The sequence below is a fragment of the Caballeronia sp. LZ001 genome, from assembly GCF_031450875.1.
In the GTDB taxonomy this organism is placed as follows: domain Bacteria; phylum Pseudomonadota; class Gammaproteobacteria; order Burkholderiales; family Burkholderiaceae; genus Caballeronia.
Genome location: NZ_JARTVX010000004.1, coordinates 3240235 through 3297313, shown reverse-complemented (window position 1 = coordinate 3297313; position 57079 = coordinate 3240235). Strand labels below are relative to the sequence as shown.

The 57079-nt window shown below is 62.9% G+C and carries 53 protein-coding genes and 1 pseudogene (2 of these 54 running past the window's edge); 30 read left to right on the top strand and 24 right to left on the bottom strand.

Annotation, left to right across the window (positions count from 1 at the left end):
• The 4 genes from P9292_RS26370 to P9292_RS26355 all read right to left on the bottom strand — a co-directional run.
• Positions 1-229, bottom strand: the beginning of a protein-coding gene (locus P9292_RS26370; RefSeq protein ID WP_244826634.1) for a YbdK family carboxylate-amine ligase. The gene continues 887 nt to the left of window position 1, outside the view; 229 of the gene's 1116 nt are visible here — the first part of the coding sequence; it begins with the start codon at positions 227-229; its stop codon lies off the left edge, out of view.
• A gap of 44 nt (positions 230-273) precedes the next feature.
• Positions 274-1476 (bottom strand): cation:proton antiporter, encoded by a 1203-nt coding sequence (locus P9292_RS26365; RefSeq protein WP_250466215.1) that lies wholly within the window; start codon positions 1474-1476, stop codon positions 274-276.
• Between the two features lie 779 nt (positions 1477-2255).
• A complete protein-coding gene (mnmC, locus tag P9292_RS26360; protein WP_309962010.1) occupies positions 2256-4046 on the bottom strand; it encodes a bifunctional tRNA (5-methylaminomethyl-2-thiouridine)(34)-methyltransferase MnmD/FAD-dependent 5-carboxymethylaminomethyl-2-thiouridine(34) oxidoreductase MnmC in 1791 nt (596 codons plus the stop codon).
• 83 nt (positions 4047-4129) lie between these two features.
• Complete coding sequence (locus tag P9292_RS26355) at positions 4130-5155, bottom strand: DedA family protein/thiosulfate sulfurtransferase GlpE (RefSeq protein ID WP_309962008.1); 1026 nt, start codon at positions 5153-5155, stop codon at positions 4130-4132.
• A gap of 299 nt (positions 5156-5454) precedes the next feature.
• Between P9292_RS26355 and P9292_RS26350 the strand changes: the two genes are divergently transcribed.
• The gene (locus tag P9292_RS26350) at positions 5455-5733 is read left to right on the top strand and encodes an HU family DNA-binding protein (protein WP_008352404.1); all 279 of its coding nucleotides are present in this window, start codon (positions 5455-5457) and stop codon (positions 5731-5733) included.
• Positions 5734-5877: 144 nt separating this feature from the next.
• Here the strand turns inward: P9292_RS26350 and P9292_RS26345 are convergent, their stop codons facing one another.
• Both P9292_RS26345 and P9292_RS26340 read right to left on the bottom strand, forming a co-directional pair.
• Positions 5878-7086: a GTP-binding protein gene (locus P9292_RS26345; protein WP_309962006.1), complete on the bottom strand. Its 1209-nt coding sequence runs from the start codon at positions 7084-7086 to the stop codon at positions 5878-5880.
• 182 nt (positions 7087-7268) lie between these two features.
• The gene (locus P9292_RS26340; RefSeq protein ID WP_250492851.1) at positions 7269-7715 is read right to left on the bottom strand and encodes a lytic transglycosylase domain-containing protein; all 447 of its coding nucleotides are present in this window, start codon (positions 7713-7715) and stop codon (positions 7269-7271) included.
• A 624-nt stretch (positions 7716-8339) separates the two neighbouring features.
• Here P9292_RS26340 and gspD point away from each other — a divergent pair.
• From gspD to P9292_RS26280, 12 genes are all read left to right on the top strand, one after another.
• Positions 8340-10763 carry a type II secretion system secretin GspD gene (gene gspD / locus P9292_RS26335; RefSeq protein WP_244828143.1) on the top strand — a complete coding sequence of 808 codons (2424 nt, stop codon included), beginning with the start codon at positions 8340-8342 and terminating at the stop codon, positions 10761-10763.
• Positions 10760-12271 (top strand): type II secretion system ATPase GspE, encoded by a 1512-nt coding sequence (gspE, locus tag P9292_RS26330; RefSeq protein ID WP_409015198.1) that lies wholly within the window; start codon positions 10760-10762, stop codon positions 12269-12271. The genes gspD and gspE overlap by 4 nt, the downstream gene beginning before the upstream one ends.
• A 5-nt stretch (positions 12272-12276) precedes the next feature.
• Positions 12277-13494: a type II secretion system inner membrane protein GspF gene (gene gspF, locus P9292_RS26325; protein ID WP_250492852.1), complete on the top strand. Its 1218-nt coding sequence runs from the start codon at positions 12277-12279 to the stop codon at positions 13492-13494.
• On the top strand, positions 13494-13907 hold the full coding sequence (locus P9292_RS26320) for a type II secretion system protein N (RefSeq protein ID WP_244826641.1): 414 nt from the start codon (positions 13494-13496) through the stop codon (positions 13905-13907). Before gspF ends, P9292_RS26320 begins: the two co-directional genes overlap by 1 nt.
• Positions 13908-14024: 117 nt before the next feature.
• Positions 14025-14483: a type II secretion system major pseudopilin GspG gene (gene gspG / locus P9292_RS26315; RefSeq protein ID WP_244826642.1), complete on the top strand. Its 459-nt coding sequence runs from the start codon at positions 14025-14027 to the stop codon at positions 14481-14483.
• 13 nt (positions 14484-14496) lie between these two features.
• On the top strand, positions 14497-14979 hold the full coding sequence (locus P9292_RS26310; protein WP_244826643.1) for a GspH/FimT family pseudopilin: 483 nt from the start codon (positions 14497-14499) through the stop codon (positions 14977-14979).
• Complete coding sequence (gene gspI / locus P9292_RS26305) at positions 14979-15365, top strand: type II secretion system minor pseudopilin GspI (protein ID WP_244826644.1); 387 nt, start codon at positions 14979-14981, stop codon at positions 15363-15365. Before P9292_RS26310 ends, gspI begins: the two co-directional genes overlap by 1 nt.
• Positions 15343-16014 carry a prepilin-type N-terminal cleavage/methylation domain-containing protein gene (locus P9292_RS26300; protein ID WP_309962003.1) on the top strand — a complete coding sequence of 224 codons (672 nt, stop codon included), beginning with the start codon at positions 15343-15345 and terminating at the stop codon, positions 16012-16014. Before gspI ends, P9292_RS26300 begins: the two co-directional genes overlap by 23 nt.
• Complete coding sequence (gspK, locus tag P9292_RS26295) at positions 16011-17123, top strand: type II secretion system minor pseudopilin GspK (protein WP_309962001.1); 1113 nt, start codon at positions 16011-16013, stop codon at positions 17121-17123. The genes P9292_RS26300 and gspK overlap by 4 nt, the downstream gene beginning before the upstream one ends.
• A 17-nt stretch (positions 17124-17140) precedes the next feature.
• Positions 17141-18454, top strand: a complete 1314-nt coding sequence (gene gspL / locus P9292_RS26290; protein WP_244826647.1) for a type II secretion system protein GspL — start codon at positions 17141-17143, stop codon at positions 18452-18454.
• Positions 18451-18954, top strand: a complete 504-nt coding sequence (gene gspM, locus P9292_RS26285) for a type II secretion system protein GspM (protein WP_244826648.1) — start codon at positions 18451-18453, stop codon at positions 18952-18954. Before gspL ends, gspM begins: the two co-directional genes overlap by 4 nt.
• Before the next feature lies 1 nt (position 18955).
• The gene (locus P9292_RS26280; protein ID WP_244826649.1) at positions 18956-19735 is read left to right on the top strand and encodes a type II secretion system protein N; all 780 of its coding nucleotides are present in this window, start codon (positions 18956-18958) and stop codon (positions 19733-19735) included.
• Between the two features lie 222 nt (positions 19736-19957).
• On the opposite strand, the gene P9292_RS26275 is transcribed toward P9292_RS26280, so the two are convergent.
• Together P9292_RS26275 and P9292_RS26270 are read right to left on the bottom strand one after the other, a co-directional pair.
• The gene (locus tag P9292_RS26275) at positions 19958-21568 is read right to left on the bottom strand and encodes an efflux transporter outer membrane subunit (protein ID WP_309961998.1); all 1611 of its coding nucleotides are present in this window, start codon (positions 21566-21568) and stop codon (positions 19958-19960) included.
• A gap of 190 nt (positions 21569-21758) precedes the next feature.
• Positions 21759-22040: a hypothetical protein gene (locus P9292_RS26270; protein WP_244826651.1), complete on the bottom strand. Its 282-nt coding sequence runs from the start codon at positions 22038-22040 to the stop codon at positions 21759-21761.
• Between the two features lie 199 nt (positions 22041-22239).
• Between P9292_RS26270 and P9292_RS26265 the strand changes: the two genes are divergently transcribed.
• On the top strand, positions 22240-22740 hold the full coding sequence (locus P9292_RS26265) for a MarR family transcriptional regulator (RefSeq protein ID WP_309961996.1): 501 nt from the start codon (positions 22240-22242) through the stop codon (positions 22738-22740).
• Between the two features lie 96 nt (positions 22741-22836).
• Positions 22837-24396 carry a DHA2 family efflux MFS transporter permease subunit gene (locus tag P9292_RS26260; RefSeq protein ID WP_250466235.1) on the top strand — a complete coding sequence of 520 codons (1560 nt, stop codon included), beginning with the start codon at positions 22837-22839 and terminating at the stop codon, positions 24394-24396.
• A gap of 3 nt (positions 24397-24399) precedes the next feature.
• On the opposite strand, the gene P9292_RS26255 is transcribed toward P9292_RS26260, so the two are convergent.
• The 12 genes from P9292_RS26255 to P9292_RS26200 form a co-directional block, all read right to left on the bottom strand.
• A complete protein-coding gene (locus tag P9292_RS26255; RefSeq protein WP_244826654.1) occupies positions 24400-24909 on the bottom strand; it encodes a hypothetical protein in 510 nt (169 codons plus the stop codon).
• 141 nt (positions 24910-25050) lie between these two features.
• A complete protein-coding gene (gshA, locus tag P9292_RS26250) occupies positions 25051-26664 on the bottom strand; it encodes a glutamate--cysteine ligase (protein WP_309961992.1) in 1614 nt (537 codons plus the stop codon).
• A gap of 147 nt (positions 26665-26811) precedes the next feature.
• Positions 26812-27900 (bottom strand): bifunctional DNA-binding transcriptional regulator/O6-methylguanine-DNA methyltransferase Ada, encoded by a 1089-nt coding sequence (gene ada / locus P9292_RS26245; RefSeq protein WP_309961990.1) that lies wholly within the window; start codon positions 27898-27900, stop codon positions 26812-26814.
• A 352-nt stretch (positions 27901-28252) separates the two neighbouring features.
• Positions 28253-29599 carry an ATP-dependent protease ATPase subunit HslU gene (gene hslU / locus P9292_RS26240; RefSeq protein ID WP_244826657.1) on the bottom strand — a complete coding sequence of 449 codons (1347 nt, stop codon included), beginning with the start codon at positions 29597-29599 and terminating at the stop codon, positions 28253-28255.
• 24 nt (positions 29600-29623) lie between these two features.
• Positions 29624-30160 (bottom strand): ATP-dependent protease subunit HslV, encoded by a 537-nt coding sequence (hslV, locus tag P9292_RS26235; protein ID WP_244826658.1) that lies wholly within the window; start codon positions 30158-30160, stop codon positions 29624-29626.
• A 342-nt stretch (positions 30161-30502) separates the two neighbouring features.
• Positions 30503-30919, bottom strand: coding sequence for an RNA polymerase-binding protein DksA (dksA, locus tag P9292_RS26230; protein WP_035962045.1), 417 nt, complete (start codon positions 30917-30919; stop codon positions 30503-30505).
• 564 nt (positions 30920-31483) lie between these two features.
• On the bottom strand, positions 31484-32563 hold the full coding sequence (locus P9292_RS26225; RefSeq protein WP_250509697.1) for a GTP-binding protein: 1080 nt from the start codon (positions 32561-32563) through the stop codon (positions 31484-31486).
• 133 nt (positions 32564-32696) lie between these two features.
• Entirely contained in the window at positions 32697-33896 is a 1200-nt protein-coding gene (locus P9292_RS26220) for a class I SAM-dependent rRNA methyltransferase (protein ID WP_309961987.1), read from the bottom strand.
• A 40-nt stretch (positions 33897-33936) separates the two neighbouring features.
• Positions 33937-34860 carry a tyrosine recombinase XerC gene (gene xerC, locus P9292_RS26215; RefSeq protein ID WP_250509699.1) on the bottom strand — a complete coding sequence of 308 codons (924 nt, stop codon included), beginning with the start codon at positions 34858-34860 and terminating at the stop codon, positions 33937-33939.
• 7 nt (positions 34861-34867) lie between these two features.
• Positions 34868-35581 carry a DUF484 family protein gene (locus P9292_RS26210; RefSeq protein WP_244826662.1) on the bottom strand — a complete coding sequence of 238 codons (714 nt, stop codon included), beginning with the start codon at positions 35579-35581 and terminating at the stop codon, positions 34868-34870.
• 36 nt (positions 35582-35617) lie between these two features.
• Positions 35618-36502 (bottom strand): diaminopimelate epimerase, encoded by an 885-nt coding sequence (gene dapF, locus P9292_RS26205; protein ID WP_250466247.1) that lies wholly within the window; start codon positions 36500-36502, stop codon positions 35618-35620.
• 79 nt (positions 36503-36581) lie between these two features.
• Complete coding sequence (locus P9292_RS26200; protein WP_244826664.1) at positions 36582-37466, bottom strand: lipid A biosynthesis lauroyl acyltransferase; 885 nt, start codon at positions 37464-37466, stop codon at positions 36582-36584.
• A 277-nt stretch (positions 37467-37743) separates the two neighbouring features.
• On the opposite strand from P9292_RS26200, the gene metK reads away from it, so the two are divergent.
• Entirely contained in the window at positions 37744-38931 is a 1188-nt protein-coding gene (metK, locus tag P9292_RS26195) for a methionine adenosyltransferase (RefSeq protein ID WP_309961985.1), read from the top strand.
• A gap of 100 nt (positions 38932-39031) precedes the next feature.
• Here metK and P9292_RS26190 read toward each other — a convergent pair whose 3' ends face one another.
• Positions 39032-39316 (bottom strand): hypothetical protein, encoded by a 285-nt coding sequence (locus P9292_RS26190; RefSeq protein WP_409015416.1) that lies wholly within the window; start codon positions 39314-39316, stop codon positions 39032-39034.
• A 378-nt stretch (positions 39317-39694) separates the two neighbouring features.
• Here P9292_RS26190 and P9292_RS26185 point away from each other — a divergent pair, with 378 nt between their 5' ends.
• A complete protein-coding gene (locus tag P9292_RS26185; protein ID WP_250492864.1) occupies positions 39695-40471 on the top strand; it encodes a phytanoyl-CoA dioxygenase family protein in 777 nt (258 codons plus the stop codon).
• Positions 40472-40485: 14 nt separating this feature from the next.
• Here P9292_RS26185 and P9292_RS26180 read toward each other — a convergent pair whose 3' ends face one another.
• Both P9292_RS26180 and P9292_RS26175 read right to left on the bottom strand, forming a co-directional pair.
• Positions 40486-40692: a DUF3185 family protein gene (locus tag P9292_RS26180; protein WP_244826668.1), complete on the bottom strand. Its 207-nt coding sequence runs from the start codon at positions 40690-40692 to the stop codon at positions 40486-40488.
• A gap of 71 nt (positions 40693-40763) precedes the next feature.
• Positions 40764-41555, bottom strand: coding sequence for a mechanosensitive ion channel family protein (locus tag P9292_RS26175; RefSeq protein WP_244826669.1), 792 nt, complete (start codon positions 41553-41555; stop codon positions 40764-40766).
• Positions 41556-41766: 211 nt separating this feature from the next.
• On the opposite strand from P9292_RS26175, the gene mgrA reads away from it, so the two are divergent.
• From mgrA to P9292_RS26110, 13 genes and pseudogenes are all read left to right on the top strand, one after another.
• Positions 41767-42810: an L-glyceraldehyde 3-phosphate reductase gene (mgrA, locus tag P9292_RS26170; protein WP_244826670.1), complete on the top strand. Its 1044-nt coding sequence runs from the start codon at positions 41767-41769 to the stop codon at positions 42808-42810.
• Positions 42811-43300: 490 nt separating this feature from the next.
• Positions 43301-44072: pseudogene (locus P9292_RS26165) on the top strand (ferredoxin--NADP reductase).
• A gap of 336 nt (positions 44073-44408) precedes the next feature.
• Positions 44409-45218, top strand: coding sequence for an ATP-binding protein (locus tag P9292_RS26160; RefSeq protein WP_309961982.1), 810 nt, complete (start codon positions 44409-44411; stop codon positions 45216-45218).
• An 8-nt stretch (positions 45219-45226) separates the two neighbouring features.
• Positions 45227-45883 (top strand): response regulator transcription factor, encoded by a 657-nt coding sequence (locus P9292_RS26155; RefSeq protein ID WP_250492867.1) that lies wholly within the window; start codon positions 45227-45229, stop codon positions 45881-45883.
• A 168-nt stretch (positions 45884-46051) separates the two neighbouring features.
• On the top strand, positions 46052-47464 hold the full coding sequence (locus P9292_RS26150; protein ID WP_309961980.1) for an amino acid permease: 1413 nt from the start codon (positions 46052-46054) through the stop codon (positions 47462-47464).
• Positions 47465-47863: 399 nt separating this feature from the next.
• Entirely contained in the window at positions 47864-48340 is a 477-nt protein-coding gene (locus P9292_RS26145) for a (2Fe-2S)-binding protein (RefSeq protein WP_244826675.1), read from the top strand.
• A 58-nt stretch (positions 48341-48398) separates the two neighbouring features.
• Positions 48399-50780: a xanthine dehydrogenase family protein molybdopterin-binding subunit gene (locus P9292_RS26140; protein WP_309961977.1), complete on the top strand. Its 2382-nt coding sequence runs from the start codon at positions 48399-48401 to the stop codon at positions 50778-50780.
• 13 nt (positions 50781-50793) lie between these two features.
• A complete protein-coding gene (locus P9292_RS26135) occupies positions 50794-51594 on the top strand; it encodes a xanthine dehydrogenase family protein subunit M (RefSeq protein WP_250466260.1) in 801 nt (266 codons plus the stop codon).
• Between the two features lie 63 nt (positions 51595-51657).
• A complete protein-coding gene (locus tag P9292_RS26130) occupies positions 51658-52554 on the top strand; it encodes a MoxR family ATPase (RefSeq protein ID WP_244828145.1) in 897 nt (298 codons plus the stop codon).
• Positions 52530-53741, top strand: a complete 1212-nt coding sequence (locus P9292_RS26125; RefSeq protein ID WP_244826678.1) for a VWA domain-containing protein — start codon at positions 52530-52532, stop codon at positions 53739-53741. The genes P9292_RS26130 and P9292_RS26125 overlap by 25 nt, the downstream gene beginning before the upstream one ends.
• Before the next feature lie 18 nt (positions 53742-53759).
• Complete coding sequence (locus P9292_RS26120) at positions 53760-54305, top strand: CoxG family protein (protein WP_244826679.1); 546 nt, start codon at positions 53760-53762, stop codon at positions 54303-54305.
• Positions 54278-55297 (top strand): XdhC family protein, encoded by a 1020-nt coding sequence (locus tag P9292_RS26115; protein WP_250466265.1) that lies wholly within the window; start codon positions 54278-54280, stop codon positions 55295-55297. The genes P9292_RS26120 and P9292_RS26115 overlap by 28 nt, the downstream gene beginning before the upstream one ends.
• 135 nt (positions 55298-55432) lie before the next feature.
• Complete coding sequence (locus tag P9292_RS26110) at positions 55433-56644, top strand: PepSY-associated TM helix domain-containing protein (protein WP_309961973.1); 1212 nt, start codon at positions 55433-55435, stop codon at positions 56642-56644.
• Positions 56645-56771: 127 nt separating this feature from the next.
• Here P9292_RS26110 and P9292_RS26105 read toward each other — a convergent pair whose 3' ends face one another.
• Positions 56772-57079 carry the 3' portion of a PepSY-associated TM helix domain-containing protein gene (locus P9292_RS26105; protein ID WP_250466269.1) on the bottom strand. Its footprint extends 415 nt past the window's final position, so 308 of the gene's 723 nt are visible here — the last part of the coding sequence; its start codon lies beyond the right edge, outside the window; the stop codon is at positions 56772-56774.

The window sequence follows — 57079 nt, the reverse complement described above, 5'->3', positions numbered from 1 at the left end:
GCAGATCGGTGACGGCCTGTTCATGCGTCGTGCAGATGCCGGTCGAAAGCTCGATCATGCTTTCGGTGATTTCCGGCGTGATGTTGCCCGGAATCTCTTCGTCCTTGATGAGACGCATGAGGTCCGACGCGGCGCGGGTCAGATCGTAGTCGTGCGTATTGACGACCTGGATCTCAAGCTCCACGCCGAAGGTGAACGGCTCGGAGTCGATAAATGGTTCGAGTGCCATGACGCCTCTAAAAAATTCAATGCCCGTGCGGTGCCGTGCGGCGCCTATTCGCGCCGCTCGCCCACCGCCGACAGGCTACGGTACACCAGGAACGGCGACACGATTTGCAGCACGACGATCGAGCACATGACGATCGCACGAAGCGTCGGGTCGTAGCTCGGATAAAGCACGTACATGTCGTCGACGAGCAGGTAGGCAAGCGCGGACATCGGCGTGAGCGCGACGCCCAACGCCGCGCCCTGCTTCCAGTCGAGGCCGCTCGGCTTCGCGAAAATCATCACGCCGGCCAGCTTGCCGATGAAGCGCGCGACGATCAGCGCGAGCGCCGCTACACCGCCAAGCGCGATATCGCGCCATTCGAATGACGTCAGTGTCAGCGCAAAAAGAATGACGGTCAGCAGCCATCCAGCGGAACCGAAATGCGTAGGCCAGAGTTGCGGCTTTTCATCAGCGTTCTTAACGATGATGCCTGCTGCAAGCAGCGCAAGAATGATCGACAGCTTGAAGATATGCGCGATCGCGATAGCCAGCAGCACGAGACCGAACAACGCGACGAAGGAGTGCTCGTCGTTCGCATTCAGACGCCGATACAGCAGGTTGCATGCACGCGCGAGCAGGAAGGCCAGCACGAGCGAACCGATCAGCAGATAAAGCGGCTGCAGGATGGTTGCAAACGCATTGCCGTAAATTTCCTGATGCAACACGCCGGCCGCGAGCTTTTCGACGATCACCGCGTACATGCTGTTCAACGCGGTCAACGTGAGAAGACGCTGCGTAACCTGTCCTTCGGCGCGCAATTCGGTCTTCAATTGGATGACCATTGCGGGCGACGTCGCCATGGCGATGGCCGCGATGACGATCGAAGGCATTGTCGGCACGTTGCATAACATCAACGCAATCAGCACGAAGCCGAAGGTAAGCGTGGCTTCGGCGATGCTCGACAGAATCAGATACGGATTGCGGCGGATCCAGCGCAAATCGAGCCGGCCGCCGAGTTCGAAGAGCAATAGCCCGAGCGCGACATCCAGCAGAGGCCGTGAGATGGCGCCTGCGCTGACGTCGATCACACCGAGTCCCGCGTTACCGGCGATCAGCCCGATGACCGCATAGCCCGTGATACGCGGCAGACGCCATGCGCGCCAGAGCAATTCTCCGGCGAGGCCGGCGGTGACGAGCGCAAGACCTGCCCAAAGAATGGCATTGGGTTCGAGCGGCCAGGCGGGCAAAAACGAAAAGGCCGAATTCATCGTGTTTGCTTCTCCTTCGTTGCAGCAGAGGATGCACGTTCTGTTGCGTGACTTTGCGCGCGCGGCGCATCCGAGCGGCTCGCCTGTTCAGGCGAATGAGTTCATTCAAATGAAACGAAAGCGAACGAACACGGCGTCACGGAACCAGCCGTGCACGAATTAGACGACGCATCCGGCTCCATCGCGCGGCTTACGACTCGCGCGCATTGAGATGGTGACGGATGCGGGCAAGACAAGCGGCGCTTGCCCGGAGGCGGGCCGACGGCCAGACGACAGCGCGGCCTGGTTGATCAGATTCGTGGCGCGCGCTCATCGTTCCGTTGAAGCGGTCGCCGTCTGAGCGGCGCGACGCGGGAAGAAGCGCGATTGTGCCATACCTCGATGACCGTGACAGGGAAGTCCAGGCTCATGATTTTTATGAGTAAAAGCGACAGCCGCGCACGCGCGAAGGCGGCAAGGCTGACCGGCGGGCGGTTTGCGGATTCGATTTCTCTCTTCCGATAGCCTCTGTGTCAGGTGTTTACAGGTTTACTGTATATACATGTAGTAGTAGTTAACAAGCACCTGCCTCACCTGTGGATAAGACCAATTTCTCCTTTCCAAACAAGCAATTGTGGAAAGCAGAACGCAGCGGTAAACATGTTCAGGCATGGCGGTCAACTTTGAACAACTTTCGGGACGCTCGGGCACTCGTGCAGGTTGTCCCGTTTACGTGCACAACGAGTCCACAACTCGTTCTTCGGTAAACCCGGGTCTTATCCACAACCCGGCTTGGATAACTACGTTGCGTCGAATTGACCGTGACGCAGCGCTCGCAATAAAAAGCGCGCGGGATCGATCGACTCGGCGAGTTCGCGTTCGATGACCCAAGGTTCGCCTTCGATCTGCGAGACGATGAGTTCCGCGGCGAGCGTCGCCCAGACGAGCCCGCGCGAACCGAAGGCAAACGCGCCATACAAACCCGGCATGCGCGGCAGGTCGAGCGGCCACGCGCCTTTGAGGCGGGCGGCGTCGGCGCGCGCGGCGGCTGCATCGGCGAACTGGCCGATCATCGGCATGCGGTCGCTCGTCACGCAACGGAACGCGACGCGGCCTTGCTTCACATGCGCCGTCGCTTGCAGTGCCGGAAGCATGGCTCCAACGCGCTCGATGTTTTCCCGATGCCCTGCGTCACGAACTTCGATATCGGGATCGTCGATGTCATAGGTCGCGCCGATCAGCGTGCCTCGTTCGCCCAAAGGCACCGCATAACCTTCGCCGATGACGGGAACGCGCAATCCATCGAGCGTGGTGCTGTCCAGGACGCTGAGTTGTCCGCGAACGCTGCTCGTCGTTGCATCATCGAGATGTGCGAGTCGCGCAGCTTCATGCGCGTTCGCCAGCACGAGAATCGGCGCTCGCGCGACCTCCGCGTCGTGCGTGTCGAAGACGCGCCAGTTGTCACCATCACGTTCGATGCGCGCCACTTCCGTGTTCATTCGCGTCGTCAGCGCGGCGCCGGCATCGGCAAGCTGCGCCGAGCAGACCGATGCCGGCGAGATCGCGCCGCCGTGCGGGAAGAACCATCCGCCGCGCGCGACATCCACGCCTGCGATACGCGATGAATCGGCGCTGGATACCGAACTCACGTAGTCGCGCGGATACGCGAAACGGGCGATGGCGTCGGCGATCGCGGCGGCGTCTTCGGGCGTGTCCGCGATTTGCAGCAAGCCATCGCGACTACGTTGCAAGTCGTATGAGCGCGTTTCGAGCGCTTGCCACTGACTCAGCGCGAACAAAAAGCCCGCACGGGTGAGCCGCGCGGCGACGCTGTCATCGCGCCAGACGATGGGATGAAACACGCCAGCCGGATTGCCCGACGCGTCGCGCGCGGGCAGCTCGTGCCGGTCGATGAGCGTGACATGCCAGCCGCGCGCCGCGAGACGCGATGTCATTGCAGAGCCCGCGAGTCCCGCGCCGATCACGATGGCTTCGCGCGACTGGACAGCGGACGCGCGCGGCGGTTCGTGACGACGCACGCGCCAGCGCGGGGCGAAGCGCGCGCTTCGGTCGTCGGCACACGTGAAACCCGATGCCTCCAATGCGCGTCGCAGCGAGGCGGCGTCCGCGATGTTCGTCGCCGATACGGTTGCATCGTCGCCCGCAAGCCGCGCGATGCCCTTGCACAACCATTGCGGATTGTCGAAGGCGGCGGCGTCGAGATGGAAGGCATCGGCGCGCAGCCACAGTCTCGACAGCATGTCGTTCGGATCGCCGATGGCGAGCGTCAGCACCACGCGCCCTGCATCGAATTCGAGCCGATGCATGCCGGAGACGCGCATCGGCCAGGCATTTATCAGTGCGTCCGCGAGCGGGTCGCCGTTCTTCGACGGCGCTGCATCGAGCGCATGCAACGGCGCGATCACGACTACATGCAGACGTTCGCAACGCGCGTTGTCATCGCGCCAACGTCGCCAGATGTCGAGAAAGCGGTTGGTGTGCGCGAATTGCGTATCGACGAAAGTAAAGACGCGCCGATGCCGCCAGCGCGCGGGAAGATCGTGCAGCTCGAAAAGCTTGTCCGTAGGCAACGATGATTCGGTCATGCGAAAAAGGGAAGGGAAGCGAAGGCGTCCGCTATACCGGACGAAGACGGCAAGACATCGAGCATGTACTAGACAGACGGCGCTTTGGCCGCATGCAAGGCGTTGGGCATCGTGCCTTCGAGCGCAATCGGTTCGACCGCGTGACCGGCGGCGCGCCATGCTTCGAGACCGCCGAAGAGCGGCGCGACATCGTCGAAACCATGCGCGATCAGGTCTTTTGCCGCCAACGCCGCGGATACTTCGTTCGGACAATCGCAGTAGGTCACGATCTTGAGATCGCGCTCGATGCCCGCAAGCTGCGCCGCGATGCCGCCGTGATCGAGCAGCAGCGCGCCCGGAATGGCATACGGGTCCATCGCGCGACGCTCGCCGCGACGAACATCGATGACGAGCGGCCGTGGTTCACTCGCAAGCAACGCGCGCAACTCCGCAACCTCGATGCGCGCCATGCGCAGGCGTCGCAACAACGTGACGCGGCGCCACCAGCGCGCGCCGAGATATAGCGCGAGCACGACGACCGCGAATGCCAGGACGCCGCGACCGAGCCAGTCGAGCAGGGCGAGCGCTTTATCGACGAGATCGGCGAACATAGCGCCGAACGTCACGCCGAGTCCCGACCAAAGGATCGCGCCGAGTGCGTCATAAAACAGAAAGGTGCCGAAGCCGACGCCGGTCGCGCCCGCCACGGGAATGGCCAGCGTGGAAAGGCCGGGGATGAACTTGGATACCGCGAGAATACGCACGCCGAAGCGGCCGAAGAAGTCGAGACTGCGGTTCACGCACGTGTCGCGCGAGATGGAAAGCTTGCACAGAACGCCCAGCACGCGGCTGCCATAACGGCGTCCGAGCCAGAACCAGAGGGTGTCGCCGAGCAACGCGGCGGTGCTTGCGACCACCACGATAGCGACGAGCGGCGCGAATGCGGAGGCGGGAAACATGGCCGTGAGACCGCTTCTTCCGAGGCTCGCGGTGACTGCGATGGCGCCCGTCAGAACCAATGTGGGCAAGGCTGGCAGCGGCAGACCAAGGCATTCCAGCAGAACGTTGGCAAAAACCAACGGCAGCCCGTATTCGATGATCAGCTCGCGTAGCATGGACCGCACCCCGGAGTTCTGTGCTCAAAAAAACCGCCCGCAAGCCCGGAAAATATAAGGGTAAATCTTTGAAACCCTTGTCCTGATTGGGTTTGCGCTGCGCTATCATACCAAGCGCCGCGTATAGAGGCGGCGCGAGGGCAATGAAGCGAAGCATGGCCGTAGAAGTGGCGCGAAAGAACGCCAGTTCGTCGCAAAGGCGCGCCGGAAGGCCGTCCCTACTCGACTGCACGGCCCGCGCACGTATAATCGGCGCGTTCGCGCTGTTCGTGTCAACCTAAACTGATAAAGGAACCTTAATGAACAAACAGGAATTGATCGACGCCGTAGCCGCTCAGACCGGCGCAAGCAAAGCTCAAACCGGCGAAACGCTGGACACCCTGCTCGAAGTGATCAAGAAGGCTGTCTCGAAAGGTGACGCAGTGCAGTTGATCGGCTTCGGCAGCTTCGGTTCGGGCAAGCGCGCAGCGCGCACCGGCCGTAATCCGAAGACGGGCGAGTCCATCAAGATTCCGGCCGCAAAGACGGTGAAGTTCACGGCTGGCAAGGCATTCAAGGACGCAGTGAACAAGCGGTAAGTTTCTTGCCGATTGTGGCGCTACGCGCTCTTAGCGCGGCGCCTCGGAATCAGGTTAATCCGCGTGCGCGCAGACAGACCGCAGCAACACATAAACCCGCCTTCGGCGGGTTTTTTTTCGCGCGCTCGACTCGTGCGGTTTGGCTTAGTGCGTGTGGCCGTCGCAGCCGCAATCCGGACCGTGCTCGTGATCGTGATCGCCGTGTTCATGCTCGTGATCGTCGATATCCCATGCAGGAAACGGATCGTTCAGATGCCGCCAGCCGTCCGAGCCGAGCAGCCATTCCTCGTCGGTGAGCAGGCATGCATCGAAGTTGGCGTCCCATGCCGCCACGTCGAGATCGAGGCCGATCAGCACCAGCTCTTGCCCGCGATCGCCAACGCTGTTGTCATCCGGGTCACCGAACCATTCCGCGACGATATCCGCTTCGAGCTCGGGATCGTCCGTTGGCCATTCGCTGCGATCCTGCGCCGCCCACCACACGCCCGCCGGACCATGCCGCAGCGTCCCGCCCGCTTGCGACAACGCCCCGCCCACTTCGCTTCTCGTGGCGAGCCAGAAGAATCCCTTGGCGCGCAACACGTCCGTCCATTCGCGATGCAGCAGTTCCCACAGTCTTTGCGGATGAAAAGGCCGGCGCGCGCGATAGACGAGATGCCCGACACCCGACGCATCCGGCTCGCCGTTCGACGGATGCTCGTCGTTGAGAATCGCGAGCCAGCCAGGCGCGCTTGCCGTGTTGTCCAAATCGAAGCGGTTCGTATCGAGCACGTCGGCTATGGGCGCCTTGCCTGACTGCGTCTGCACCTGAAGCGCGCGCGGATTGAGCGCATGAAGAATGCTCGCGAGCGTTTCGAGCGCCTCTTCGTCGACGAGGTCGATCTTGTTGATCACGATGACATCGCAGAATTCGATCTGCTCGATGAGCGACTCGACCACCGTCCTGCCTTCGTCGTGCGCGTCATCGTGCGATGCAAGGCCGCGTTGCGCGAGCGAATCCGTCGATGCGTAATCGCGCAGGAAGCTCGCCGCATCGATCACAGTGACGAAGGTATCGAGCACGGCCTGACCGCCGAGCGTCGCTTGCTCGTCGTCGCCGAAAGCAAGTTGCTCCGCGATATCGAGCGGGTTCACGAACGGCGGCAGCTCGACGACGATCGCATCGAATCGCTGCTGTTCGGCAAGCGCTGCGATGTCGCGCTCGATTGCTTCGACCGGGTCCGCTTCGTGGGCGACGCTAACGGCGCCAACGCGCACGCCTTCGTCGTTGGCGAGCATGGCATTGACGAGCGCGGACTTTCCCGCGCCGGTGAATCCGGAAATCACGGTGATTGGGAGTGGCGTTGAGTTCATTGCGATGATGACCGGCGAGCGGCATTTGGGAGGCAGGCGGACACGCGGCAAACGGCAAGCCCGCGCACAGGCGAAGCGACACGCCGGACAATGGTCAACGGTGCGCGCTGTCGGAGAAGGGATTTTGCATCAAATGCAGATGAAAGGCGCAAGGACGCAAGCGCCTGAGCGCCGGGCCGAACTTACTTGGAAGCCTGAAGCAACTTCCAGCGACGCAGGATATCGATGATCTGCGAGGAATACTTGTCGCGCAATGCGGGTGTTTCGGAATGGTAAGCACCGACGGCCTGCCACGAATTGCCATACTTGTTCATCTTCTGGCGCAGATGCCATGCGGCCACGTACACGGCCTTGCACGGTTCCATCAGCGTGCCGCTGGAGATACCGTATTGAGCCAGCGTGTTGAGATGAATCGAGTTGATCTGCATCAGACCGTAGTCGGTCGAGCCGTTGGCGTTCTTGTTGATGGCGTCGGGTTTGTTGTGCGATTCCTGCCAGGCGATGGCGCGCAAGATGAGCGGATTGACCTTTTGATACTTCGCTGCCTCGTCGAAGCAGTCGGCGTGTGCGGAAGCAGCCGCGAGCATCACGCCGCCGGCCATCGCAAGTAATCGCAGGAATCTCTTCATCTTCTTTCTACTCCATCCGCCCACGCGGAAAAGCGTCACGCCGCCAATTCGGCGACCGGGCGCCTAACGTCATTCATCCGCGTCGGCGCCAGTCAAAGCACGCTCGCAGCCGTATGGCATCGGGAAAACCCACCCCCGATGTCGCCGCCCGGAATGCGGAACCGCCCGTATCATACCCGCTGAAGTTTGACGCCATAAGTTAGCCAGCAGACATACACCCCGGCGAGGGCGCGCCATAGGTCAGCCGTTTTCCGCCAGCCGCGCGGCGGAAGGCGTTCTTAAACGTCTGAATAATAAGACTTCGAGTCGGGTTACAATTCGTCTCCCGCGCGCATGGGCCAGCCTGTGAAGGCTTCACAGACGGTTTATCGGCAAGTTCGTTGAAAGCTTGAGAGCGGCGGAATTCAGTAAGCGAAGGCGGCTAGGGAAAATTCTGGTCTTGAACGATTTTTTGAATAATTTCGTTACGCGTTGCTGCTATCGTCACAATTTTTTGAAATGATCGTCGCCCGGGCAAGCTAGCCCGGAAACGATCGGCGGCGCCTCTGCTTGACGAGCGGTGCTGCCTTAGCGGGCTTTACCCGAGAAGTTCGCTTAGACAACACATTCATGAGAAGACAACCTATCGCACTGCGTCGCATCGCGACGGCACTGCTGGCGGCGGGACTTATCGTCGCGCAAGCCGCGCACGCGCAAGTGACATTGAATTTCGTCAACGCCGATATCGACCAGGTCGCAAAGGCGATCGGCGCCGCCACTGGCAAGACAATCATCGTCGATCCCCGGGTGAAGGGGCAGTTGAACCTCGTCTCGGAAAATCCGGTACCCGAGGATCAGGCGCTGAAGACATTGCAAGCCTCACTGCGCATGCAGGGTTTTGCGCTGGTGCAGGATCACGGTGTATTGAAAGTCGTGCCCGAGGCCGACGCCAAGCTGCAGGGCGTGCCGACCTATGTCGGCAACTCGCCTGCCGCGCGAGGCGATCAGGTCATCACGCAGGTGTTCCAGTTACGCAATGAATCGGCCAATAACATTTTGCCGGTGTTGCGCCCGCTGATCTCGCCGAACAACACCATCGCGGCCTATCCCGGCAACAACACGCTCGTGGTCACCGACTACGCCGACAACGTGCGGCGGATCGCCGGAATCATCGCGGGTATCGATACCGCCGCCGGGCGCGAGGTGGACTTGGTCCAGCTGAAGAACGCGAACGCAATCGACGTGGCCGACCAGATGAACAAGCTGCTCGACCCCGGCACGATCGGCAGCACGGACGCCACGCTCAAGGTCGTCGTCACCGCCGACCCGCGCACCAACTCGCTCATGTTCCGCGCTTCCAGCAGCGCGCGGCTCGAAGCCGCGAAAACGTTAGCGAAGAAGCTGGACTCGCCGACTTCGCAGCCGGGCAACATGCACGTCGTGGCGTTGCGCAACGCCGACGCCACGCGTCTTGCCAGAACCCTGCGCGGCATGATGGGCAAGGGCAACGGCAGCAGCAACGACAACTCGTCGAGCAATTCGAACTCGAACTCGTCGAATTCGTTCGGCCAGAGCGGCGGGCTCGGCAATTCGTCGAACTCCACCGGCACGTCGGGCGTGCCGCCGTTGCCAGGCGGTTTTGGCGGCAACAGCAGTTCGGGCAGCGGCAGTAACCCGATGTCGGGATCGGGCGGCAATCGCGACAGCGGTTTCTCGTCGAACAAGGACAGCGACAACGGCAACGACTCGGGCGGCGGCATGATCCAGGCGGATTCGGCGACGAATTCGCTCATCATCACCGCAGCGGACCCGGTCTATCGGAACCTGCGCGCCGTGATCGACCAGCTCGACGCGCGCCGCGCGCAGGTCTATATCGAAGCGCTGATCGTCGAACTCTCGGCCACCACCGGGGCCAATCTCGGCATTCAATGGCAGGGTCTGCTGCTTTCGAACGGCGGCAACAACGCGGTGTACGGCAGCACGAGCTTCGGCTCGGGCAATACCAACATCTTCGATTTGACCGTGCAGGGCGCAGCCGTCGCGCAAAACACGTCGGCGATCACCGCTTCGACGGGTCTTTTGGCGAACGGCCTGAACATCGGCTTGCTGCACCGCTTCGGCAATCTGTTCGGCCTCGGCGGTCTCTTGCAGGCGTTGTCCACGTCCGCCGACGCCAACATCCTCTCCACGCCAAACCTGATCACGCTCGACAACGAGGAAGCGAAAATCGTCGTCGGCCAGAACGTGCCGGTGGTGACGGGCTCCTACGCCACGCCGACCGCCAACGCCGCGACGTCGGTGACGGCGTTCAACACGTTCGACCGCCGCGACGTCGGCGTGACCTTGCACGTCAAGCCGCAGATCACCGACGGCGGCGTGCTCAAGATGCAGATCTATCAGGAAGATTCGAGCGTCGATGCCACGACCAAGACCGATCCGGGCGGCGTGACCATCAACACGCGCTCCGTGCAGTCGACCATCCTCGCGGACGATGGCGAAATCGTTGTGCTGGGCGGCTTGATGCAGGATCAGTACAACAATAACAACAGCAAGATTCCGCTTCTGGGCGACATCCCGTTCATCGGCAGCCTGTTCCGCAGCGAAAGCAAGACGCGCACGAAGACCAACCTGATGGTGTTCCTGCGCCCAGTGATCGTGCGCGATCAGGCGACGGCTTCGCAGATCGCCAACACGCGCTACGACTACATGCGCCAGCAACAATACGGCTCGACCACGGACAACCGCCTGATTCGCGATCAGAACGTGCCGGTCATGCCGCCGAAGCCGCTTGGACCGAGCGAAGGCGGTGGCGCCCCGGCCCAGAATCTGCTGGACTGGAGCAACCTGACGCGCGGTACGCCGAGCACGACGCTGCCCCAGGACCCGAACGCGGGTCCCGCGCCGCAGCCGTATCAGCAAGCGCCGCAGCGTTCGGAGTTGCCGCAGCCGCAGCAGCCGCCGTACGGCAATGCGCCAACCAATTACGCGGTGCCCAACAATCAGCCGAGCACCACGCCGCTGGATAACAGTTCGAGCAATTCGAACAGTTCGTCAGGAGCACGGCCGTGAATACGCTGAACGCCGAAGCCGATCGCACGAATCTCGCCCACCACGCTGAAGCGCCGGCCGCAGCGTCGCCGCTCGCGGCCAGGCTCGTGCCTTACAGCTTCGCGCGAACCGGGCAGATTCTGCTCGCGCATCAGCATGCGGACAACATCGAGGTTTGGATCAGCGAGCGCACGTCCGACGCCGCGCTCGCGGAGGTCGCGCGCAATTTCGGCGCGCTGTCCATCCAGCGCAAATCCGCCGATGAGCTGGCCGCCGCCATCAATTCCGCCTATGCGCGCAACGACGGCAGCGCGGCGCAGGTTGTCGGCGAAGTGGAAGGGGAAGTCGATCTCTCGCGCCTGATGCAGGACATTCCGGAAGTCGAGGACCTGCTGGAATCGGAAGACGACGCGCCGATCATCCGCATGATCAACGCGCTTCTGACGCAGGCGGCGCGCGAACAGGCGTCGGACATACATATAGAGCCGTTCGAGAACGCGTCGGTCGTGCGTTTTCGCGTGGACGGTACGTTGCGCGACGTCGTGCGCCCGAAGAAAGCGCTGCACGGCGCGTTGATCTCGCGGATCAAGATCATGGCGCAGCTCGATATCGCCGAGAAACGTCTGCCGCAGGACGGGCGCATTACCTTGCGCGTGGGCGGGCGTCCCGTCGATGTGCGCGTGTCGACGCTGCCGACCGGACACGGCGAACGCGCGGTGCTGCGTCTGCTCGAAAAAGACGCGCAACGCCTGAACCTCGAAAAGCTCGGCATGGCGCGCGACACGCTCGTCAACTTCGACAAGCTGATCGGCCGTCCGCACGGCATCGTGCTCGTTACCGGGCCGACGGGCTCGGGCAAGACCACGACGCTTTATGCGGCCATGTCGCGGCTTGAGACCACCACCACCAACATCATGACGGTGGAAGATCCGATCGAATACGACTTGTCGGGTATTGGCCAGACGCAGGTGAACGAGCGCATCGGCATGACCTTCGCGCGCGCGCTGCGTTCCATTTTGCGGCAGGACCCGGACATCATCATGATCGGGGAAATTCGCGACCTGGAGACGGCGCAGATCGCGGTGCAGGCGTCGCTCACGGGTCACCTGGTGCTTGCGACCTTGCACACGAACGACGCCGCTTCGGCCGTCACGCGTCTCACCGATATGGGCGTGGAGCCGTATCTGCTCGCATCGTCGCTGCTCGGCGTGCTGGCGCAGCGGCTCGTGCGGCAACTGTGTCCGGTGTGCAAGGAAGAGCGCGTCGAGGAAGACGGCGTGACGCATTGGCATCCGGTGGGCTGCGACCGCTGCGGCCAGTCGGGTTACGCAGGACGCCGCGGCGTCTACGAACTTCTGCTGATGGACGATGAAATCCGTCCGCTGATCCACCGCAACGCCGCCGATGCCGAAATTCTCGCGGCGGGCCGCAAGCAAGGCATGCGCACGCTGCGCGAGGACGGCAACCGCTGGCTGGCGACCGGCGTAACGTCGCTCGAAGAAGTGCTGCGCGTGACGGGCGGAGATTAACGCGTATGCCGGCTTTCCGTTTCGAAGCGATCGACCACGCGGGCAAGACGCAAAAGGGCGTACTCGATGCCGACAGCGCCCGCGCCGCGCGCAGCCAGTTGCGCACGCAAGGTCTGACGCCGCTTATCGTCGAGGCGGCGGGTACGCGGACGCGCGGCGAACGGCAGCAACGCCTTTCGCTCGGGCGGCGTCTGTCGCAGCGCGAGCAGGCCATTCTCACGCGTCAGCTCGCGAGCCTCTTGATCGCGGGTTTGCCGCTCGGCGAAACGCTCGCGGTTCTGACCGAGCAGTCCGAGCGCGATTACATCCGCGAACTCATGGCCGCGATCCGCGCCGAAGTGCTCGGCGGGCATTCGTTCGCCAATGCGCTGGCGCAGCATCCGAAAGACTTCCCCGAGATCTATCGCGCGCTCGTCGCGGCGGGCGAGCATACCGGCAAGCTGGGTCTCGTGCTCTCCCGTCTCGCGGACTACATCGAGCAACGCAATGCGCTGAAACAGAAGATCATTCTGGCGTTTACGTATCCGGGTATCGTGACGATCATCGCGCTTGGCATCGTCACGTTTCTTTTGAGTTATGTCGTGCCGCAGGTCGTGAACGTGTTCGCCAGCACCAAGCAGGCGCTGCCCGTTCTCACCGTGATGATGATGGCGCTCTCCGCGTTCGTGCGGAATTACTGGTGGGCCATGCTGGTCGGCGTCGCGCTTTTCGCGTGGATCGTCAAGAGCATTCTCGCGCGGCCCGGGCCGCGCATGGCGTTCGACCGCTGGCTGCTCACCGCGCCGCTCATCGGCAAATTGGTGCGCGGCTATAACACCGTGCGCTTTGCCAGCACGCTCGCCATTCTGACGGCCGCCGGCGTGCCGATCCTGCGCGCGCTGCAGGCCGCGGGCGAAACCCTGAGCAACCGGGCAATGAGCAATAACGTCGACGACGCCATCGTGCGCGTGCGTGAAGGTTCGTCGCTGTCGCGCGCGCTCGGCAACACGAAGACGTTTCCGCCCGTGCTGGTGCATCTGATCCGCTCCGGCGAAGCCACCGGCGACGTCACCACCATGCTCGACCGTGCCTCTGAAGGCGAAGCGCGCGAACTCGAACGCCGCACGATGTTCCTGACGAGTCTGCTCGAACCGCTGCTCATTCTGGCGATGGGCGGCGTCGTGCTGGTGATCGTGCTCGCGGTGATGCTGCCGATCATCGAACTGAACAATCTGGTGCAGTAATGAACAGCCTGCAAATTCGCCTGATATCGCTCGCCGCCCTCGCGCTCTTTTGCGTGACCGTGACGTACTGGGTCGTCACGCTGACTTCGCGGCAGACCGCGCCCTTGCCCGCTGCCGCCGCCACGCGCACGCCGTCGGTGGAACAGGCCGCGACTATTTTCGGCGGACAACTGGAACGGCAAGCGAATCAGGATGTGCATCTGTTCGGCATCCTGGCCCTGCAGCACGGCGCGGCTGCTATCGTCAGTTATGGCGGCGAGCCGGCCCGCGCGATCTCGCTCGGCGGTCCGCTCACGCAAGGCGTGAAGCTTTCGGAAGTGCGCGCGCGTTCGATCATCATCGATCGTAACGGCTCGAAGTCGGAGATCTTCCTGCCGCAGATGCCTCCTGGACCGACGATCTACGTGCGCTAAAGCGCCGCGCGGCGGGTTCGTTCGCGTGTTCATGCGAACGCGCTCGCTAGAATGCTCGGCGGGAATTTTCAATAACAGCGGGCGCAAGCCCCGGATTCATATCAAGAGGTAGTAGTCATGCAATTGTGGACACAACGCCGCATGAACGTTGCAAAGGCGCGCCGTCAGGGCGGTTTCACGCTGATCGAAATCATGGTGGTGATCGCCATTCTCGGCATTCTCGCCGCGCTTATCGTGCCGAAGATCATGAGTCGTCCGGACGAGGCGCGCCGCGTCGCCGCGAAACAGGACATCGGCACCATCATGCAGGCGATGAAGCTGTATCGCCTGGACAACGGCCGTTATCCGACGCAAGAGCAGGGTTTGCGCGCGCTGATCGAGAAGCCGACCACGGAACCGGCGCCGAACAACTGGAAGGACGGCGGCTATCTGGAACGTCTGCCGGCCGACCCGTGGGGCGCGCAGTATCAATATCTGAATCCGGGCGTGCACGGCGAAATCGACGTGTTCAGCTACGGCGCGGACAACAAGGCGGGCGGCGACGGCAACGACGCCGACGTCGGTTCGTGGCAGTAATCTCATCGAAGGAATGATCGTGGGCAGGCGCGATATGCATAGAGGCCGTGAAGCAGGCTTCACGCTGCTGGAAATGCTCGTCGTGCTGGTGATCGCGGGTCTGCTCGTGTCGCTGGCTTCGTTGCAGCTCACGCGCAATCCGCGCACCGACCTCAACGAGGAAGCGCAGCGTCTCGCGCTCCTGTTCGAATCCGCGGGCGACGAAGCGCAAGTGCGCGCGCGGCCCATCGCGTGGCAGCCTTACGACGGCGGTTTTCGCTTCGATATCCGCACCGAGGACGGCTGGCGTCCGCTGCGCGACGATCTGCTGCGGCCGCGTCCGTGGGAAGGCGGCGTGACGAGCGCGACGATCCAGTTTCTCGATTCCGACAAGTCGGCGAGCCGCCTCGTCTTCGGCACCGAAGCCATCGACACGCCCATGGAAGTCACGCTCGTTTCGCCGGCAGGGCGCGCGACCATCGTCGGCAGCGGCAATGGCCGCTTTCAGGTGCGGTGATGTGCACCCGGCGGAAGGAACGCGGCTTCACGATGATCGAAGTGCTGGTTGCGCTGGCGATCATCGCGGTGGCGCTTGCCGCGTCGCTGAGGGCGGTCGGCGCGATTGCCAACGGCGAGGCGGATTTGCATCGGCGTCTGCTTGCCGGCTGGAGCGCGGATAACGAGCTCGCGCAGATTCGGCTGGCGCACACGTTCCCGGAGATCGGCTCGCGCACCTTCGAATGTTCGCAGGGCAACCTGAAGCTGGTCTGCACGCAGCGCGTCACCGCGACGCCCAACCCGATTTTCCGGCGCGTCGAGATGTTCGTCACGACGCCGGGCCGTTCGGGCTATCTCGCGCAAATGGTCACGGTGGTGGCGAATGAAACGAACCGCTCCCTCTGACGCCGCGAGGCAGCGCGGCTTTACGCTGCTGGAAATGCTGATCGCCATCGCCATTCTGGCGGTGATCGCGGTGCTGTCGTGGCGCGGGCTCGACTCCATCATCCGCGCCCGTGCGACCATCACCAATTCGATGGAAGACGAGCGCGTGGTCGCGCAGTTGTTCGATCAGATGCGTATCGACGCGCGTCAGGCCGCCACCGACGACGAAGCGGGTCAGCCCGCGGTGTCGATCGACAACGGCTCGCTGCAGATCGTGCGCGGCATGTTCGCGGTCGGTGCGCCGCCACGCTTGCAGGTGGTGCGTTACCGTTTGTCGGACGGACGCATCGTGCGCTTCGCGTCGCCGCCGCTCGCGAATGTGGGCGAAGTGCGGCGCGCGTTGTCATCGAGCGATACGGCGGACGGCTGGAACGCGGTGCAGTTGATGGGCGGCGTGGCTTCGCTCGCCTCGCGCGTCTATATTCCGCAGAAAGGCTGGACCACGAGGATGAACGACGTGTTCTCGCAGATCAACGAGAACGACAACAACCTGAAGGTGCCGCAGCTCGGCAACGCGCCGCTGCCGCGCGCGGTTTCGGGAATTCAGGTGGCGGTCGGCGCGCGCAATCTCGCCGTGCCGATCACGCGTGTATTCATGGTCGGAGAATGACGATGCGCGCCAGAAGCCGGAAAGAACGCGGAGTCGCGATCATCAGCGCGTTGCTGGTGGTCGCGCTGTCGGCCATTCTGGTGTCGGGCATGTTGTGGCGTCAGCAGGTGCAGGTGCGGCGTATCGAAAATCAGCGGCTGCTCGCGCAGGCGCAGTGGATTTCGCGTAGCGCGCTCGACTGGACGCGCCTCATTTTGCGCTCGGAAGCCGATACCTCACCGACCGTCACGTATCTCGGCGGCGTGTGGGGTGTGCCCATCGCGAAGACGAGGCTGTCGGACTTTCTCGGGCAGATCGGTGAAGTGCGTTCGCAGGAAGGCGCGCAGACGTTTCTGTCCGGATCGATTGAAGACGCGCAGGCGAAGTTCAATCTGCGCAACCTCGTGTCGACGCCAACGCCGGGCGTACTGACCATCAACGTCGAACAGATTCAGGCGTTCCAGCGGCTGCTTACGCTTCTCGGCATCAACGGGTCGCTCGCGAAAACGGTGGCGCTGCAGATACGCGCGGGTCTCGCGCGGTCCGCGACGCGTTTTCAGACGCAAACGGGCAACAGCACCACGACGAGCACGACCACGCCGGACGCGACCATCGCGGCGATTGCGCAGGGCGGCGGCACGGGCGGCGGCAATTTCACCGACGATCCCGGCCTGAAGGACGCGGATACCGACGCGCCCGTCGCGCCCTTGCAGATGATCAGCGTCGACTCGCTGCTCGACGTGCAGGGTTTCTCGCCGGAAGCCGTCGCGAAGCTCAGGCCGTTCGTCACCGTTCTGCCGACGACGACCGCCGTGAACATGAACACCGCGCCTGCCGAAGTGGTCGCGGCCGTGGTGCCGGGAATGAATCTCTCGCAGGCGCAGGCGTTCGTCGCGCGCCGCGAGACGGTGTTCTTTCACGATACCGGCAACGTGCAGCTCGCGCTCACCGGCGCGGGCGTGAAGACCGCGACATCGATCGATCCCAGCGAGCTCGATGTCACCACACGCTATTTCGTGATCCGTGGGCGCGTCGAACATGAGCGCGCGCAGCTGGAACGCTCGACGCTCGTGTACCGCGATCCGACCACGCATACGACGCGCATCGTCTATACGCGCGACGCGCTTTAAATGAGAGGAAGTGGCCTTTGAGCACACTGATCGTTCTACTACCGCCGCGCGATCCGGCGGTGCGCTCGGAAGAGTGGCATCTGCCCGACCTGCCGTTCGTGCTGCTCGACAAGCGCGGCGAAACTCAGCGCGCTGGCCGCGCATCGCTCGGCTTGCTGCCGCGTGCGAACGCGACCGTGCTGATCGTCGCCGCGCGCGACACGCTGCTGCTCGCCGCGCAAGTGCCGCCGCTGAAGGGGCCGCGCTTGCGTCAGGCGCTGCCGAACGTGATCGAGGATCAGGTGATCCAGGACGCGCAGACTTGCCATATCGCCGTCGATCCCGTCGCGCTCGCCGATGGCCGGCGCGTGCTCGCGGTCATCGATCGCGGCTGGTTCCGCTTCGTGCGCGAGGCATTCTCTGGCGCGGGGCATCGCAATGTGAAGGCGGTGCCCGCCATGCGTTGCCTGCCGATTCCGTCCCGCGAAGCCGATGAAGCACTTGCCGCGCCGCCGTTCGTCGCCGGACTGCTCGGGCATGTGGTTTCGACCGCGCCCGCGCTGATCGGCGAAGTGGCCGCGCCGGCCGCGCTTGTCGCGCCGCGCATGGAAGTGGCGATTGCGCGCGGCGAGCACGCGGCGCTCGGCGAGGGACTCGCCTTGCCGTCCGATTCCATCGCCGCGACGCTCGACGCTCTCGCGGGCGATCAGCCGGTCACCGTGTATTCGCTTCTCGATCTTCCGGGCGACGAGCCGCGTCTCGCGTCGTCGCGGGCGGCGGCTAGCATCGTCGGCGCAGAGCCGCTCGCGTTCGAGTCGCTCGCACGCAATGCGCTCGCGAGCCGCTTCGATCTGTGCCAGTTCGAGTTCGCCGCGCAGCCGTGGCGGCTCGACCGCACGACGATGCGCCGTCTGCGCGTGCCGATCGCGCTCGTGGTGGCGTCGATCGTCGTGTCGATCATCGGGATCAACGTGCAGTGGATTCAGCTTGCGCGTCAGCGCGACGCGATCAGCGCGCAGATGACGGAGCTGCTGCTCAACGCCTTCCCTAAAACCACCGTCGTGCTCGACGCGCCCGACCAGATGACGCGCAATCTCGATCGTCTGCGCGTGGCGTCGGGCGAGCTGTCGCCATCGGATTTTCTGACACTCGCCGATGGCCTCGCGCGTTCGCTCGGGCCGGTGCCGGTGAACGGCATCGCGGGGCTGGATTATCGCGATCGGCATCTCGAAGTGACGTTCAAACCGGAGACGAAGGTCGATGGCGATCTTTCCCGGCGTCTTTCGGCGAACGGGCTGAACGGTGCAATCGACAGCAACACGGGTAAGTGGACGATCAGGAGCGGTCAATGAAAGCGGAACTCGGACGTTCGCTCGGGGAGTTTTGGGAGGCGCGCACGGCACGCGAAAAGGCGCTGCTGTTTTGGGGCGGACTGGTTCTCGGCCTCGCGCTCGTGTATCTGGTGCTGTGGGCGCCTGCCTTCGAAGGGCGCGGCCGCTTGCGCGACACGCTGCCCGCCATGCAACGCCAGCTCGCGACGATGACCGCGCAAGCCAACGAGGCGCGCTCGCTCGCGGGCAATTCGGATAGCGTAACGCCGACGGGCGGCGCCTTGCGCGATGCGCTCACCAAGTCGCTGGCGGACAGCGGCATGCAGGCGACGCAGGTGCAGGTGATCGGCGCGGCGGTGCAGATTCAGTTGAAGAACACGTCGTTTCCGAACTGGACGCTGTGGCTCGACGACGCCCGCAAGCAGTTCAAGGTGCAAGTGTCGGAGGCGCATGTCACGGCGCTTCAGCCGGATGGCCAGGTGGATCTGACGGCATCGCTGCAACCGGCGAGCGTGAAGTGACATGAGCTATTGGACTCGCCGAATCCGGTACGCGCTGCCGGCTTTTTTTGTGATGATCTTGTCGGTCGCCGGCACGCTGCTCGTAATGCTGCCCGCCGCCTGGATCACGCCGCAATTCGCGCGCGTAACGGGCGGCCGCGTGAATCTCGTCGATCCGGCGGGTTCGCTCTGGCGCGGGTCCGCCACGCTCATGCTCGCGACGGGCGGCGACGTTTCCGGCGCGACGCTGCTGCCGGGGCGTATCGAGTGGACGACGGCGTTTTGGCCGCTTTTCACGGGCCGCGTTCACATGACCATGCGCCAGAGCGAAGCGATGCCCGACGCCGTGATCGTCGATGCCACGCCGCGCGGCGCGTTTCTTTCGGCTGGCGGGATCGCCGTGCCGGCCACGTTGCTTTCCGGACTCGGCGCGCCGTTCAACACGCTGAACTTCGATGGTTCGGTGCGGCTCACATGGACCGAGTTCCGCGTGCTCGGCAGGAATGCGTATGGTCAGGTGGTCGTCACGCTGGACGACATGTCGTCGAGAGTATCGCGGGTGAAGCCGCTCGGGTCGTATCGGGTGGCGTTGCAGGCGCAGGGTGAATCGGCGGAAATCGATCTCACGACTACGCGTGGCCCGCTCCTGCTGAAGGGAAACGGCACGGTGTCGCAGGGATCGACGGCGTTCAACGGCACCGCGACGGCGGCGCCCGAGCAGCGTGAGAATCTGGCGGGACTGTTGAATCTGCTAGGCCGGCATACGGATCAGGATACGGTGGCGCTGACCTTGGTGCGGTGAGGCGGTGCTGGCTTTCCGATGTCTTTAGTGCCGGTGCGGTTGTGCAAGTTGTCTTTCCAACGGCGCTTCGGATTGAGCGGTTCGTGCGCGCACGTTGAACAACGGAGGCGCACTGAGCGCACCGCTTGCGCTCGCGAGATTCTTACTCAGCTGGCTTGTGCTTGCTTGCCCGCAACGCGGCGCACCAGGCAACACGCATGCGTTCGAGCTTGCACGGGCGTTTTAGTCGGCTGACGCGCGCTTGTCGCTAGCCGATAGCGTCTGACTGACGATATCGGAAGCCGAAGCCGAAGCCGAAGCCGAAGCCGAAGCCGAAGCCGAAGCCGAAGCCGAAGCCGAGGCTGGCGCCTGCGCCGCCCCCGTTTCCTGATCCATCTGCGCGACATCCCACCCGCCGCCTAGCGCCTTCACCAATCCCACCGACGAGACCATCCGCTGTCCCGCGATATTCGCCAGCTTCTGCTGCGCCGTGAACGCCGTGGTTTGCGCGGTCAGCACGTTGATGAACGCGACCGTCCCCGCCTTGTACTGATTGTTGATGATCGCGAGCGCCTGCTGCGCCGACTCCACCGCCTGCTGCTGCACGACGACTTCCTTCTCGAGAATGCGCAGCGAAGCGAGATTGTCTTCGACATCCTGAAACGCCGTCAGCACCGTCTGCCGATACGTCGCGACATTCTGGTCGTAAGCGGCACGCGCGGCGTCCGTGCGGGCGGCGCGCAAACCGCCATCGAAAATGGTTGCGGCGATGTCCGGGCCGAGCGTCCAGAAACGCGACGGCGCGCGCAGCAATTGCGACAACACCGAGCTTTCGAAGCCGCCCTGCGCGGAGAGCGTGAGCGTGGGAAAGTACGCCGCGATTTCCACGCCGATCTGTTCGTTCGCCGCCGCAGCCTTCCGTTCGGCCGATGCGATATCCGGCCGCCGTTCGAGAATCGCGGATGGCATCTGCGCGGGCACGGTCGGCGGCGTGGCATCGAGCGGCATCTGCGCCAGCGAGAAGGTCGAAGCCGCCTCGCCGATAAGCACCGCGATGGCATGCTCGTACTGCGCGCGCGCGACGCCGTTATCGATTGCCGATGCCTGCGCCGACTGCAACTGCGTCTGCGCCTGAATCACGTCCGAGCGCGCGACGATTCCCTGCCCATACTGATTCTGCGTGAGCTTCAGCGACTGCTGATAAGCGGCGACGGTATCGTCCAGAAGCCGTTGTTGCGCGTCGAGCGAGCGCAACTGGAAGTAGGTCTGCGCGAGCGTGCCTTGCGCGGACAGACGCGCGTTCGCAAGATCGGCTGCCGCGCCCTGCTGGCCGGCCTTCTGCGCCGATACCGTGCGGCTCACGCTGCCCCAGAGATCAGGCTCCCAAGTGGCATCGAGCGATGCGCTGAAGCTGTTGCCGACGGTGCTGGAACTGTTGCCGAACGTAGAGGTGCTCGTGGAACGCGTGCCCGCACCTTGCCCAGAGCGCGATCCCGAAGCCGACGCACCGATGGTCGGGAAATATGCCGCGCGCGCCTCGCCGACGAGCGCCCGCGCCTGCCGATAAGCCGCCGCATATTGCGCAACCGTCTGGTTCGACTGATTCAGCCGCGCTTCGAGGTCGTTGAGCGTTGCGTCGTCGTAAATGGTCCACCACGTTCCGCGATCGGTCTGATCGGCGGGTTGCGCGACTTTCCAGCCTTCGGGCGCTTCCTTATAGGACGCGGGCATTGCCGTGGACGGGCGCTGATAGTCGGGGCCGACCGCGCAACCGGCGAAGGACAACGCCAGCGTGGCCGCAAGCGTAGTGGCGGAAAGGCGCAGCGAGGATGAAACAGCGAGGCGAGACGGCATCTGCTTTCGAAATTCCTGTCGGCGGCGCTTCGTCCGATACGACGAATGCGACTGCCGAGATGGTAACGGAACGCTCGCGAAGCAGGTCGTGAGACTTGCGCGCGAGCGTCAGGCAGACGTTAGGGTAACGGCTTCGGCGTAAGGTGGGTGTTACGCGGCAGCGGGAATCGGTTACGACGCGTTACGCGCTTCAGGCGCCGCCTGCTCCGCCGCTACTGGAGCAAGCGCACGGCGCGGGAAGCAAGGTGCGGTTGGATGCACGCGCCGGCTTTTCAGTCTTGCGCCGCTGCCGATTCTCGAACCATCCCATGGCCAGCACGATGAACGAACCGCCCGGCATCAGGAACACGATCAGATACAACGCGAATTTCCACGAGTTCAGATTCGGCGGAACGAACTGACGGGATGCGTTGGCGATCGAGCTGCTGACTTGGCCGAAACGTCGGCCGGCGGTGCGGGCAAAGCGGGTCATTGAAGGGTCCTTGGGGCGTCGCGAACGACGCATCGGGCAATCAGAACATGGTCTCGGGTGGCGCATGTCGCGCGTAACTCGGTGCCTTAAATAATATTGACTATGCAAGTAGTTTTCAAGATACTACCGATTGCTTTTTTCGGAATGTTGCTTTTCCGGGACGTTGCATGGCTTTGCGCGTCGTCCCACGGACCGTCGAATGACCAGCGAACCGCTTTACGATCCGGCCACGATTCAACTCGACACCAGCCTTGGCTACTACCTTGCAAAGGCTCGCAACGTGTTGATCGCGCGAACTGACGAAGCGCTGCGGCCGCTCGATCTGACGTCGCAACAAATCGGCGTGCTGCTTTTCCTGGCAGCGGGTCGAGCGCGCACGCCGCTGGAACTGTCGCGCGAGATGTCTTACGACAGCGGTTCCATGACGCGCATGCTGGACCGGCTGGAGAAGAAGGGTTTCATCGGCCGCACGCGTAGCGACGCGGACCGGCGCATCGTCGAACTGAATCTGACGGACCGTGGCCGCGCCGCCGCCGCGCAACTGCCCGCGCTCGGCGCTGCGGTGCTGAACGAGCAGTTGGAAGGCTTCAGCCGGGCCGAACTCGATCTTCTGACGTCGATGCTAGCGCGCATCATCAGCAATTCGCCTGGTGCTGGCCGCGCAGGTTGCGTCGGATGTGTGGAAGACGCCGGGGAGTAACAAAGCAGCGGCAACGTAGCCGCCAAAAGCCGCGCATTTTGCTGTCTGGGCAGAGAATGCCGTGGCACGGACTTTCGAACGCATAAGAGAAAAGATATGTCGACGACCGCGACTGCCGAACCCGCCACGCCCGCGCCGCGTCCGCTCACGGGCGGCATCCTCGCCTTGCTGACAATGGGCTTGGCGCTCGGCACCTTCATGGAAGTGCTCGACACATCCATCGCCAATGTCGCCGTGCCGACCATTTCAGGAAGTCTGGGCGTCGCGACGAGCGAAGGCACGTGGGTAATTTCCTCGTACTCGGTTGCATCCGCGATCGCCGTGCCGCTCACCGGCTGGCTCGCGCGCCGCGTCGGCGAAGTGAAACTGTTCACTATCTCCGTGCTGTTGTTTTCCGTGGCGTCGGCGCTTTGCGGCTTCGCGCATAACTTCGAATCGCTCATCGGCTTCCGGCTGCTGCAAGGCCTCGTATCCGGCCCCATGGTGCCGCTGTCGCAAACCATCCTCATGCGCAGCTATCCGCCGGAAAAACGCGGACTCGCGCTCGGTTTGTGGGCAATGACTGTCATCGTCGCGCCAATTTTCGGTCCCGTGATGGGCGGCTACATCACCGACAACTACACGTGGCCGTGGATCTTCTATATCAATGTGCCGATCGGCATCTTTTCGGCGGCGATTGCGTACTTTCTCCTGCGCGGACATGAGACCAAGACGACGCGACAGCGCATCGACGCCGTCGGGCTCAGTTTGCTCGTGATCGGCGTCGCGAGCCTGCAGATGATGCTCGATCTCGGCAAGGACCGCGACTGGTTCAACTCGACGTTCATCGTCACGCTGGCGATCGTCGCGGCGGTATCGCTCGCGTTCATGTTCGCGTGGGAAGTGACGGAAAAAGAACCGGTGATCGACCTGTCGCTGTTCCGCGACCGCAATTTCGCAATGGGCGTGATGATCACTTCGCTGGGCTTTCTCGCGTTCTTCGGCTCGGTCGTGGTGTTGCCGCTGTGGCTGCAAACCGTGCTCGGCTATACGCCGTGGCTCGCGGGTCTTGCAACCGCGCCGGTCGGCATACTCGCGCTCGTGCTCTCGCCGATGATCGGGCAAAACATGCATCGCATGAATCTGCGCGTGGTCGCGAGCTTCGCGTTTATCGTGTTTGCGTTCGTGTCGTACTGGAACTCGACCTTCACGCTCGATACGCCCTTTAGCCACATCATCTTTCCTCGTCTGATTCAGGGCATTGGCGTCGCGTGCTTCTTCGTACCGATGACGACCATCACGCTATCGAGCGTCTCCGACGAACGGCTCGCGGGCGCGGCGGGGCTCTCAAATTTTCTGCGGACCTTGTCGGGCGCGATAGGCACGGCGGTCAGCACGACCTTCTGGGAGAACGACATGATCCGCCATCATTCCGTGCTCACGGAGTCGGTGAGCGCCTATTCCCAGGGCACGACCGCTTATTCGGACCTTCTCTCGGGACTGGGGCTTTCAGGGCAGGCACTGACGGCGCAACTGGACCGCGTGGTGTCGGCGCAGGCGTACATGATGTCGACCAACGACTTCTTCCGCATTTCCTTCTATGCGTTTCTCGTGCTCGCCGCGATGGTCTGGCTGACGCGCCCGAGGAAAGGCGCGTCGGCCACGACGGGACACTGACGCCTATTGCGGCGTGAGCGGTTCGCCCGACTGGCCCGGCTGGCTGTCGAGATTGAGCGGTACAGGCTGCGGATTCGTCTGCACGGCTTGCGGCGTTGCGCTCACGGGGCGCGTCGCGCCATTGCGCACGAACTGCTTGAAGTCCGCGCCCGCCTGCCACGGACCCGGCTGGCAGCCGAGCGGACTGTCGCAATGCGCGGCGAAACCGATCGTGGCCGTGCCTTCGTTGCTCGGCGTCTTGGTGATCTGGTAAGCAAGCGCGCGCTTGCCGCTCGACGGTCCTGCCGTCTGGATGATCGAATCCGTGATTGCTTGAAGCTTGTACTCCGAATGATTCGTCACCCAGACTTGCGCGCGCGCCCACCAGGCGTCGCATTCCAGCTTGCTCATGCAGGTGAGCGGCGCGGTGGCCTGCTCCATCGTCTGACTGCTGACCTGGCCTTCGCTCGTGCAGCTCGCGAGCAGAACCAGCGCTGCCGTCGCCGATGCGGCCTTCAGTAATTTGGTGCTCATTGCATCCCCGCTAGTCGATAAGTCATTGATCATTTTGACTGATCCCGCCGGGCGGCGTTTCTGCGCGTTTCGGGTTGTTTCAAACACGCGTAACGCTTGCCGCGCGCACGAGGCGCGGGCAAGGTAAAACTACGCGCCGGTTCAGCGCGCGCCCGCCTTGTAGTCGCGATACGCGGTGACGAATTCGTCGAACGTTTCGGTTTGATTGCGTTCGATCTCGGCTTGCTCTTCCAGCGACTTCGCGGCAAGCGCGGCCATCTCGCCTGCTTCTTCGGGCGAAAGCGGATGCTCGCGGAAGAACTCCGCATGCTGGCGGCTCAATTCGAGCGCGAACGCATCGAACGATTGCTGCTTGTCGCGCATCGTCTGAAGCACGCGTGCCGAAGGCGTTAGCGATGCATCGCGAATGCGCGGCCGCAGTGCTTCGAGCACGCGTGTGGTGTCGTTCGTGCCGTCGAGTTGATCGAGGATCTTCGCAACCGGCGCAATGGCGTCGAACAATTCCTCGGCCCATTGCTGCATCGACACGGACGCGCCGTCGCGCGTGAGCGTCAGTCCTGGCTTGCGCCCTTCCTTCGATACCTTGGTGAAGTTGCCGTTCGCTTCGAGATTCGCTTCGCGCGAGAGCAACGGGCTGTCTTCGAGCGCGCAGTAAAGCAGATAGGCGTCGAGAAAGCGCGAAGTGGCGAGGGAAATGCCGGTCGGCTCGAACGGATCGATATCCAGACAACGCACTTCGATGTACTGCACGCCGCGATCGGCCAGCGCATGCAGCGGACGCTCGCCCGAACGCGTGACGCGCTTAGGCCGAATGGTCGAGTAGAACTCGTTTTCGATCTGCAACACGTTGGTGTTGATCTGCACCCACTCGCCGTTACGCTGCGTGCCGATGGCCTGATAAAGCGCATATGGCTGGCTCACGGCGTTCGCGAGCACGTCGACATACGCGGCGAGATTGTCGTAACTCGGCAATAAATCCGCCTGCGCGGGGTTGTTCGTGTAGCCGAGATCGCTCATGCGCAGACTGGTGGCGTGCGGCAGATAGAACGTGTCCGCGTCGAGCGCTTCCAGGCTATGTGCCTTGCCTTCGATAAAGCGCCGGTTCAGCACGGGCGATGCGCCGAACAAATACATCAGCAGCCAGTTCGTGCGCCTGAAATTGCGGATGAGCGCGAAATAACGCTCCGACTGGAAGTCTTTCGCCGAGAGCGTGCTCGACGGATCGAGCGCTTGCCACGCGCGCCAGACGTTTTCGTCGAGCGAATAGTTGTAGTGGATGCCCGCGATACATTGCATCGTGCGGCCGTAGCGCAGCGCCAGCCCGCGCCGGTACACGTGCTTGAGCGTACCGATGTTCGACGTGCCGTAAAACCCGAGCGGAATGTCGTCTTCTGGCGGCAGCGAACAGGGCATCGAATCGTTCCACAGCAACTCGTCGCCGAGATGCGCGTAGGCGAAACGATGCAGCAGATCGAGACGATCGAGCGTCAGCGTGATATCCGTTTCCGCCGGCGTGATGAGTTCGACGAGCGCTTCCGAATAGTCGGTCGTGATGAGCGGATGCGTCAGCGCCGAGCCGAACGAACGCGGATGCGGCGTCGTCGCGAGCTTGCCTTCGGGCGTCACGCGCAGGCTTTCTTTCTCGATGCCGCGCAAGCCTTGACGCAACGCGTTGGCGTGCGGTCCGGACGCGAGCGCGGCGAGCCGGCGCTGATAGGCGCCGGCCTTGGGGTGAGCGGATTGCTGGTTTGCCATTGAAGCCGTTGAGCGAGGAGCGCAGGTGTTTCGCGCCCGGTCTTATTTTCGGGTAGCGGGCACTTTAACATCTCGGTGTTCGACGTGCTTGAGCCCAATGGCGACGGGCATTTACGGGGATTTCCGGGGTTTGCGGTGCGGCCGCGCTCAGGACTTCGCGTCCCTTTGCGCGCGTTCGGTATCGAGCAGGGCCTCCTTGCGCGTCACGCCCCAGCGATACCCCGTGATCGCGCCGTCCTTGCCAATCACGCGATGGCAGGGAATCGCGAGCGCCACCGGATTCGACGCGCACGCGTTCGCCACCGCCCGCACCGCGCGCGGCGCGCCGAGCGCTTCGGCGATCTCGGAATAGGTGCGCGTCTGCCCGTAGGGAATGTTGCGCAACGCTTCCCAGACGCGCCCTTGAAACGCCGTGGCGCCGATGTCGAGCGGCAAATCGAAACGTTCGCGCGTGCCCTGCACGTAGGCCAGAACTTGCGCGACGAACGGCTCCAGTCGCGTGGCATCCTCGATTCGCTCGGCCATGGCGAATTCCACCGCCAATTGATCGATGAGTGCGCGGCCATCGTCGCCGAAAGCGATCTTGCAGATGCCCTTGTCGGTTGCCGCGACCAACACGACGCCGAGCGGCGTGTCGGCCGTCGTATAGCGCACGGTCGAGCCCGCGCCACGGCGCTTGTAGGCCGATGGCGTCATGCCGAGTTCGGCGGGAACGGCGTCGTACAGACGCGAAGGCGAGCCGAAACCGGCGTTGTTGGTCGCGCGGGTGACATCCTGGCCGTGCTGCAAGGCTTCACGCAGCACGCCTGCGCGCCTCGCCGCCTGATACTGCCGCGGCGATACGCCGACGATGCGCGAAAACAAGCGCTGCAAATGAAACGGGCTGACGTGCACGGCGTCGCTCAGTTGCGCGAGCGTCAGGCGCCGCTGTGGATCGGCGTCGAGTACCTTGCACGCGCGCTCGACAATCGCGAGTTCGCGCGGCAGGCCGGTCGGCTGGCAACGCTTGCATGGCCGATAACCCGCTTCGGCGGCGGCATCCGTCGTCTGGAAGAATTCGACGTTCTCGCGTCGCGGCGCCCGCGACGCGCACGACGGACGGCAGAATACGCCCGTGGTGCGCACCGCGAAGAAAAAAGCGCCGTCGGCGCGCGCGTCGCGATCGACCACGGCTTGCCAGCGGCCGGCGTCGGTATCGAAATCAAGGACGATCTGAAAGGTTTCCGCGATGTTCATGGCTGCTCCAGTGGAAGGGCGTGAATCCACTGTAAGGCCCTGTGAGAAAGGTTACGCGCCGTTTCTTGCGCTGTCATCGCGCGCCGCGTCCAGCAATTTCAGAATTGTGACGCACAGATGCCACACTTCGGCGCCATAGGGGTTTTTACTAAAAAAACTATTGCGTCGCATCAAGTGGCTGTGTAGTATTGGAACTGTCTCCTCCATGTCTCCTCCTGATATGGATTCAGCCCGCCAACTAGGCGGGCTTTTTTTCGTCTGTCGTTTTTGGCGATGCCGCGCGCCGCGTGGCTTTCGGGCGTAAAAAAACCGGGCGTCTGAAGCTAGCCCGGTTCGTTTTCACCGAGTTACATCACAGCACGTAGCGAGAAAGATCCTCGTCCTGCGCCACGTCGTTCAGTGCGCGATCCACATACGCCGCGTCGATTCGCACCGGCGTGCCCGCGTGGTTCCCCGCCGCGAACGACACTTCCTCCAGCAACTTTTCGATCACCGTGTAAAGCCGCCGCGCGCCGATGTTCTCCGTCTTCTCGTTCACCGAGAACGCGACTTCGGCGAGACGCCGGATGCCGTCATCGGCGAAATCGAGTTCCACGCCTTCGGTCGCGAGCAGCGCCTTGTATTGCTTGACGAGACTTGCATCGGTGGAATTCAGGATCGACTCGAAGTCCTGCACGGACAACGAATCCAGCTCGACGCGAATGGGAAAACGCCCTTGCAGTTCGGGAATCAGATCGCTCGGCTTGGCCAGATGGAACGCGCCACTCGCGATAAACAGAATGTGATCTGTCTTGATCATCCCGTATTTCGTGTTGATGGTCGTGCCTTCGACGAGCGGCAGCAGATCGCGCTGCACGCCTGCGCGCGACACTTCCGCGCCGCCGGTTTCGCTGCGCGACGCGATCTTGTCGATCTCGTCCAGAAACACGATGCCGTTTTGCTCGACGTTCTGCACCGCGCGGCTCTTGACCTCTTCGTCGTTGAGCATCTTGCCGGCTTCCTCGTCGGTGAGCAGCTTGAGCGCTTCCTTCACCTTCACCTTGCGGCGCGTCTTCTTGCCGCCGCCGATGTTCGCGAACATCGAACGAATTTGCTCCGTCATGTCTTCCATGCCCGGCGGACCCATGATGTCCATGCCGACTTGCGGCTGTTCGACATCGAGTTCGATTTCCTTGTCGTCGAGCGCGCCTTCACGCAGCCGTTTGCGGAAGGTCTGACGCGTGACGTTGTTGCTGTCCTCGGCCGATTCCGCCGCGCTCGACGCGCCGAAGCCAACCGGCCGCGCGCTCGGCAGCAGAATGTCGAGGATGCGGTCTTCGGCGCGATCCTCGGCCTTCGTGCGGACTTTCTTCATCTCCGATTCGCGCGTCTGCTTCACCGAAATCTCGATCAGATCGCGCACGATGCTGTCCACGTCGCGGCCGACGTAGCCCACTTCGGTGAACTTGGTCGCTTCGATCTTGATGAACGGCGCGTCCGCGAGCTTCGCGAGACGTCGCGCGATCTCGGTCTTGCCGACGCCCGTCGGCCCGATCATCAAAATGTTCTTCGGCGTGATTTCCTGACGCAGCGGCTCGGCGACTTGCTGACGGCGCCAGCGATTGCGCAGCGCGACCGCGACCGCTTTCTTCGCGCGGCCCTGGCCGATAATGTGTTTGTCGAGTTCCGAGACGATTTCGGCGGGAGTCATGGTGGTCATCGTTGGTCCTTTGCGCGCGTGCGCTTACTCGATCGTCTCGATGACGCGATTGTGATTGGTGTAGATGCACATGTCGCCGGCGATGGTCAGCGCCTTCTCGACGATTTCGCGCGGAGAGAGTTCGGTGTTTTCGGCGAGTGCCTGTGCCGCGGCTTGCGCGTACGCGCCGCCCGAGCCAATGGCGCAGATGCCGTTTTCGGGATCGAGCACGTCGCCGTTGCCGGTGATGACGAGCGTGGCTTGCGCGTCGGCGGCAATCAGCATGGCTTCGAGACGTCGCAGCATGCGGTCGGTGCGCCAGTCCTTGGCGAGTTCGACGGCTGCGCGCGTGAGATTGCCCTGATGCTTTTCCAGCTTCGCTTCGAAGCGGTCGAGCAGCGAGAACGCGTCGGCCGTGCCGCCGGCGAAGCCGACCAGCACCTTGCCGCCATAGATACGGCGCACTTTCTTCGCACCGCCTTTCATGACGATATTGCCGAGCGTCACCTGACCATCGCCGCCCAACGCGACTTTGCCGCCGCTTCGCACGGAGACGATGGTCGTGCCGTGAAATTGTTCCATGTGCGTTCCTTGAGAAAACGAAGGACGCGGGCGGCTCGATCTAAAGAACCGCCACGCAGTCGAGAATTCGATGGAGTGCACGGCGCGGGGTTCCGCCCAACTCGAAAAGACGAGCGTCCGGCGCCGCGCACGCGCCGTCGTCGTGAACGGGCGCGTCGGATTCATTTTAGGGCGATGGGGAATTTATCAAGACACGCGATGCGCAGGACGCGCCGCGCAAACAAAAAGGCACACGCGGATGCGTGTGCCTTGCGTGTACCGGAGCGTTCGAACACGCGAATTTCGCGGCGGCGTCTTCCCCGTGGCGGGCGGCCCCGCGACGTTCGCCGAGAGAGACGCGCTTCAGTCGCCGAACAGCTTCTGACGCAGTTCGCGGCGTTCCTGTGCCTCGAGCGAGAGCGTGGCGGTCGGGCGCGCGATGAGACGCGGAATGCCGATCGGCTCGCCGGTTTCCTCGCACCAGCCGTAATCGCCGGACTCGATGCGCGCGAGCGACTGCTGCACTTTCTTCAGGAGCTTGCGTTCGCGGTCACGCGTGCGCAGTTCCAGTGCATGCTCTTCCTCGATGGTCGCGCGATCCGCCGGGTCCGGCACGATCACCGTTTCCCGCAGGTTCTCGGTCGTCTGTCCGGCATTCTTGAGAATGTCGGCTTGCAACTGTTCGAGCCGGTTCTTGAAGAAGGCGAGCTGTTCCTCGTTCATGTAGTCCTTCTCGCTCATCTTCAGGATTTCGGCTTCGGTCAAGAGTTTCGTTGTCATCTGCTTGCTTCTTCAATGTAAGGCGAAGTCTTCCGCAACGCCCCGACTACATTACCCGCATGCAGCGTCATGGCATCACGCGACACGTCGATGCGGGGCCGAACTCCTCTGGAAACCGATTACGGATGTAGCCGGTACGCGGGGCATTTTTTCGCATGTCCGCGTTCCGGGCCTTCCTGCGTTGTTTCGATTCGCCTTCCCCCGCTAAATCGAGATAACGCAAAACAGGCCATCCCTTCTCCTGACATCCGACAGCGTAAGGCTCAGATGTGACTTCAAGCCATGCGCCAAACGGATTTGCCCTTCTCCAGTGGGGCTGTATTGTAACTGAACCGCAATTTCCGACGACAACGAGAAAACCCTGTCAATTTATGTCGGAATTTCAAAAATATAACGCGTGGACGTACAAAAAGCGATGCTGCTTCGTGGTCGCGACTACACACGCCGCACGAAAGTCACGCTACGAAAAACGCCGCGCGCGATAGGCCGCGGCGGCGTTTCCAGCTTTTCGCGCACGCTTCCTGAAGACGGGAACCGCAGCTATCAAGCGATATGCATGCCAATCTATTTGACGAGGCAGGCGTCGAGGCCGTCGAAAATCAGATCCTTCGGCAACTCGATACCGATGAACACCATCTTGCTGTTCTTCTTCTCGATCGGCATCCACTTGCTGGCGAGGTCGCTGCCCATCATCTGATGCACGCCCTGGAACACGACCTTGCGATCCACGCCCTTCATATAGAGCACGCCCTTGTAGCGCAACAGACGCTCGCCGTAGATCTGCAGGATGCCGCCCAGGAAGTCTTCGAGGCGGTTCGGATCGAACGGCTTGTCGCTGCGATACACGAACGACTTGATCTTGTCGTCGTGATGCGCGTGATGGTGATGATGATGCTCATGGTCGTGGCTATGATCGTGACCGCAAGTGGCGTGATCGTGGTCGTCGCCGTGATCGTGCGCGTGGTCATGGCCGTGATCGTGTTCGTGGTCGTCTTCCGCGAGGAAATCCGGGTCGATCTCGAGCTTCGAATTCAGATTGAAGCCGCGCAGGTCGAAGATTTCCTTGATGTCCGCATCGCCGAAATTGACGACGCGAATGGCCGCGCGCGGGTTCATGTGCAGCAGGCGATGCTTGAGCGCTTCGAGCGCGGCGGCATCGACGAGATCGGACTTGGTGATGAACAGGCGGTCTGCGAAACCGACCTGACGCTGCACCACTTCGTGCTGGTCGAGCTGCGCGTTCGCGTGTTTTGCATCGACGAGGGTGATGATCGCGTCGAGCAGGAATTCGTCTGCGACGGTGTTGTCCATGAAGAACGTCTGCGCCACGGGGCCCGGATTCGCGAGACCCGTCGTTTCGATCACCACGCGGTCGAAATCGAGCGTCCCCGCCTTCTTGCGGTTAGCGAGGTCTTCCAGCGCACGCGCCAGATCGCCGCGAATCGTGCAGCAGATGCAGCCGTTGCTCATCTGGATGATCTGCTCGTTCGTTTCCTGCACGAGGATTTCGTTGTCGATGTTCTCTTCGCCGAACTCGTTCTCGATCACGGCGATCTTCATGCCGTGCTGCTCGTTCAAAATGCGCTTGAGCAGCGTGGTTTTGCCGCTACCCAGAAAGCCGGTCAGGATGGTTACGGGAATCATGGTGTCGCCTGTGTCCTTGTCTGTGTTCGGGGATTGCGCGGGCCGCGGCAGGCGCAATGAGTCGAATATTGAAACATATTTGCCGAACCGGTGCTCCGTGCGACCCGGTTACGTGGCCGCTAGATAAGGGCGCTCACGCAATTTGCAACAGCAGCCCTTTCAGGTATTCGCCTTCGGGAAAAGCCGTCAGCAAAGGGTGATCGACGCCCGCGCCGAGCCGCTTGAGGATGCGCGCATCGACACGCGCGTCCGACGCCGCGCCCGCGACGATCTTCTGGAAGAGGTCCGAATCGATCGCGCCGGAACACGAATACGTGAAGAGCAGCCCGCCCGGACGTAGCAGCTTGAAACCGCTGAGGTTGATGTCCTTGTAAGCGCGCGCGGCGCGCTCGACGCTCTCCTTCGACGGCGCGAACTTCGGCGGATCGAGCACGATCAGGTCGAAGCGCTGGCCTTCGTCGTAAAGACGGCGCAAGGTCTTGAACGCGTCGGCGTCGAGCCATTCGGCGCGTTCGGCGTCGAAGCCGTTTGCCGTGACGTTGGCGCGCGCCAGGGCGAGCGCGTCGCCGGACGAATCGACGGACACCACGCGCGTGGCGCCGCCCTTGAGCGCCGCGAGCGAAAAGCCGCCCGTGTAGCAAAAGCAGTTGAGCACTTCGCGGCCTTCCGCGTTTTGCTGAACCAGCACGCGGTTGTCGCGCTGATCGACATAGAAGCCTGTCTTGTGGCCGTGCATGACATCGACGTGATAGCGCACGCCGCATTCGTTCGTGATGAGCGTCTCGGGCGGCGCGTCGCCGGCGAGCACGCCGGTGGTTTGCTCGAGCCCTTCCTTCTGGCGAATCGACACATCCGAGCGTTCGTAGACATTTGGACAGCCGGTGGCGTCGATGAGCGCCTGCACGATCGCCTCTTTCCAAGCTTCGACGCCCGTCGCCATGAACTGGCAAACGAGTTGCGCGCGCGCGCCTTCGTCGGCGACGTAGTAATCGACGATCAAACCGGGCAAGCCGTCCGCTTCACCGAAAATGAGACGGGTGGCGCCGGTATCGCGCACCATCGTCTGCCGATGCGCGACCGCGCGCTGCACGCGACGCTTGAAGAACGCGTGATCGACAGGTTCGGCTTCGTCGAAAGACCAGACGCGCGCGCGAATCTGCGAATGCGGGCTATACGACGCGCGCGCCAGAAAGCGGCCGTCGGCCGCGCGCACGGCGACGGTCGCGCCAGGCGCGGGATTGCCGTCGATCCGCGCGACGGCGTTGGCGTAGATCCACGGATGGCGGCGAACGAGCGACCTGTCCTTCGCCGGTTTGAGCGTGATGGTATGCATGAGAATGTCAGGCGCGGGCGCTCATGCAAGCGCCCGCAGGTTAATCGCGCTTCTTCGCGCGCGGGTGCGCTGAATCGTAGACGCGAGCGAGATGCTGAAAATCCAGCGATGTATAGACCTGCGTGGCCGTGATGCTCGCGTGACCGAGCAACTCCTGCACGGCGCGCAGGTCGCCGCTCGATTGCAGAACATGCGTGGCGAACGAATGCCGCAACACGTGCGGATGTACGTTCGACGGAATGCCCGCGAGGAGCGCCATGCGCTTCACGCGCTCGCGCACCACGCCGGGCGCCATGCGGTTGCCGCGCACCGAAATGAAGAGCGCGTGCGGGTCGTGCTTAACGAATTCGCCGCGTACCGCGATCCACGCGCGCAAGGCATCGACTGCCTTGCGTCCGACTGGAACCGAACGCCGCCGGTTGCCCTTGCCGAGCACCGTCACTTCCTCGTGCGCGAGATTGAGCCAGCCTTGCGAGCGGTATTCGGCGGTCTCGACGAAATGCACGTCCAGCCCGACCAGTTCGGCGAGCCGCAAGCCGGACGAGTAGAAGAGTTCGAGGATCGCGTGATCGCGCGCGGCTTCGGTTGTGCCGGCCTGGGGCGCGTCCATGAGCGCCATGGCGTCATCGACGGAAAGCGCCTTCGGCAAGCTCTTCTCGCGCTTGGGCGCGCGAATGGTCGCCACCGGATTCGCGGGCATGTCGACTTGCTGCGCGAACCATCGATAAAACGCCCGCCACGCCGACAGCCGATGCGCGATGGAGCGCGACGACAGCCCCGCCGAATGCGCCCTGACCACCGCGCCGCGCATATCGAGCGCGGTCAGCGATTCGAGCGGACGGTCTTTGGCGAGCGCGCGCAGTTCGCTCAGTTCGTACGTATAGCCACGCAAAGTGTGTTCGGACAGACGCCGCTCGTGTTCGAGCATCGAAAGATACGTGGCGATGGCTTCGGCGGCGTCCATGGCGATCTCAGTAAGGCATCAGACGGCTCAAAGCCGCGCTGGCCAATGCGCCGATCTGCGTGAGGAAGTCGGTCGCCATGCCGTCGTGAAAGCGGCGCGGATCGGGCGAGCCCATGACGAGCAGGCCGAAGGTGGGCGCATCCGGACCGGCTTGCGGATCGCGCAGGGCGATCAGCGAGATCGATTCGATCTTGCGCTGCGCGGCGCCTTCTCCGGCAACGGTCGTAGCCGACGCCGAGTTCGGCGCGCCAAGCCACTGCGCCGCCGCGAAGCCGCTGTTCGCGCCGCAATACGGCACTTCGAGGTTATTCGCGAAGATGCGCACTTCCTCGCCGACCTGACGCGCGAAGTCGGCCTGGCGATACCCTTCGTCGACATCCCAGACGCGCAGCGCGGCGTGCGGAACGTCGAAGACTTCGCACAAGCCGCGACTGATGGTCGAGGGCAACGCGTATGGATCGCGCTGCGCGATCACGCGCACGGTCCAGCGGTTGAACTTCGTCGAGATGCTGTCGTTTTCGTGGCCGTAGCGCAGCAGTTCGGCGAGGCGCCGTTCGAGTTGCTTGTTCTTGTCGCGCAGCATTTCCATCTGGCGTTCCTGCAGCGACACGGCGGATTTGCCGTGCGGATTGGACAACCGGATCGTGCCGAGCAGTTCAGCGTGCTCGGTGAAGAAATCGGGGTTGTCGAGCAGATAATCGGCGACTTCGCGTGGATTCATGGTCGATGGTCGTAATGATGCGATGCGTATGCAAACTCAGCCGGCGATGCGGTCGAGGTCGATCTCGCCTTCGAAAACCGTCGCGGCGGGTCCGGCCATGAAAAGCGGCGCGGATTCGTCGCGTGCACCGTCCCAGCCGATGGTGAGCGTGCCGCCGTGCGTCTCGACGCGCACCGGCGTGTCGAGCACGCCGCGCCGGATGCCTGCCGCCACCGCCGCGCACGCGCCCGTGCCGCACGCGAGCGTTTCGCCCGCGCCGCGTTCGTAGACGCGCAGCTTGACCGAATGACGATCGACGATCTGCATGAAGCCCGCGTTGACACGCTTCGGAAAGCGCGCGTGACGCTCGATCAGCGGACCTTCGACGAGCACGGGATACGCTTCTACGTCATCCACGATCTGCACGGCGTGCGGATTGCCCATCGAGACGACGGAAATCCAGCGCGGTTCATTCGCATAGCCGTTCAGATCGAGCGGCCAGAGCGTGTCGTTGCCTTCGTTGCGGCCTTCGAGACCGTGCGCGTCGAAAGGCACTTCGGGCGCATGAAACACCGGCGTACTCATGTCGACCGTCACTTCGCCATTGGCTTGCATGGTCAGCGTGATGACGCCGTTTTGCACCTGCACGCGCACGGTTGCAGCGTCGGTCAGCTTGCGGTCGCGCACGAACTTCACGAAGCAGCGCGCGCCGTTGCCGCAATGTTCGACCTCGCCGCCGTCGCAATTGAAGATGCGGTATTTGAAATCGACGCCCTCGATGGTCGGCTTTTCCACCAGCAGCAACTGGTCCGCGCCCACGCCGAAATGACGGTCGGCGAGCGCACGCACTTGCTGCGCGCTCAGATCGAGCGCCTGCGTGTAGCCGTCGAGCACGACGAAGTCGTTGCCCGCGCCTTGCATCTTGGTGAATTTGAGTTTCATGGCGCTATTGTATGTGAGCCTCACCGTCACGTTTCATGACGTTTCGCGACGATCTGCGCCACCACGGCGCCATGCGCGCTCAATAGAAGCCCGGCTCGCCCGGCGGACGCGTTTTGAAACGCTTGTGCACCCAGTAATACTGCTCCGGTATGTGCGGAATCTGCTCTTCGAGGAATTCGTTCATGCGGCGCGCGTCGGCTTCGTCGTCGCCAGTGGGGTAGTTCTGCCACGGCTCGAAAATCTTCAGCCGATATCCCTTGTAGTTCGGCAGCACCTCGCCGATGAACGGCACCACTTGCGCCTTGCCCGCTTTCGCCAGCCGGCCGACGGCCGTCAACGTACACGCCTGAATGCCGAAGAACGGCACGAAGGTGGAATTGCGCATGCCGTAGTCCATGTCCGCGCCGAGCATCACCGGTTTGCGGTCGCGCAGCCAGCGCAGCACGATACGCGCGCTGTCCGCACGGCTCGCCATGTCCGCGCCGAAGCGAGCGCGCTGCGCTTTCGCGATTTCCTCGACCTGCGGATTCGAGAACGGTTGATACAGCGACCCGCATTGCCGATGCAGCGAGTAGTTCAGAAAGATCGATCCCGCCTCGATGCCGACGAAATGCAGGCCGAGAAAGAGCGTGGGCGGCAGGTTCGGGTCGGAGAGATCGACGGCGCTGTCCACCTCGATCAGTTTTTCGAGTTTCTTGGCCGAGCCGAACCACTGCACGCTGCGCTCCACATAGCTGCGGATGGCGTGGCGGAAATGCTGCTGCGCAACTTCCTCGCGGCGCTCGGGCGACCAGTCCGGAAAGCAGAGCGCGAGGTTCGTATGTACGATGCGCTTGCGTCTGCTCGGGATCTGATAGAGCAGCCAGCCGAGTCCGTCGCCGAAACGTGCCGTGATGCCGTAAGGGATGAGCGCCAGAAACTTGAGGAAGCCGAAGGCGAGCGCCACGCCAATGCGCCCTAACATGAGGTGCTCCAGCGAACAGACGGAGGTGAACTATGGACAGAAGATTGTTTCGGGACGAATGGGGACAAGCGTTCGGCTCAGTAAAAACACGGGAAACCGGTATAATAAGACCTTCGCCGAGTTAATGGACAACTTGCGGGGCGAAGCGCCGGCCTTCATGCAATCTGTGGAGAAGGGCTGGAGTTTAATGACATCCGCTAAAGCGTCGCCGCTTCAGACTCCGAACGAAGTCGGCTACGTGAGCAAACCACAACGTACTTTAATTGGAGTCTGAAGCGTGTCGAACGACTATCTGTTTACATCCGAATCCGTTTCCGAAGGCCACCCGGACAAGGTCGCCGATCAAATCTCCGACGCCATCCTCGACGCAATCCTGAGTCAGGACAAATACTCGCGCGTCGCAGCGGAAACGCTCTGTAACACCGGCCTCGTCGTCCTCGCGGGCGAAATCACCACGACGGCCAATGTCGACTACATCCAGGTTGCGCGCGACACCATCAAGCGCATTGGCTACGACAACACCGACTACGGTATCGACTATCGCGGCTGCGCGGTGCTCGTCGCTTACGACAAGCAGTCGCCGGATATCGCGCAAGGCGTGAACAAGGCGCACGACAACAACCTCGATCAAGGCGCGGGCGACCAGGGCCTGATGTTCGGCTACGCATGCGACGAAACGCCCGAACTCATGCCGCTGCCTATCCACCTTTCGCATCGTCTGGTCGAGCGTCAGGCGAACTTGCGTCGCGACGGCCGTCTGCCGTGGCTGCGTCCGGACGCGAAGTCGCAAGTCACCGTGCGTTATGTCGATGGCCGTCCGCATTCCATCGACACCGTCGTGCTTTCCACGCAGCACGCACCGGACATCGATCTCTCGGACCTGCGCGAAGCCGTGATCGAGGAAGTCGTCAAGCCGACGTTGCCGGCGGATCTCATCAAGGGCGACATCAAGTTCCTGGTGAATCCCACGGGCCGCTTCGTCATCGGCGGTCCGCAAGGCGACTGCGGTCTGACGGGCCGCAAGATTATCGTGGATACCTACGGCGGCGCAGCCCCTCACGGCGGCGGCGCGTTTTCGGGTAAGGACCCGTCCAAGGTCGACCGCTCGGCTGCCTACGCCGGCCGCTATGTCGCGAAGAACATCGTGGCAGCGGGCCTGGCCTCGCGTTGCCTGATTCAGGTGTCGTACGCTATTGGCGTGGCGCGCCCGACTTCGGTCATGGTCAACACGTTCGGCACGGGCCGCGTGTCGGATGCCGAGATCACGAAGCTCGTGCTCGAACACTTCGACCTGCGTCCGAAGGGCATCATTCAGATGCTGGATCTGCTGCGTCCGATCTACGAGAAGTCGGCAGCTTATGGCCACTTCGGCCGCGAAGAGCCGGAATTCACGTGGGAAGCCACCGACAAGGCTCTCACGCTCGCGGAAGCCGCAGGCACGGAACCGGTCGCGAGCGTCGCATAAAGCGTCGTATTGGTTCGGCAGGCAAAACGAAAACCGGCAAGCATCGCGCTTGCCGGTTTTTTTTGTGCGTCGCTTTTATCGAAGCCCGCCGTGCGGGCCTTCAGCGTGCCGCGAATGCATACCAACCCGCGCTGCTAGCGGAAATGCGTCGCGGACGGCGGCTCGTATGCGCCGCCGCCTGAGGCTTCGGCAGTGCGGGCGCGCGGGCTTGCATCGGACGGCGCAGCAGCGCTCTCAACGACACCTTGCGCGATGCCGTGCGCGCGCGAAGACTGAAGAAGAAGCCGCGAAACCACGAGCGAATGCCAACGACCGGATGCACGTGCATGAGCTGTTCCGCGAGCGCTTGAGTGCGCGCGGAATGGTGCCGCAGTGCGCGAACCACGCCGCGTCGGGCCGGGCGCGCGGCGTGTGAGGCAACTCGGGTCAGGCCGGAAGCGATTCGGTGGTTCATATCGGGAAGAGTCGGTTGCATGGAGGCAACTCGACGATAGTCGTCTCAAAAATAGCGATCAACGGATTCGGTCCAACGAGCCTGCGGAAGTTGCACCGAATTGATGCAGGCAATGTACAGGACCATTATTACTCCGGTAAGTCCGCGTTTTCCCTGCTGAATGCCGGACGAAACGCCGGTCGCGCCGTTAAAGCGCAGGCCGAACGGGCTTTAGCCGCGCGTGAGATTTACAATCGTGCTATTCGCCCGGATGCCGGGTATTGCGATGGTTGAATGAAGTCACGTGAAGCCGTCGAGGTAAGAACTGAAATGTCCGAACACAATCCGCTTCAATCGAAATCAGAACAAGTGCGCGAATTGCGCAAGACGGGCTTCGTCGTCGTCAAGGGGCTGGTGCCTGAAGCGCGCTGCCAAGCGTTACGCGAAGTTGCGCGCCGCCAGTTGGCGGAGGCGGCGACGCCGCTCGAATTCGAAGCCGATCTGAAATACCCCGGCGCGCCCGATTCCCGGGACGCGCCCGGCGGACACACCGTGCGCCGTCTGCTTGACGCCTACGTGCGTGATCCGCTCTTCGCCGAGTTTGCGACATCGCCCGAGATTCGCGGCTGGATGGAGTTGTACTTCGGCGAAACGCCGTACCTTTCGCGTGCGCATCACAACTGCGTAATGACGAAGCATCCCGCTTACGGCAGCCTCACCGGCTGGCATCGCGACGTGCGTTACTGGGGCTTCGAGCGCGACGATCTGGTTTCGACATGGCTCGCAATCGGCGATGAAACCGTCGACAACGGCGCGCTCTGGTTCGTGCCGGGCTCGCACAAGCTGCCGTTCACGTCCGACCGCTTCGATGAAGCAAAATTCTTCCGCTCCGACCTGCCCGAAAACGCCGCGCTGATCCGCACGGCGGTCTCGCCCGCGCTCGAACCCGGCGATGTCGTGTTCTTCCACTGCAATACGCTGCATTCGGCGGGCAAAAACCTCAGCGATAAGGTGAAATTCTCGCTCGTATACACGTATCACGGCGCGAGTAACGTGCCGTTGCCAGGCACGCGGTCGGCCGCGAAACCGGAAGTGCCGCTCGTCTGAGCGCGTTTTGCGTCTTATCGGCGGGATGATGGCAGAGCAAGGCCGATCATTCCCGCGAGCGTTGCCACGACGCCGCCCGCGAGCAGCCAGATAGTCTTGTTCGTGGGCGAGCCGGTGAAAAAGCGCGATACGTCGTTACTCAACGAATGAAACGACTGGCCGCCGAAATAAAGCAGCACGATGCCGCCGACAATCAACGCAACGGAAATCGCTCGGGTCATGGGCCAGTCTCGCGGAAGGTAAGGCGCGACAGGTTATTCAATCTTCTCGCTCGCGTCCAGTCGTCCCGGTTTCAGGTGATCTGCTCGCGCGTCAGCGGCTGAATCTTGCGCAGCAATTCGGCCTGCACGCTCGCGTGATCGCTCGCGCGCGTCCATGCGCCCACGTTGAACTTGACGCCGGTGTCGGTGTAATCCGTTACCGCGATCCACGGCGCGGACGGCGCTTCCTGCACGATACGCGGATCTTCGCTCACGAGCCGGCGCAATTCCTCAAGCACATGTTCGACCTTCTGACCGTGCGCCACCTGAAAGTTGAGCACCACGCGGCGGCGTTCGTTCGCGCTGTAGTTGGTGATGGGATTCGCCCAGATCGTGCTGTTCGGCACGAACATGACGATGCCGTCGGCCTTGGTGAGGCGCGTGGTGAAGAGACCGATCTCGTTCACGGTTCCCGCCGTGGTGCCGACGCCCTCGATGTAATCGCCCACGCGGAACGGGCGCAGCAACAACAGCATCAGTCCCGCCGCGATGTTCTGCAGCGTGCCCTGCAACGCCAGGCCAATAGCCAGTCCGGCCGCGCCGAGCACGGTCAGGATACTCGCCGCCGCGATGCCGAACTTGCCGAGCGCGGCGACGATGGCGACTACGCGAATGGCCCACATCGCCACGCTGGCGAGCACCGGCGTGAGCGTGGCGTCGATATGCGTGCGCCCGAGCGTGCGCCGCAGCGCGTTGGCGACGAAGTTCGAAATCCACCATCCGACGGCGAGGATCAGGATCGCCATGAGGAAGTCGATGCCATACGTCACGGCAAGGGCTAACAGGGAATCGTAGGCAGGGCGCAGCTTATCGATAGAGTTCATCGGTCAGATTCCTTCATTTGGGATTTGCATTGGTCTGGCGTCGGACCAGAACGTTCCCGCATAGGCCGTCCGGACGAGGGTCGTACGGCTTGCGGCGGATTGGCTTAACATTGTCGGCCTCGACCGGCGGAGCGGCGAGCACGTGCCGCACAACGCCCGAACGCAGTCCCCGAAACCGATTCAGTCAACCAGCACGCAAAGGGAATTCGATATGGCATACGAAGCAGCTTCCGAGCGTTATACGCAGATGCAATACCGCACGTGCGGCAAGAGCGGATTGAAACTTCCTGCGTTGTCTCTTGGTCTGTGGCACAACTTCGGCGATACCACGCCCATCTCGACGCAACGCGAAATTCTGCGCACGGCATTCGATCTCGGCGTCACGCACTTCGATCTCGCCAACAACTACGGCCCGCCGTATGGCAGCGCGGAAACGAACTTCGGCCGGATCTTCAAGGACGACTTCCGGCCGTATCGCGATGAGTTGCTGATTTCGTCGAAGGCCGGCTGGGACATGTGGCCGGGACCTTACGGCAACGGCGGCGGTTCGCGCAAGTATGTGCTCGCGAGTCTGGATCAAAGCCTGAAGCGCATGGGCCTCGATTACGTCGATATTTTCTACTCGCATCGTTTCGATGCGGACACGCCGCTCGAAGAAACCGCTGGCGCGCTCGCCACCGCCGTTCATTCGGGCAAGGCGCTGTATGTCGGCATTTCGTCGTATTCGGCGTCGAAGACGCGCGAAATGGCGCGCTTGCTGGCCGAGCACAAGGTGCCGCTCTTGATCCATCAGCCGTCGTACAACATGCTGAATCGCTGGATCGAACACGAACTGCTCGATACGCTCGACGATCTCGGCACCGGCAGCATCGCGTTCACGCCGCTCGCGCAGGGCTTGCTTACGAGCAAGTATTTGAACGGCGTGCCGCAGGATGCGCGCGTGAACAAGGCGGGCGGCGGATCGCTCAAGCAGGAGCATTTGAGCGACGAGAATCTGGCGCATGTGCGCAAGCTCAACGAACTCGCGGAACGTCGCGGTCAAAGCCTCGCGCAGATGGCGCTTGCATGGGCGTTGCGCGGTGGCCGTGTGACTTCGGTGCTGATCGGCGCGAGCCGCGCGGAACAGGTCGTCGAGAACGTCGCCGCGCTGAAGAATCTGGAGTTCAGCGCAGAGGAACTCGCCGAGATCGACAAGCATGCGCAGGAAGGCGGCGTGAATCTGTGGGAGAAGCCGTCGACGGATCAACGCATCTGATCGCGTCGTCCCGCCGTTGTCCCGGCCCGACCGTCAGAAGGGTATTTTGGGATAATTGCGGAATCCGTTGCTATCATGCGGGCTCGGCGGCTTTTTGGCTGTGATTTGCGGCGTGTTCGACGCGCGTCTCCCGTTCTTCGCAATCATTCGCCAGGCCGGGCAGCCAGGTGCGCGCCGTCCCGCAAAGTCCCAAGCGCGTCCAGCCAGTCTCTATGCCGCACGGCCGCGACACGACGGCAAATGTCGATCGGGTTAAAATGCTCGATTGCGCCGGGTTGTCCGGCTGGGTTGTCTGGTTTGCGCGCGTGCTTCGGCTCAAGTCTTGAGCAGGCCGCGTGATACCGAAGCGCCGACATCAGCCCATACGATCGTCCTTTTGCGTAGTTAAGCGCGGCAAAGTCTTTTCGATGCCCGTTCCCGCCAGAGCATTCGGCTGGCGGCGAGCGGCACCGCGTCATCGCATCATCGTTCTCGCACAGTCCAAGAAGCCATGAGCAACCTTAATTCTCAAACCGTTCTGAGCGTCCACCACTGGACCGACACGCTCTTCAGTTTCACCTGCACTCGCGATTCGTCGTTCCGCTTCGAGAACGGTCAGTTCACGATGGTGGGCCTCGAAGTCGAAGGCAAGCCGCTCTTGCGCGCCTATAGCCTCGCGAGCGCGAACTACGAAGAGCATCTCGAATTCTTGAGCATCAAGGTGCCGGACGGCCCCCTGACGTCGCGCCTTCAGCATTTGAAAGTGGGCGACCCCGTGTTGATCGGCAAGAAGCCGACGGGCACGCTCGTCGCCGACAACTTGTTGCCGGGCAAAACGCTGTGGCTGCTTTCGACGGGCACGGGCCTCGCGCCTTTCATGTCGATCATCAAGGACCCGGACGTCTACGACCGCTTCGACAAGATCGTGCTGACGCACACGTGCCGTTTCGTCGATGAACTCGCGTACAAGGACTTCATCACCGAGCACTTGCCAGGCGCACGAGCATATCGGCGAGATCGTGTCGGAGAAGCTCGTGTACTACCCGACCGTCACGCGTGAAGAGTTCGCGAATCGCGGCCGGATCACCGACCTGATCGAAACGAAGAAGCTGTTCGCGGATTTGTCGGTCGATCCGTTCTCGGTCGAAAACGACCGCGTGATGCTTTGCGGCAGCCCGCACATGCTGCGCGACACGCGCGAGTTGCTCGACAGCCTTGGCTTCAAGGAAGGCAGCAACAATCATCCGGGACATTACGTGGTGGAAAAGGCTTTCGTCGGCTGATTCGACTGCTGTTTGTCCTGTCGGGAAAACCGGTGCTTTCGTGCGCCGGTTTTTTTTCGCCCCGATTCGCCGGGGCATTGTTACAAATTGGCGGCCTGTGGCCACGACGCCGGGTCGTCAGCGAATAGTGGCAATGGTTACCAAACGACATGAGGTTCACGTCTGAAAGCCTTGTCCGACATGGCTTTATGATAATTTTGAGATATGATTCCGCAACGCTCAGACGGATGACGGAACGATATCGTCCGTCGTCGATGTTACGGAGTGTAAATTTAGTTACGCCGCATGCGTCTTCTGGCGACGTAGCTCTAGTTGCGCTCACTTGGGAGACATTGAATGAACTCGTCGGCCAGAATTCCGCCTGAAACATACAAGGCGCCGCGCGCGTCCGCTTCGCTAGTCTCCGTGCCGATCGACGCACGCCTCAAGAGCGATCACCGAGTGCGCAGTCTCGCGGCGCGCATCGACGAACTCATCACGCAACTGGCTGCCATCGAAGCGCACACGCGCGGCACGCTCGCGCAAGACCTGCACGACGAGATGGGCGCCGTGCTGACCGCCGCCAACCTGGCGATATCCCGCGCGCAATACTGGCTTCCCGCCAATGCCCCCGCCGCTTGCGCCGATGCGCTTCGCCAAGCGCGCGACTGTATCGCGGAAGCAGGCGAAGCGAGTCATCGAATCGTCGAGAATTTGCAAGCGCCGCCCTTCGACACGGGTTTCACCACCGGACTTGCCGACTGGATCGCCACCTTCGGTGCGCGTGCCGCCATTCATGTCGATTTCGTCTGCCCCGACGATTCCCGCTTCGACGATCTCCCGCCCGGTCTCGCCGTCGCGCTTTTACGCGTGATGCAGGAAGCGTTGACCAATGTCGCGCGCCACGCCCGGGCGACGCGCGCGCGGGTTAGCGTCGAGCGTGACGCGCAAGGCGTGACGCTCGTCATCGACGATGACGGAATCGGCATGACGCCTGCCGCGCGTCGCAAGACCGGCCGCTTCGGCCTGCCCGGCATGCGTGCGCGATGCGAGGCGTTCGGCGGCAGCATGCGCGTCGCTGCATCGGAGATGGGCGGCGTCGCGGTGTACGCGCGCATTCCGCTGGTATGCCCGCCGCGTCCGGTTCGGCGCGCGGCCAACGCCTGAGGCCGCGCATGGCGCTGCGCATCCTGCTCGCCGACGACCACGCCATCGTGCGCCGTGGCGTCGCGCAATTGCTGATCGAGCGCGAGCTGGCCTCGGAGGTGATCGAAGCCGGAACCGGCGTTCAGGCGCTCGCACTCGCCGCGCGCCACGCGCCCGACGTGGCGATGCTCGACATTTCGCTTCCCGATGTAAACGGTCTAGACGTACTCAAGCGCCTGAAGCGCGACATGCCGCGCCTGCCCGTGCTGATGTTTTCGATGCATCGCGAAGATCAATATGCCGTGCGCGCGCTCAAGGCCGGCGCGGCGGGTTATCTCTCGAAGACGGCGGACCCGGCGCTCATGATCGGCGCGATCCAGCAAGTCGCGGCGGGCCGAAAGTACGTGAGCCCGGAAATGGCAGAAGCGCTTGCGAACTACGTTTCGCTTGGTTCGGAACGCATGCCGCACGAGCAACTCTCTGACCGCGAATTCCAGACGCTGTGCATGCTGGCTTCGGGTAAGCGGCTCACGGACATCGCACACGCGCTTTCGCTGTCGGTGAAAACAGTGAGCGTTTATCGGGCGCGCTTACTCGACAAGATGCAGCTTGCGAACAACGCCGAACTGACCTTCTATGTGATGAGCCATCGCCTCATCGACATGAACCCGGCAATAGCGGGCTGAAAAGTCCCGGAATTTATCTTAAACAAGATAAAAAACGAACGATCTGTAAAAATTGCGCAAGGAAAGGGCGTCCCATGCTCGTTCTTTGGGCATGCTTCCAGTCTCCGCTAAACTATCGGGTTTTCCCGAGGTACGGTGCCTTTGAGCGCCTTTAGGAGACTCACCGCAATGTCGTTGTTCCGCAAGAAAAACATCGAGCACATGCTGGGTGCCACCCACAGCACGTCGCTCAAGAAGACTCTGGGCGCGCTCGATCTCACCTTCCTTGGTATTGGCGCCATCATCGGCACCGGCATTTTCGTGCTGACGGGAACCGGCGCCGTGCAAGCCGGCCCGGCGCTCATGGTTTCGTTCATTGTCGCGGCGATTGCGTGCTGTTTCGCGGCGCTTGCCTACGCCGAGTTCTCATCGACTATACCGGTTGCCGGTTCCATCTATACCTATTCGTACGCCACGCTTGGCGAACTGGCTGCGTGGATCATCGGCTGGGATCTGATGCTTGAATACGGGCTTGCCACTTCCGCCGTGTCGGTCGGATGGTCGGGTTATCTGCAATCGCTACTGTCGGGCTTCGGCATCTCGCTGCCGACCGTACTGACCGCCGCGCCCGGCGCGTTGCCCGACCACGTCACCTATTTCAACCTGCCCGCATTTCTGGTGATGATGGCGATCACCGCGCTCTTGTCGGTCGGCGTGAAGGAATCCACGCGCGTGAACAACATCATGGTCGCGATCAAGGTGACCGTCGTGTTGCTGGTGATCGCCGTCGGCGTGTTTCATGTGACGCCTGCCAACTGGCATCCGTTCATGCCGAATGGCTGGTCGGGCGTGTTCGGCGCGGCGGCGGTGATGTTCTTCGCGTTCATCGGTTTCGATTCGGTGTCGTCCGCCGCCGAGGAGGTGAAGAACCCGAAGCGCGATCTGCCGATCGGCATCATTTCGTCGCTGGCCGTGTGCGCGGTGTTGTATGTCGCCGTCGCGGCGGTCGTGACGGGCATCGTGCCGTCGGCGCAGTTCGCGGGCGTTTCGCATCCGGTTTCGTATGCGCTGCAAGTGGTCGGACAGAACTGGGTCGCGGGTTTCATCGACTTAGGCGCGGTGCTCGGCATGCTCACCGTGATCCTCGTCATGAGCTACGGCCAGACGCGCATCATCTACGCGATGTCGCGCGACGGGCTCTTGCCCGCGCGGCTCTCGAAAGTTCATCCGCGTTATTCGACGCCTTTCTTTACCACTTGGCTCGTCGGCATTTTCTTCGGGCTGATCGGCGCGCTCGTGCCGCTCAACGTGCTGGCGGAGCTCATCAACATCGGCACGCTCGCGGCGTTCTCGATGGTATCCATCGCCGTGCTGATCCTGCGCCGCACGCATCCCGACCTGCCGCGCGCGTTCCGCTGTCCTGGCGTGCCGGTGGTGCCCATTCTCGCGGTGGCGTCGTGCCTGTTTCTCATGCTCAATCTCAAGGCGATGACGTGGGTCGCGTTCGTCGTTTGGCTCGTGATCGGCCTCGCGATTTATTTCGTCTACTCGCGCCGGCATTCGGTGCTCGGTCGCGCGCAGGCTTCGAAAAACGTGCTGTAAGGCGTCTTGCGCGCCGGTTGCATGAACGCCGCCTTCGGGCGGCGTTTTTCTTTTCAGAGCCGCAAGCGAAGACGAGCGCAGACAGGCAAACGCATCCACCGGCAAGTAAGCCCAATAGCTACGCTCGCCGATTTGTGCTTTACTCGGCTCTGCAAACATGAACGCGCATCACACGATTTCCCAGCCAAACGCTCACAGCAGCAGGTCGGCAGGTTCAGGACGTGGTTGACGTGAGTGGCGAAGCAAGCGAGTGGCGTAAGGCTGGTCCATCCCCACAGCAGTCGGTCTGCCGTGACCGGAATAGAAGCGGATAGCTTCGCTTCGAGTCGTCGCAGAGAAACTGCACGAGGCCCGCGTATGGAGCAAAAAAGCTCCGGCCGGGTCGCAAAGGAGACAGTAATGACGCTCAGCATCAGCCTGACGGTCAACGGCAAACCCGTGACCGCCAACGTCGAACCGCATCTTCTGCTCGTCCAGTTTCTACGCGAACAACTCAGGCTCACCGGCACGCACATTGGCTGCGATACCGCGCAGTGCGGCGCGTGCACCGTGCATCTCGAAGGGCGCGCGATCAAGTCGTGCAACATCCTCGCCGCGCAGGCCGACGGCATGGCGGTGACGACTATCGAAGGCATGGCGAAAGACGGCGAGCTTCATCCCATGCAGGCGGCCTTCAAGGAATGCCACGGTCTGCAATGCGGTTTCTGTACGCCGGGCATGGTGATGAGCGCGAGCGCACTCGCCGCGCAATCTCCGGATCTCTCCGAAGAGGAAGTGCGCGAGCAGCTCGACGGCAATCTGTGCCGCTGTACGGGCTATCACAACATCGTCAAGGCGGTCCTGCAGGGCGCGCAATCCATGAGGTCGGGCGGCTAGAAACACTAGCTGCGCTCTGTCGATCGATCCGGATTTCGCGCCTATCAAGGAGACCGCGATGAATGCCCCTGAGCAACAGAAACTGATTGGCGCTGGCATCAAGCGCAAGGAAGACTATCGCTTCCTGACGGGTGCCGGCCAGTACACCGACGATGTCGTCCTTCCACAGCAAAGCTACGCCGCGTTCCTGCGCTCGCCTCACGCGCACGCGAAGATTCGCGGTATCGACATGGAAGCGGCCAAGGCTTCGCCGGGCGTGATCGCCATTTTCACGGGCAAGGATCTTGCCGGCGAAAATGTCGGTGGCTTGCCGTGCGGCTGGCTGATCCACAGCACCGATGGCTCGCCGATGAAAGAGCCGCCGCATCCCGTCATCGCGAACGAAAAGGTGCTGCACGTGGGCGATCAGGTCGCGCTCGTGGTCGCCGAATCCATCAAGGAAGCGAAGGACGCGCTCGAACTCATCGAGGTCGATTACGACGTGCTGCCCGCCGCGGTCGATACCGGCAGCGCCGCCGGCGACGGCCAGCCGCAAGTGCACGACAGCGTGCCGAACAACGTCTGCTACAACTGGGGCCACGGCGACAAGGCCAAGACCGACGCCGCCTTCGCGCAGGCCGCGCACGTGACGACGCTCGATATCGTGAACCAGCGCCTCGTGCCGAACGCGATCGAACCGCGCGCCGTCAACGCGAGCTATTCGAAGCACGACGAAAGCTACACGGTCTACGTCGCGAATCAGAACCCGCACGTCGAGCGGCTGCTGATGGCGGCGTTCGTACTGTCGCTGCCGGAATCGAAACTGCGCATCATCGCGCCGGATGTGGGCGGCGGCTTCGGCTCGAAGATTTTCCTGTACCCAGAAGACGTGGCGCTGACGTGGGCGTCGAAGAAAGTCGGGCGTCCGATCAAGTGGACGGCCGAGCGCTCCGAAGCGTTTCTCTCCGACGCGCATGGCCGCGATCACGTCACCAAAGCAGAACTCGCCATCGACAACGACGGCAAGTTTCTCGCGATGCGCGTGCACACGACGGCGAACATGGGCGCGTATCTGTCGACGTTCGCCTCGTCGATTCCGACCGTGCTCTACGCGACCTTGCTCGCCGGCCAATACACCACGCCCGCGATCTACGCCGAAGTCAAAGCGGTCTTCACCAACACCGTTCCCGTCGATGCCTATCGCGGCGCGGGCCGTCCGGAAGCGACCTATGTCGTCGAGCGGCTCGTCGAAACGGCGGCGCGCGAGTTGAATATCGATCCGGTCGAACTGCGCCGCCGCAACTTCATTCGTGAGTTTCCGTACGCGACGCCGGTCGGCCTGACCTACGACGTCGGCGATTACGACGCGTGTCTGAACCGCGCGCTCGAACTCGCGGACGTGCAAGGCTTTGCCATGCGCAAGGCGGAATCGGAGAAAGCGGGCAAGCTGCGCGGCATCGGCTATTCGTGCTATATCGAGGCGTGCGGGCTCGCGCCTTCGAATGTCGCGGGGGCGCTCGGCGCGCGGGCGGGCTTGTTCGAGGCGGGCGAAGTGCGCGTGCATCCGACCGGCTCGGTCACGGTTTTCACCGGCTCGCACAGTCACGGACAAGGGCACGAAACGACCTTCGCGCAAGTGGTCGCGGACCGGCTTGGCGTGGATATCGACAACGTCGAGATCATTCACGGCGACACGGGCCGCATTCCGTTCGGCATGGGCACGTATGGCTCGCGCTCCATTTCGGTCGGCGGCTCGGCGATCATGAAGGCGCTCGACAAGGTGGAAGCGAAGGCCAAGAAGATCGCCGCGCATCTGCTCGAAGCAGCGGTGGAGGACATCGAGTTCAAGAACGGCACGTTCCGCGTGGCGGGCACGGACCGCACGAAGAGTTTCGTCGATGTCTCGCTTGCCGCCTACGTGCCGCACAACTTCCCGCTGGAAACCATGGAGCCGGGGCTGAACGAAAACGCGTTTTACGATCCGACCAACTTTACCTATCCGTCGGGCGCGTATGTCTGCGAAGTGGAAGTCGATCAGGACACGGGCGAAACGCGTATTCAGAAGTTCACGGCGGTCGATGACTTCGGCAACGTGATCAACCCGATGATCGTCGAAGGACAAGTGCATGGCGGGCTCGGCCAGGGAATCGGCCAGGCGATGCTCGAGCGCTGCGTCTACGACGACACCACCGGCCAGTTGCTCTCAGGCTCGTATATGGATTACGCGATGCCGCATGCCATCGACTTGCCGAACTTCACCGTCGAAACCGCGAAGGGCACGCCATGCTCGCACAATCCGCTCGGCGTGAAGGGCTGCGGCGAAGCGGGCGCAATCGGCTCGCCGCCCGCCGTCATCAACGCGATTCTCGATGCCCTCGCGCCGCTCGGCGTGAAGGATTTGCAGATGCCCGCGACGCCCCATCGCGTGTGGTCCGCAATGCACGCCGCCCAACGCGCCTGAACGGAGAACGAACATGTACGCATTCGACTATCAACGTCCCGGCGAGACTCAGGCTGCGGTTGCCGCGCTTGCCGCCAACGGCGATGCCAAATTTCTCGCGGGCGGCCAGAGCCTCTTGCCGACCATGCGCTTGCGGCTCGCGCAGCCATCGGCGCTCGTGGATGTAACGCGCATCGCGTCGATGAAAAGCATCGCGCTCGATGGCGGCAAGCTGATCATCGGCGGCGCCATGTGCCACGCGCAGGTTGCATCGGACGAACAGGTTCGAAAGGCGCTGCCCGGTCTCGCCGATCTGGCTGGCCGAATCGGCGACAGACAGGTGCGCGAGCGCGGCACGATTGGCGGTTCGCTTGCCAACGACGACCCCGCCGCGTGCTATCCGGCCGCCGTGCTTGCGCTGAACGCGACGGTGGTGACGGATCGCAGGCGCATTGGCGCGGATGAGTTTTTCATCGACATGTATCAGACCGCGCTGGAGCCGGACGAGTTGATCGTCGCGGTGGAATTTCCGCTCGCCGAGCGCGCCGCGTACGAAAAGTTTCGCAACCCTGCTTCGCACTTCGCGCTCGTTGGCGTGTTCGTTGCAAAGCATGAAGACGGCGTGCGCGTTGGCGTGACGGGCGCGGCATCTTCCGTGTTTCGTGCGGCCGAGCTGGAGGCGGCGTTGTCGAAAGACTTTTCCGTCAGCGCGGCGCGAGGCGTGAAGATCCTGCCCGGCGAACTCAACGACGACATGCACGCGAGCGCGGAATATCGCGCGCATCTGATTCCGGTGCTGGCGGGCCGGGCGATCGAACGCGCCAACTCGTTCTAGGCAGCACGTCGAAGTCATTCAGCAACCAAGCGGCGGATTTCGAGTCCGCCGCGCCTTCCCATGATGCCGAACGAGCCGGATTCCATCGACGACACGCTCGCGCGACTGCGCGAGCATCAATACTTCGCGAACCGCGAGCTCGCGACGGCGCTTTTTCTCGCGCTGAAAATGCAGCGGCCGCTCTTTCTCGAAGGCGAACCGGGCGTCGGCAAGACCGAACTCGCGAAAGCGGCGGCGGGTCTGTGCGGCACGACGCTCTTGCGCCTGCAATGCTACGAAGGTCTCGATACGGCGAGCGCGCTCTACGAATGGGACTATCCGCGTCAGATCATGGCGCTGCGGCTCGCGGAAGCATCGGGTGAAACACCCTCGAACGATTCGCTGTATCGCGGCGAGTTTCTGTTGAAGCGTCCGTTGCTTCAGGCGCTGCTGCCCGATCCTTCGAACGCGAACGCGCGGCGCGTGTTGCTCATCGATGAAATCGATCGCGCCGACGAGCCGTTCGAAGCGTTCCTGCTCGAACTGCTGTCGGACTTTCAGGTGTCGATTCCCGAGTACGGCACGGTGCGCGCCACGCATCCGCCTCTCGTCGTGATGACCTCGAACCGCACGCGCGAAGTGCACGATGCGCTCAAGCGCCGCTGTCTTTATCAGTGGATCGGCTATCCCGCGCGCGATGTCGAGCTCGAGATCGTCGCGGCGCGCGCACCGGAAGCGAGCCGCGACTTACAGGCGCGAGCGGTCGGCTTCGTGCACGAGTTGCGTACGCTGGATCTGTTCAAGGCGCCGGGCGTCGCGGAAACCATCGACTGGTGCCGCGCGCTCGCGGCGTTGTCGGTGTCGGAACTGGACCCGCAGTCGGTGCGCGACACGCTCGGCGTGCTGCTGAAGTATCAGGACGACCTCGCGCGCATGGACGCCGACACGCTCGCGCAATGTCTTTCGGCTGCGCGGTCATAGCGATGGAAACCATCGCGCGCAACGTCGTGCACTTCGTCAGGCTGCTGCGCGGCGCGGGCCTCGGCATGTCGCCCGCGCATGCCGTCGATGCCATCGACGCGCTGCGCTTCATCGATCTGCGTCGTCGCGACGACGTGCACGCGACGCTCGCGTGTCTGCTGGTTCACGCGAGCGACGAGCGCGGCATCTTCGACGCGGCCTTCGATCTCTTTTGGCGCGATCCCGACTGGGAAGGCAAGCTGCGCATGCTGTTGCTGCCGAAAGTGACGAACGGCATGCCGCCGCCCAAACGCAACAACCGTCTCGCCGATGCGCTCGCCACGCGCGCGGTGTCATCGGCTGAAACGAAGCGGGAAGGCGCGACCGAGGAAGCGCACGCGCGCCTCTCGTTCAGCGCGCGGGAACGCCTGAGCCAGCGCGATTTCGATACCCTGAGCGCCGACGAGTGGCGCACGCTGCGGCATCAGATTCGCGCGCATCGGCTGCCGCTTGCTAGCGAACCGACGCGCAGGCTCAAGGCGGCTTCGCGCGGCACGCATGCCGACCTGAAGGCGAGCGCACGTCACGCGGTTCGTTCAGGCGGCGACTGGACCGTGTGGAAATACCGCGCCGTCGTGGAACGCCGGCCGCCGCTCGTCTTGTTGCTCGACATATCCGGCTCGATGAGCGCATATTCGCGCGCCGTTCTGTACTTCTGCCACGCGCTTTTGCAATCGCGCGAGCGCTTGCAGGTGTTTCTGTTCGGCACGCGTCTGACCAACGCCACGCGCGCGTTGCGTGAGCGCGATCCGGACGTCGCGATTGCCGCGCTCGGGCTTCAGGTCGCCGACTGGTCGGGCGGAACGCGCATTGGCGGGGCGCTCGCCGAGTTCAATCGACGCTGGGCGCGCCGCGTGCTTGCAGGTCGCGCGACCGTTCTTCTCGTCACCGACGGCCTGGATCACGAGGCCATCGACGTGCTCGAAACCGAAATTGCGCGGCTGCATCGTTTCGCGCATCGGCTGGTGTGGCTCAATCCGCTTCTGAGATTCGCCGATTTCACGCCGCGCGCCCGAGGCGTGCGCGCGATCCTGCCGCACGTCGATGCGATGCTCGCGGCCCACAATCTCGACAGTCTCACCGCTGTCGGACGGGAACTGGCGGCGGCGCACGGCCGGCACGATTCAGGCGCGCGTCGCGTCCCGTGAGTATCAGGGAGACGAAAAATGGAACTGTCCGAAACGCATGTCTTGCCGGTGCCCCAGGCGCGGGCGTGGGAAGCGCTCAACGACACGGAGATTCTGAAACTTTGTATCCCCGGCTGCGACAGCATCGACGCGGAAGGCGAGAATGCGTATGCGGTCGCGATGACAGCGGCGGTCGGCCCGGTCAAGGCGCGCTTCAAGGGCCGCATGGAACTGACGAATATCGACGCGCCGAAGACGTACACCATCGTGTTCGAAGGGCAGGGCGGCGCGGCCGGTTTCAGCAAGGGCAGCGCGACGGTGAACCTGGAACCGGGCGAGACCGCCGACACCACCAGGCTCACTTACAGCGCGAATGCGCAGGTGGGTGGCAAGCTGGCGCAGATCGGCTCGCGGCTCGTGGATGGCGCGGCGCGCAAAATCGCGGGCGAGTTCTTCAAGCGCTTCAGCGCGCAATTGCAGGGCGCGAGTGGACCGGCGAATGAATCGGCGGACGCTGAAAACGGCGGCGACGCAGGGCAGGAACAGGGAAAGAAATCATGGACAGCGTGGATCTCGAAGTCTTGAAAAACAGCGCGCGATGGCTCGATGAAGGTCATCGCGCATTGCTCGTCACGGTGGTGAAGACGTGGGGCTCGTCGCCGCGCCCGGAAGGCGCCATGCTCGCCGTGCGCGCCGACGGCCACGTGGTCGGATCGGTGTCGGGCGGGTGTATTGAAGACGATCTGATCGAGCGCGTGCGGCAACGCGGTATCGAGCAGACGAAGCCGGAAGCGGTGAAGTACGGCATCAGCGCGGAAGAAGCGCATCGCTTCGGCTTGCCGTGCGGCGGCACGATTCAGCTCGTGCTGGAGCCGTTGACGAAGGACAGCGGCATCGCGGAACTGTGCGCGGCGGTGGAAAGCGGGCGGCTCGTCGCGCGCACGCTCGACATGGCGACCGGCCGCGCGCGTCTCGAACCGGCGCAAGCTACCGATGGCGTGCTCTTCGACGACGCCACGCTGCTCACCATCCACGGGCCGCGCTATCGCATGCTGGTGATCGGCGCGGGGCAGTTGTCGCGCTATCTGTGCAGCATCGCGGTGGGGCTGGATTATCAGGTCACCGTCTGCGATCCGCGCGTGGAGTACACGGACGAGTGGAACGTGCCGGGCACGACCATCGTGCGGACCATGCCCGACGATACCGTGATGGACATGAAGCTCGACGAACGCTGCGCGGTCATCGCGCTGACGCACGATCCGAAGCTCGACGATCTCGCGCTGATGGAAGCGCTGAAAACGCCCGCCTTCTATGTCGGCGCGCTGGGATCGCGGCGCAACAACGCCGCGCGGCGCGAGCGCCTGAAGGAGTTCGATCTCAACGAAGCCGAACTCGCGCGACTGCACGGGCCGGTGGGCATTTATATCGGCAGCCGCACGCCGCCCGAGATCGCGGTGTCGATTCTCGCGGAAGTCACGGCGGCGAAGAACGGCGTGTCCTTGCCGGAGTTGCTGAAGGTGGAAGGCGCAAAGGCCGCGCGGGAAGTCGCGGGAAGTGGCGAGGTGTGTGGCGTTTGAGTTTGGCGACCCCGAATTCGCAAGCTCAGGCCCGCATTGCGTGCGGCCTATAATCGTCGTTCTCATCCGCGCGGCCTATTTTGATGCGCCAAGCCTGCGCGGACAGGCCATCGAACTATTTCCAATCCGCACCGAATGCCCGGCAAACCCTTGACCGGCGATGCCCGCCGCGCAATCGCGCAAGCGGATGCGCCGCCACAACCCGCGTCCGCCAAAACCGGGCAGCGTCACATGAGCCACCGTGCGTTACGCGGGTGGTCCGTGGTGCATCGCTGGACAAGTCTCATCTGCACCGCGTTCATGTTGCTGCTCTGTCTGACGGGCCTGCCGCTCGTCTTCGGTCACCAACTCGACCTGCTGACGGGCGATGCCATCGAAGCGCCTGCGCTGCCCGCATCGCAGGCGAATGCGCGCGCGAGTTACGACGCGGTCTTGCACGCCGCGCTGAGGGAGCATTCCGGCCACGTTGCGCAGTACATGATTTGGGAGCCGGACGAACCGCTTTTGCCTGTCATCGTCACCGCGCCTCGCGCCGATACACCGCCCGACGACACGCTAAGCACCACCGTCGATGCACGCACCGCGAGGCCGCTCGGCATGCCGCCGGGAAAGGGATCGCTCAAGTTCGTGCTGCTAAAACTGCACGTCGATATGTTCGCCGGACTCTTCGGCAAACTGTTCCTCGGCGCGATGGGCGTGATGTTTCTCGCGGCGATTGTCTCGGGTGTCGTCGTGTATTTGCCGTTCTGGCGCAAGGTGGGGCTCGGGCGCGTGCGGCTTGCGAAGAAGCGGCGCATCGTCTGGCTCGACTGGCATAACGCCATCGGCATGTTGACGCTCGCGTGGGCGCTATTGGTCGGCGCGACCGGTTCCATCAACACGCTCGCCGATCTCATGCTCGATGCCTGGCGTAACGATCAGCTCGCGCAGATGCTCGCGCCTTATCATGGCGAGCCGCCGGTGACGGTGCGCGCAACCGTCGACGACGCCGTGAAGACCGCGCAGGGCGTCGCACCCGGCATGATTCCGTCGTTCGTGGCGTTTCCGGGGACGCGCTTCAGCAGTCCGCATCACTATGCCGTGTGGATGCGCGGCGACGGCATTCTCACGACGCGAATCCTGCGGCCGGTTCTCGTGGATGCATCGACCGGCGCGCTCACCGATTCACGCGAATTGCCGTGGTATCTGAAAGTGCTGCTTGGCTCGCAGCCATTGCATTTCGGCGATTTCGGCGGGATGCCGCTCAAAATTTTCTGGGCAGCGTTCGATTTGCTGACCATCGTCGTGCTGGGAAGCGGTTTGTATCTTTGGCTCACGCGGCATAATCCGCGGAAGAGGAAGGCATAGAGCGGCGCGCGTGGTTCGCGCCGGCATGGCGAGGCCGGCCATGGGGGAAAAGCGGAACAACGCGGCAAAACGGCGACACCGCGCATCCAAACCGCTTCGCCACGCGCCAAGCGCGCTAGGGAGCGCCTTACATCAACCCACAAACAATTGCCGCGATCAGCGAGACGGTGACGATCACCACACCCGCCGTGCGCCGCTTGTTGAGCTCGGTCCACAACAGCACGCCAGTCAGCGACAGCAATATGATGCTGCCCGCGAACGTATCGATGAGCAGCACCCAGCCCACGCTCAGACCCACGCCCTTGTGCAGGTTCGTCATCATTGCGAGGAAGGTGTTTTCGGTGCGCTTCACCGACACGAAGTTATTGCCCACCCAGTATTCCGCCTGCACGTTGCCGCCTGGCGTGGCCAGTGCCACCGACCACTGCTCCGGCT

Excerpts from the sequence above, each read along its gene's own strand:
- P9292_RS26355 (WP_309962008.1), bottom strand. The coding sequence starts at position 5,155 with ATGCTACGCGAGCTGATCATCGAATACGGGCTGCCGTTGGTTTTTGCC.
- P9292_RS26280 (WP_244826649.1), top strand. The coding sequence starts at position 18,956 with ATGAGCTATTGGACTCGCCGAATCCGGTACGCGCTGCCGGCTTTTTTT.
- P9292_RS26255 (WP_244826654.1), bottom strand. The coding sequence starts at position 24,909 with ATGAGCACCAAATTACTGAAGGCCGCATCGGCGACGGCAGCGCTGGTT.
- xerC (WP_250509699.1), bottom strand. The coding sequence starts at position 34,860 with ATGGACGCCGCCGAAGCCATCGCCACGTATCTTTCGATGCTCGAACAC.
- P9292_RS26225 (WP_250509697.1), bottom strand. The coding sequence starts at position 32,563 with ATGATTCCCGTAACCATCCTGACCGGCTTTCTGGGTAGCGGCAAAACC.
- gshA (WP_309961992.1), bottom strand. The coding sequence starts at position 26,664 with ATGGCAAACCAGCAATCCGCTCACCCCAAGGCCGGCGCCTATCAGCGC.
- P9292_RS26145 (WP_244826675.1), top strand. The coding sequence starts at position 47,864 with ATGACGCTCAGCATCAGCCTGACGGTCAACGGCAAACCCGTGACCGCC.
- P9292_RS26130 (WP_244828145.1), top strand. The coding sequence starts at position 51,658 with ATGCCGAACGAGCCGGATTCCATCGACGACACGCTCGCGCGACTGCGC.
- gspK (WP_309962001.1), top strand. The coding sequence starts at position 16,011 with ATGACGATGCGCGCCAGAAGCCGGAAAGAACGCGGAGTCGCGATCATC.
- P9292_RS26365 (WP_250466215.1), bottom strand. The coding sequence starts at position 1,476 with ATGAATTCGGCCTTTTCGTTTTTGCCCGCCTGGCCGCTCGAACCCAAT.
- hslV (WP_244826658.1), bottom strand. The coding sequence starts at position 30,160 with ATGGAACAATTTCACGGCACGACCATCGTCTCCGTGCGAAGCGGCGGC.
- P9292_RS26110 (WP_309961973.1), top strand. The coding sequence starts at position 55,433 with ATGCCCGGCAAACCCTTGACCGGCGATGCCCGCCGCGCAATCGCGCAA.
- P9292_RS26120 (WP_244826679.1), top strand. The coding sequence starts at position 53,760 with ATGGAACTGTCCGAAACGCATGTCTTGCCGGTGCCCCAGGCGCGGGCG.
- P9292_RS26310 (WP_244826643.1), top strand. The coding sequence starts at position 14,497 with ATGATCGTGGGCAGGCGCGATATGCATAGAGGCCGTGAAGCAGGCTTC.
- hslU (WP_244826657.1), bottom strand. The coding sequence starts at position 29,599 with ATGACCACCATGACTCCCGCCGAAATCGTCTCGGAACTCGACAAACAC.
- P9292_RS26320 (WP_244826641.1), top strand. The coding sequence starts at position 13,494 with ATGAACAGCCTGCAAATTCGCCTGATATCGCTCGCCGCCCTCGCGCTC.
- P9292_RS26125 (WP_244826678.1), top strand. The coding sequence starts at position 52,530 with ATGTCTTTCGGCTGCGCGGTCATAGCGATGGAAACCATCGCGCGCAAC.
- P9292_RS26275 (WP_309961998.1), bottom strand. The coding sequence starts at position 21,568 with ATGCCGTCTCGCCTCGCTGTTTCATCCTCGCTGCGCCTTTCCGCCACT.
- P9292_RS26150 (WP_309961980.1), top strand. The coding sequence starts at position 46,052 with ATGTCGTTGTTCCGCAAGAAAAACATCGAGCACATGCTGGGTGCCACC.
- P9292_RS26200 (WP_244826664.1), bottom strand. The coding sequence starts at position 37,466 with ATGTTAGGGCGCATTGGCGTGGCGCTCGCCTTCGGCTTCCTCAAGTTT.
- dapF (WP_250466247.1), bottom strand. The coding sequence starts at position 36,502 with ATGAAACTCAAATTCACCAAGATGCAAGGCGCGGGCAACGACTTCGTC.
- P9292_RS26135 (WP_250466260.1), top strand. The coding sequence starts at position 50,794 with ATGTACGCATTCGACTATCAACGTCCCGGCGAGACTCAGGCTGCGGTT.
- P9292_RS26115 (WP_250466265.1), top strand. The coding sequence starts at position 54,278 with ATGGACAGCGTGGATCTCGAAGTCTTGAAAAACAGCGCGCGATGGCTC.
- P9292_RS26270 (WP_244826651.1), bottom strand. The coding sequence starts at position 22,040 with ATGACCCGCTTTGCCCGCACCGCCGGCCGACGTTTCGGCCAAGTCAGC.
- dksA (WP_035962045.1), bottom strand. The coding sequence starts at position 30,919 with ATGACAACGAAACTCTTGACCGAAGCCGAAATCCTGAAGATGAGCGAG.
- P9292_RS26340 (WP_250492851.1), bottom strand. The coding sequence starts at position 7,715 with ATGAAGAGATTCCTGCGATTACTTGCGATGGCCGGCGGCGTGATGCTC.
- gspF (WP_250492852.1), top strand. The coding sequence starts at position 12,277 with ATGCCGGCTTTCCGTTTCGAAGCGATCGACCACGCGGGCAAGACGCAA.
- gspI (WP_244826644.1), top strand. The coding sequence starts at position 14,979 with ATGTGCACCCGGCGGAAGGAACGCGGCTTCACGATGATCGAAGTGCTG.
- gspM (WP_244826648.1), top strand. The coding sequence starts at position 18,451 with ATGAAAGCGGAACTCGGACGTTCGCTCGGGGAGTTTTGGGAGGCGCGC.
- P9292_RS26350 (WP_008352404.1), top strand. The coding sequence starts at position 5,455 with ATGAACAAACAGGAATTGATCGACGCCGTAGCCGCTCAGACCGGCGCA.
- P9292_RS26260 (WP_250466235.1), top strand. The coding sequence starts at position 22,837 with ATGTCGACGACCGCGACTGCCGAACCCGCCACGCCCGCGCCGCGTCCG.
- P9292_RS26175 (WP_244826669.1), bottom strand. The coding sequence starts at position 41,555 with ATGAACTCTATCGATAAGCTGCGCCCTGCCTACGATTCCCTGTTAGCC.
- P9292_RS26180 (WP_244826668.1), bottom strand. The coding sequence starts at position 40,692 with ATGACCCGAGCGATTTCCGTTGCGTTGATTGTCGGCGGCATCGTGCTG.
- ada (WP_309961990.1), bottom strand. The coding sequence starts at position 27,900 with ATGAACATCGCGGAAACCTTTCAGATCGTCCTTGATTTCGATACCGAC.
- P9292_RS26210 (WP_244826662.1), bottom strand. The coding sequence starts at position 35,581 with ATGAATCCACGCGAAGTCGCCGATTATCTGCTCGACAACCCCGATTTC.
- mgrA (WP_244826670.1), top strand. The coding sequence starts at position 41,767 with ATGGCATACGAAGCAGCTTCCGAGCGTTATACGCAGATGCAATACCGC.
- P9292_RS26300 (WP_309962003.1), top strand. The coding sequence starts at position 15,343 with ATGAAACGAACCGCTCCCTCTGACGCCGCGAGGCAGCGCGGCTTTACG.
- gspG (WP_244826642.1), top strand. The coding sequence starts at position 14,025 with ATGCAATTGTGGACACAACGCCGCATGAACGTTGCAAAGGCGCGCCGT.
- P9292_RS26220 (WP_309961987.1), bottom strand. The coding sequence starts at position 33,896 with ATGCATACCATCACGCTCAAACCGGCGAAGGACAGGTCGCTCGTTCGC.
- P9292_RS26185 (WP_250492864.1), top strand. The coding sequence starts at position 39,695 with ATGTCCGAACACAATCCGCTTCAATCGAAATCAGAACAAGTGCGCGAA.
- P9292_RS26155 (WP_250492867.1), top strand. The coding sequence starts at position 45,227 with ATGGCGCTGCGCATCCTGCTCGCCGACGACCACGCCATCGTGCGCCGT.
- P9292_RS26345 (WP_309962006.1), bottom strand. The coding sequence starts at position 7,086 with ATGAACTCAACGCCACTCCCAATCACCGTGATTTCCGGATTCACCGGC.
- P9292_RS26140 (WP_309961977.1), top strand. The coding sequence starts at position 48,399 with ATGAATGCCCCTGAGCAACAGAAACTGATTGGCGCTGGCATCAAGCGC.
- P9292_RS26160 (WP_309961982.1), top strand. The coding sequence starts at position 44,409 with ATGAACTCGTCGGCCAGAATTCCGCCTGAAACATACAAGGCGCCGCGC.
- P9292_RS26265 (WP_309961996.1), top strand. The coding sequence starts at position 22,240 with ATGACCAGCGAACCGCTTTACGATCCGGCCACGATTCAACTCGACACC.